General features: G+C 64.0%; 56 protein-coding genes, 1 tRNA gene and 2 pseudogenes (1 of these 59 only partly in view). 23 read left to right on the top strand and 36 right to left on the bottom strand.

Annotated features, from left to right (window positions below; genetic code table 11):
• The 3 genes in view from GTP55_RS24430 to GTP55_RS24420 are tightly spaced (at most 23 nt apart) and all read right to left on the bottom strand, a layout consistent with a single transcriptional unit that may run on beyond the window.
• Window positions 1-405, bottom strand: the 5' end (the start) of a protein-coding gene (locus GTP55_RS24430) for a substrate-binding periplasmic protein (protein ID WP_161047403.1). The gene continues 408 nt to the left of window position 1, outside the view; 405 of the gene's 813 nt are visible here — the first part of the coding sequence; the start codon lies at window positions 403-405; the stop codon falls past the left edge of the window.
• A complete protein-coding gene (locus GTP55_RS24425; RefSeq protein WP_161047402.1) occupies window positions 402-1661 on the bottom strand; it encodes a TCR/Tet family MFS transporter in 1260 nt (419 codons plus the stop codon). Before GTP55_RS24425 ends, GTP55_RS24430 begins: the two co-directional genes overlap by 4 nt.
• A gap of 23 nt (window positions 1662-1684) precedes the next feature.
• The gene (locus GTP55_RS24420) at window positions 1685-2344 is read right to left on the bottom strand and encodes an HD domain-containing protein (RefSeq protein ID WP_161047401.1); all 660 of its coding nucleotides are present in this window, start codon (window positions 2342-2344) and stop codon (window positions 1685-1687) included.
• 199 nt (window positions 2345-2543) lie between these two features.
• Between GTP55_RS24420 and GTP55_RS24415 the strand changes: the two genes are divergently transcribed.
• The 3 genes from GTP55_RS24415 (at window position 2544) to GTP55_RS24405 (ending at window position 6308) form a co-directional block, all read left to right on the top strand.
• The gene (locus tag GTP55_RS24415; RefSeq protein WP_161047400.1) at window positions 2544-3038 is read left to right on the top strand and encodes a chemotaxis protein CheW; all 495 of its coding nucleotides are present in this window, start codon (window positions 2544-2546) and stop codon (window positions 3036-3038) included.
• 83 nt (window positions 3039-3121) lie between these two features.
• On the top strand, window positions 3122-4732 hold the full coding sequence (locus GTP55_RS24410; RefSeq protein WP_161047399.1) for a methyl-accepting chemotaxis protein: 1611 nt from the start codon (window positions 3122-3124) through the stop codon (window positions 4730-4732).
• Between the two features lie 46 nt (window positions 4733-4778).
• Window positions 4779-6308: a dienelactone hydrolase family protein gene (locus GTP55_RS24405; RefSeq protein WP_161047398.1), complete on the top strand. Its 1530-nt coding sequence runs from the start codon at window positions 4779-4781 to the stop codon at window positions 6306-6308.
• An 8-nt stretch (window positions 6309-6316) separates the two neighbouring features.
• Here GTP55_RS24405 and GTP55_RS24400 read toward each other — a convergent pair whose 3' ends face one another.
• The 4 genes from GTP55_RS24400 to GTP55_RS24385 all read right to left on the bottom strand — a co-directional run bounded on the left by GTP55_RS24400 (window position 6317) and on the right by GTP55_RS24385 (window position 8976).
• Window positions 6317-7057, bottom strand: coding sequence for a hypothetical protein (locus GTP55_RS24400; protein WP_161047397.1), 741 nt, complete (start codon window positions 7055-7057; stop codon window positions 6317-6319).
• A gap of 31 nt (window positions 7058-7088) precedes the next feature.
• Window positions 7089-7775: a ribonuclease HI family protein gene (locus tag GTP55_RS24395; RefSeq protein WP_161047396.1), complete on the bottom strand. Its 687-nt coding sequence runs from the start codon at window positions 7773-7775 to the stop codon at window positions 7089-7091.
• A complete protein-coding gene (locus GTP55_RS24390; RefSeq protein WP_161047395.1) occupies window positions 7775-8524 on the bottom strand; it encodes a YXWGXW repeat-containing protein in 750 nt (249 codons plus the stop codon). The genes GTP55_RS24395 and GTP55_RS24390 overlap by 1 nt, the downstream gene beginning before the upstream one ends.
• Before the next feature lie 212 nt (window positions 8525-8736).
• On the bottom strand, window positions 8737-8976 hold the full coding sequence (locus tag GTP55_RS24385) for a hypothetical protein (protein WP_161047394.1): 240 nt from the start codon (window positions 8974-8976) through the stop codon (window positions 8737-8739).
• A 187-nt stretch (window positions 8977-9163) separates the two neighbouring features.
• Here GTP55_RS24385 and GTP55_RS24380 point away from each other — a divergent pair, with 187 nt between their 5' ends.
• From GTP55_RS24380 to GTP55_RS24335, 10 genes are all read left to right on the top strand, one after another.
• Window positions 9164-12511, top strand: a complete 3348-nt coding sequence (locus tag GTP55_RS24380) for a penicillin-binding transpeptidase domain-containing protein (RefSeq protein WP_161047393.1) — start codon at window positions 9164-9166, stop codon at window positions 12509-12511.
• Between the two features lie 88 nt (window positions 12512-12599).
• A complete protein-coding gene (locus tag GTP55_RS24375) occupies window positions 12600-13925 on the top strand; it encodes a hypothetical protein (RefSeq protein WP_161047392.1) in 1326 nt (441 codons plus the stop codon).
• 11 nt (window positions 13926-13936) lie between these two features.
• Entirely contained in the window at window positions 13937-14521 is a 585-nt protein-coding gene (locus tag GTP55_RS24370; RefSeq protein WP_308494750.1) for a hypothetical protein, read from the top strand.
• A complete protein-coding gene (locus tag GTP55_RS24365) occupies window positions 14522-15718 on the top strand; it encodes a hypothetical protein (protein WP_229258146.1) in 1197 nt (398 codons plus the stop codon).
• The gene (locus tag GTP55_RS24360) at window positions 15715-16734 is read left to right on the top strand and encodes a hypothetical protein (RefSeq protein WP_161047390.1); all 1020 of its coding nucleotides are present in this window, start codon (window positions 15715-15717) and stop codon (window positions 16732-16734) included. The genes GTP55_RS24365 and GTP55_RS24360 overlap by 4 nt, the downstream gene beginning before the upstream one ends.
• A gap of 89 nt (window positions 16735-16823) precedes the next feature.
• The gene (locus GTP55_RS24355; protein ID WP_161047389.1) at window positions 16824-19064 is read left to right on the top strand and encodes an SPFH domain-containing protein; all 2241 of its coding nucleotides are present in this window, start codon (window positions 16824-16826) and stop codon (window positions 19062-19064) included.
• Between the two features lie 24 nt (window positions 19065-19088).
• Window positions 19089-21374, top strand: a complete 2286-nt coding sequence (locus GTP55_RS24350) for a bifunctional serine/threonine-protein kinase/formylglycine-generating enzyme family protein (RefSeq protein WP_161047388.1) — start codon at window positions 19089-19091, stop codon at window positions 21372-21374.
• A 35-nt stretch (window positions 21375-21409) separates the two neighbouring features.
• The gene (locus tag GTP55_RS24345) at window positions 21410-21754 is read left to right on the top strand and encodes a zinc ribbon domain-containing protein YjdM (RefSeq protein WP_161047387.1); all 345 of its coding nucleotides are present in this window, start codon (window positions 21410-21412) and stop codon (window positions 21752-21754) included.
• Window positions 21751-22437 (top strand): YjjG family noncanonical pyrimidine nucleotidase, encoded by a 687-nt coding sequence (locus GTP55_RS24340; RefSeq protein ID WP_161047386.1) that lies wholly within the window; start codon window positions 21751-21753, stop codon window positions 22435-22437. Before GTP55_RS24345 ends, GTP55_RS24340 begins: the two co-directional genes overlap by 4 nt.
• 38 nt (window positions 22438-22475) lie before the next feature.
• A complete protein-coding gene (locus GTP55_RS24335) occupies window positions 22476-25445 on the top strand; it encodes a sensor histidine kinase (protein ID WP_161047385.1) in 2970 nt (989 codons plus the stop codon).
• Here GTP55_RS24335 and GTP55_RS24330 read toward each other — a convergent pair.
• Both GTP55_RS24330 and GTP55_RS24325 read right to left on the bottom strand, forming a co-directional pair.
• Complete coding sequence (locus GTP55_RS24330; protein WP_161047384.1) at window positions 25427-26386, bottom strand: MBL fold metallo-hydrolase; 960 nt, start codon at window positions 26384-26386, stop codon at window positions 25427-25429. The two genes, GTP55_RS24335 and GTP55_RS24330, sit on opposite strands and share 19 nt — an antisense overlap.
• Before the next feature lie 129 nt (window positions 26387-26515).
• Window positions 26516-27157, bottom strand: coding sequence for a GNAT family N-acetyltransferase (locus tag GTP55_RS24325; RefSeq protein WP_161047383.1), 642 nt, complete (start codon window positions 27155-27157; stop codon window positions 26516-26518).
• A gap of 52 nt (window positions 27158-27209) precedes the next feature.
• On the opposite strand from GTP55_RS24325, the gene GTP55_RS24320 reads away from it, so the two are divergent.
• From GTP55_RS24320 to GTP55_RS24310, 3 genes are all read left to right on the top strand, one after another.
• Entirely contained in the window at window positions 27210-27956 is a 747-nt protein-coding gene (locus GTP55_RS24320; RefSeq protein ID WP_161047382.1) for an AAA family ATPase, read from the top strand.
• Window positions 27957-28033: 77 nt separating this feature from the next.
• Complete coding sequence (locus GTP55_RS24315; RefSeq protein ID WP_110848133.1) at window positions 28034-28432, top strand: OsmC family protein; 399 nt, start codon at window positions 28034-28036, stop codon at window positions 28430-28432.
• A gap of 4 nt (window positions 28433-28436) precedes the next feature.
• The gene (locus GTP55_RS24310; protein WP_161047381.1) at window positions 28437-29318 is read left to right on the top strand and encodes a pirin family protein; all 882 of its coding nucleotides are present in this window, start codon (window positions 28437-28439) and stop codon (window positions 29316-29318) included.
• A gap of 16 nt (window positions 29319-29334) precedes the next feature.
• Here GTP55_RS24310 and GTP55_RS24305 read toward each other — a convergent pair whose 3' ends face one another.
• The 8 genes from GTP55_RS24305 to GTP55_RS24270 all read right to left on the bottom strand — a co-directional run bounded on the left by GTP55_RS24305 (window position 29335) and on the right by GTP55_RS24270 (window position 38978).
• A complete protein-coding gene (locus GTP55_RS24305) occupies window positions 29335-30882 on the bottom strand; it encodes an FHA domain-containing protein (RefSeq protein WP_229258145.1) in 1548 nt (515 codons plus the stop codon).
• 94 nt (window positions 30883-30976) lie between these two features.
• Window positions 30977-31984, bottom strand: a complete 1008-nt coding sequence (locus GTP55_RS24300) for a PP2C family protein-serine/threonine phosphatase (protein ID WP_161047380.1) — start codon at window positions 31982-31984, stop codon at window positions 30977-30979.
• An 80-nt stretch (window positions 31985-32064) separates the two neighbouring features.
• A complete protein-coding gene (locus GTP55_RS24295) occupies window positions 32065-32550 on the bottom strand; it encodes an SH3 domain-containing protein (RefSeq protein WP_161047379.1) in 486 nt (161 codons plus the stop codon).
• 6 nt (window positions 32551-32556) lie between these two features.
• Window positions 32557-34209, bottom strand: a complete 1653-nt coding sequence (locus tag GTP55_RS24290; protein ID WP_161047378.1) for a hypothetical protein — start codon at window positions 34207-34209, stop codon at window positions 32557-32559.
• Window positions 34210-34212: 3 nt separating this feature from the next.
• Window positions 34213-36747: an FtsW/RodA/SpoVE family cell cycle protein gene (locus GTP55_RS24285; protein ID WP_229258144.1), complete on the bottom strand. Its 2535-nt coding sequence runs from the start codon at window positions 36745-36747 to the stop codon at window positions 34213-34215.
• Entirely contained in the window at window positions 36744-37781 is a 1038-nt protein-coding gene (locus GTP55_RS24280; protein WP_161047377.1) for a serine/threonine-protein kinase, read from the bottom strand. Before GTP55_RS24280 ends, GTP55_RS24285 begins: the two co-directional genes overlap by 4 nt.
• A gap of 76 nt (window positions 37782-37857) precedes the next feature.
• Complete coding sequence (locus tag GTP55_RS24275) at window positions 37858-38286, bottom strand: glycine zipper domain-containing protein (RefSeq protein ID WP_161047376.1); 429 nt, start codon at window positions 38284-38286, stop codon at window positions 37858-37860.
• 134 nt (window positions 38287-38420) lie between these two features.
• Window positions 38421-38978 (bottom strand): GNAT family N-acetyltransferase, encoded by a 558-nt coding sequence (locus GTP55_RS24270; RefSeq protein ID WP_229258143.1) that lies wholly within the window; start codon window positions 38976-38978, stop codon window positions 38421-38423.
• 121 nt (window positions 38979-39099) lie between these two features.
• Here GTP55_RS24270 and GTP55_RS24265 point away from each other — a divergent pair, with 121 nt between their 5' ends.
• The 6 genes from GTP55_RS24265 to GTP55_RS24240 all read left to right on the top strand — a co-directional run bounded on the left by GTP55_RS24265 (window position 39100) and on the right by GTP55_RS24240 (window position 45418).
• Window positions 39100-40530 (top strand): M20/M25/M40 family metallo-hydrolase, encoded by a 1431-nt coding sequence (locus tag GTP55_RS24265; protein ID WP_161047375.1) that lies wholly within the window; start codon window positions 39100-39102, stop codon window positions 40528-40530.
• 58 nt (window positions 40531-40588) lie between these two features.
• Entirely contained in the window at window positions 40589-40828 is a 240-nt protein-coding gene (locus GTP55_RS24260; RefSeq protein ID WP_161047374.1) for a hypothetical protein, read from the top strand.
• A gap of 166 nt (window positions 40829-40994) precedes the next feature.
• Window positions 40995-41264, top strand: a complete 270-nt coding sequence (locus GTP55_RS24255) for a hypothetical protein (protein ID WP_161047373.1) — start codon at window positions 40995-40997, stop codon at window positions 41262-41264.
• Window positions 41265-41324: 60 nt separating this feature from the next.
• Window positions 41325-42707, top strand: coding sequence for a TolC family protein (locus tag GTP55_RS24250; protein ID WP_202423853.1), 1383 nt, complete (start codon window positions 41325-41327; stop codon window positions 42705-42707).
• Window positions 42704-44074, top strand: a complete 1371-nt coding sequence (locus GTP55_RS24245) for a multicopper oxidase family protein (protein WP_161047372.1) — start codon at window positions 42704-42706, stop codon at window positions 44072-44074. Before GTP55_RS24250 ends, GTP55_RS24245 begins: the two co-directional genes overlap by 4 nt.
• Before the next feature lie 81 nt (window positions 44075-44155).
• A complete protein-coding gene (locus tag GTP55_RS24240; RefSeq protein WP_161047371.1) occupies window positions 44156-45418 on the top strand; it encodes a voltage-gated chloride channel family protein in 1263 nt (420 codons plus the stop codon).
• Here GTP55_RS24240 and GTP55_RS24235 read toward each other — a convergent pair.
• Window positions 45410-46279, bottom strand: a complete 870-nt coding sequence (locus GTP55_RS24235) for a DUF72 domain-containing protein (protein WP_161047370.1) — start codon at window positions 46277-46279, stop codon at window positions 45410-45412. The two genes, GTP55_RS24240 and GTP55_RS24235, sit on opposite strands and share 9 nt — an antisense overlap.
• Window positions 46280-46394: 115 nt before the next feature.
• Here GTP55_RS24235 and GTP55_RS24230 point away from each other — a divergent pair.
• Window positions 46395-46479: transfer RNA gene (locus tag GTP55_RS24230), tRNA-Leu, on the top strand.
• Window positions 46480-46580: 101 nt separating this feature from the next.
• Here GTP55_RS24230 and GTP55_RS24225 read toward each other — a convergent pair.
• The 18 genes and pseudogenes from GTP55_RS24225 to GTP55_RS29650 form a co-directional block, all read right to left on the bottom strand.
• Complete coding sequence (locus GTP55_RS24225; RefSeq protein ID WP_161047369.1) at window positions 46581-47687, bottom strand: tyrosine-type recombinase/integrase; 1107 nt, start codon at window positions 47685-47687, stop codon at window positions 46581-46583.
• A 5-nt stretch (window positions 47688-47692) separates the two neighbouring features.
• Window positions 47693-47974: a DUF4224 domain-containing protein gene (locus GTP55_RS24220; RefSeq protein ID WP_229258142.1), complete on the bottom strand. Its 282-nt coding sequence runs from the start codon at window positions 47972-47974 to the stop codon at window positions 47693-47695.
• Complete coding sequence (locus GTP55_RS24215; RefSeq protein WP_161047368.1) at window positions 47971-48240, bottom strand: hypothetical protein; 270 nt, start codon at window positions 48238-48240, stop codon at window positions 47971-47973. The genes GTP55_RS24220 and GTP55_RS24215 overlap by 4 nt, the downstream gene beginning before the upstream one ends.
• Window positions 48237-49862: a hypothetical protein gene (locus GTP55_RS24210; protein WP_161047367.1), complete on the bottom strand. Its 1626-nt coding sequence runs from the start codon at window positions 49860-49862 to the stop codon at window positions 48237-48239. Before GTP55_RS24210 ends, GTP55_RS24215 begins: the two co-directional genes overlap by 4 nt.
• Window positions 49859-50092, bottom strand: coding sequence for a hypothetical protein (locus GTP55_RS24205; RefSeq protein ID WP_161047366.1), 234 nt, complete (start codon window positions 50090-50092; stop codon window positions 49859-49861). Before GTP55_RS24205 ends, GTP55_RS24210 begins: the two co-directional genes overlap by 4 nt.
• Window positions 50089-50211: a hypothetical protein gene (locus tag GTP55_RS30110; protein ID WP_267876873.1), complete on the bottom strand. Its 123-nt coding sequence runs from the start codon at window positions 50209-50211 to the stop codon at window positions 50089-50091. Before GTP55_RS30110 ends, GTP55_RS24205 begins: the two co-directional genes overlap by 4 nt.
• On the bottom strand, window positions 50208-50354 hold the full coding sequence (locus GTP55_RS24200; RefSeq protein WP_161047365.1) for a hypothetical protein: 147 nt from the start codon (window positions 50352-50354) through the stop codon (window positions 50208-50210). Before GTP55_RS24200 ends, GTP55_RS30110 begins: the two co-directional genes overlap by 4 nt.
• 42 nt (window positions 50355-50396) lie before the next feature.
• Window positions 50397-50606 (bottom strand): hypothetical protein, encoded by a 210-nt coding sequence (locus GTP55_RS24195; protein ID WP_161047364.1) that lies wholly within the window; start codon window positions 50604-50606, stop codon window positions 50397-50399.
• Window positions 50603-50869 carry a hypothetical protein gene (locus GTP55_RS24190; RefSeq protein WP_161047363.1) on the bottom strand — a complete coding sequence of 89 codons (267 nt, stop codon included), beginning with the start codon at window positions 50867-50869 and terminating at the stop codon, window positions 50603-50605. The genes GTP55_RS24195 and GTP55_RS24190 overlap by 4 nt, the downstream gene beginning before the upstream one ends.
• Window positions 50866-51243 (bottom strand): DUF4406 domain-containing protein, encoded by a 378-nt coding sequence (locus GTP55_RS24185; protein WP_161047362.1) that lies wholly within the window; start codon window positions 51241-51243, stop codon window positions 50866-50868. Before GTP55_RS24185 ends, GTP55_RS24190 begins: the two co-directional genes overlap by 4 nt.
• Complete coding sequence (locus tag GTP55_RS29945) at window positions 51240-51653, bottom strand: DNA translocase FtsK (RefSeq protein WP_229258152.1); 414 nt, start codon at window positions 51651-51653, stop codon at window positions 51240-51242. Before GTP55_RS29945 ends, GTP55_RS24185 begins: the two co-directional genes overlap by 4 nt.
• Window positions 51654-52544 (bottom strand): annotated as a pseudogene (locus GTP55_RS24180) (recombination-associated protein RdgC); the annotation flags it as partial. It lies immediately after the preceding gene.
• Window positions 52545-52552: 8 nt separating this feature from the next.
• Window positions 52553-52834: a hypothetical protein gene (locus GTP55_RS24175; RefSeq protein WP_161047361.1), complete on the bottom strand. Its 282-nt coding sequence runs from the start codon at window positions 52832-52834 to the stop codon at window positions 52553-52555.
• A 9-nt stretch (window positions 52835-52843) separates the two neighbouring features.
• Window positions 52844-53308, bottom strand: coding sequence for a DUF1367 family protein (locus GTP55_RS24170; protein WP_202423852.1), 465 nt, complete (start codon window positions 53306-53308; stop codon window positions 52844-52846).
• Window positions 53305-53487, bottom strand: coding sequence for a hypothetical protein (locus tag GTP55_RS24165; RefSeq protein ID WP_161047360.1), 183 nt, complete (start codon window positions 53485-53487; stop codon window positions 53305-53307). The genes GTP55_RS24170 and GTP55_RS24165 overlap by 4 nt, the downstream gene beginning before the upstream one ends.
• On the bottom strand, window positions 53484-53807 hold the full coding sequence (locus tag GTP55_RS24160) for a hypothetical protein (RefSeq protein ID WP_161047359.1): 324 nt from the start codon (window positions 53805-53807) through the stop codon (window positions 53484-53486). Before GTP55_RS24160 ends, GTP55_RS24165 begins: the two co-directional genes overlap by 4 nt.
• On the bottom strand, window positions 53804-54727 hold the full coding sequence (locus GTP55_RS29940) for a KTSC domain-containing protein (protein ID WP_229258141.1): 924 nt from the start codon (window positions 54725-54727) through the stop codon (window positions 53804-53806). The genes GTP55_RS24160 and GTP55_RS29940 overlap by 4 nt, the downstream gene beginning before the upstream one ends.
• A 3-nt stretch (window positions 54728-54730) precedes the next feature.
• Window positions 54731-55140, bottom strand: a pseudogene (locus tag GTP55_RS29650) (YqaJ viral recombinase family protein); the annotation flags it as partial.

Here is a 55140-nt window from a genome sequence, read left to right as displayed (position 1 = left end):
TTCGCGGCGCGCCAGCAGATCCGGTAGATCGGCGATCGGCGCGCGCCCGCTATTCACCGAAATCAGCATCGGACGGTGATTGATCATCGGGATGAAGGTGCCCATCTGGTCGCGATCCTGCGTGCGCGACGCTGGCGCCAGCAGGTCTGCCGTACCGTTCTTGAACATCGCCACCTGGCGCGCGCGCGGCACCACGGTGAACACAAAACTGCAGCCGATCTTCGGCCCGATGCCACGCAGCAGATCCGGATAAATGCCTTTCACCTGCGTGCCGTCGACGATGACGCTGGCGCCGTTGGCCGATACCGGCACCGAAATCTCGCGCGAACAGCCGGCGGCGCCGGCGCTGTGCGAGGCAAATGCAAAACTGGCGATGCAGGCCGCGATCAAGCAGCGCAACGTCATGCTTCGTCCTCCTCGTGCTTGCCGAAGTAGCGCTGAGCCACCAGCACCGCCATCGCCTGCATGGCGGCGCACAGGTAAAAGGTGCTGCCGACGCGCCAGTCGCCGGCCGGCAGGTGGCTGACTTCACCCAGGATCGCGGAGCCCAGCAGCGGCATGACGATCACGCCCACGCTGCTGATCGATTGCAGCGATCCCATTAACTCGCCTTGCTCGTCGGCCGGCGTGTGCTTGGAGATGATGCTCTGCAGAGCCGGGCCAATCGCAAACGACAGCACATTACAGACGATCAGCACATACATCATCCAGCCCTGCGTGGCCAGGCCATACAGCAGATAGGTGAGGGTGCCCGAGACCATGCCTAGCTGCGCCAGCCGCACCTCGCCGAAGCGCTTGATCAGCAGGCCAAGCAGGCCGGCCTGCACCACCGCCGCCGTCAGGCCGACGCAGAACAGGGCCGCGCCGTTCTGGCCGGGCGTCCAGTTGAAGCGGAAGGTGGTGTACAGCACCCAGGTGGTTTGCAGCATCATCGCCGCCAGCGTCACCAGCGTGTAGGTGACCACCAGGCCGCGGATGTCGGTGCGGCGCGCCAGCTTGGCCAGCGCCGCCAGCGGATTGATCTTGGATAGCTTGAACGGCGCGCGGCGCGACGCCGGCAGCGATTCCGGCACCATCAGATAGCCGTAGACCAGATTGGCGGCCGACAGCGCGCCGGCCACATAGAACGGCAGATGCAGGTCGACCGTGCCCAGTAGCCCGCCCAGCATCGGCCCGCAAATAAAGCCCAGGCCGAACGCCGCACCGATCTTGCCGAAGCTCTTGGCGCGGTTGTCCGGTGTCGAAATATCCGATGCATAGGCCGACGCCACCGACATGCTGGCCGACGACATGCCGCCGATCACGCGGCCGATAAACAGGCAGGCCAGGTTGGGCGCCCAGGCCGTGGTCAGGAAGTTGATGCTCATGCCGGCCATGGAATACAGCAGCACCGGGCGGCGGCCGACACGGTCGCTGATCGCGCCCAGCATCGGCATGAACAGGAACTGCATCAGGCCGAACACCGCGCTCATCACGCCATACCAGTAGGCCTGGTTGTCGCGCGTGCCGGTGAATTCGCCGACCAGCACCGGCAGCACCGGCACGATCAGGCCGATGCCCAGCATATCGATGAAGACGCAGATCAGGACAAAATTCAGGTTGCCCGGCGGCTTGCCCGGTACCGGCAGCGGCGCCGCTGCCGAGGTGTCAGTGGTGGTCATGTAGGGAAGGTGGCGAGGGTCGGTTACGGCGCGGCCGGGCTGGCGGCCCATTCGGCGATAAAGCTGTCACGGAAGGCGATCAATTCATGCAGCCGGTTGTCGGCCAGGCGGCGGCCGGCGGCGGTCTGCATGGTGCCGGGCAGGGTGGCCAGCTTGGTGTCGATATGGTCCAGCGCGTACGCCTTGTCATTGAGGTCGCGGTGCAGCGCCATCGGATCGTCCGGATGCGCCAGCGCCGAATCCATGCGGCCGGCGGTGTAGAACAGCCGCGCCAGGCCGACCGCGCCGAGCGCATCCAGCCGGTCGGCGTCCTGCACGATTTTGGCTTCGATGGTCTCGGCGCGGATGCCGGCGGAAAAACTGTGGCTCTCGATGGCGTGAGCCACGCCGGCCAGTCTGTTCGGCGGGAAATCCAGTTCGGCCAGCTGGCGGCTGGCCAGCAGCGCGGCCTTGCGCGACGCCAAATGGCGCTCGGGATGGTTCTTCGGCAGGTTGACCAGGTCATGCAGGTAACAGCCGGCCAGCACCACCAGTGCGTCGGCCTCGGGATAATCGTTCAGCAGCAGGCTGGCGTTGCGCCAGACGCGGTGCAGATGGTTGGTGTCATGAGCGCCATCCATGCCCTGTGCCGCAGTGGCCAGGGCCACCAGGCGCGGGTGCCAACCAGTAAGCAAGCTATTCATCGGTCTCCCGGATTGATTCGTCGATTTTGTGTAAATGATACAGCCTTGGCGCACCTTGTGCAGGAGAAAACCGTAGCCGAATTATCAATCTGAGAATTGCAATAAGTTTATTTTGTTGCTGCTATGCATTTATTTGGTGCTATTGATCTTGACTTGCGGTAACATTACGCATAGTCACTATCGCAGAGAAGGAAAACCTATGTCTAACGTAAGCGAATTGCACGCGACGTCCTCGAGCGCCGGCGAGTACCTGGCCTTTACCCTCGGCCAGGAAGAGTACGGCATTGATATTCAAAAAGTAAGCGAGATCCGCAGCTACGAAACGCCCACCCGCATCGCCAACGCGCCGGGCTTCGTCAAGGGCGTAGTCAATCTGCGCGGCATCATCGTGCCGATCGTCGATATGCGCATCAAATTCAATCTGGGCACCCCGACCTATGACCAGTTCACCGTGGTCATCATCCTCAATATCGGCCACCGCGTGGTCGGCATGGTGGTGGATCGCGTGTCGGACGTGACCACGCTGCTGCCTGAGCAGATCAAACCGGCGCCGGAAATCGGCTCGGCGCTGAATACCGACCACATTGTCGGCCTCGGCACCATTGAAGACCGCATGCTGATCCTGGTCGACATCGACAAGCTGATGTCCAGCGCCGATATGGGCCTGATCGAAAGCACCGCGCTGGCCGCATAAGTCAGCCTTTATCACGCCGGGCACGGTCCCGATGCTGATTCCGTAGTTTTATTTTTGGTTTACTCTGAGAGGTAGGTGCAAGAATGAATATGTTGGCGAATATCAGTATTGGCAAGCGCCTGGCGTTGGGCTTCACGATTATCCTGGCGTTTGCGATGCTGATCACCGGCATCGGCGTATGGCGGCTGCAAGGCGTGGCCGCGGCCACCAGCGAAATGATGCAGAATCCGCTGGCCAAGGAGCGCATGATCTCCGATTGGTCGGGCAAGATCGACAGCGGCATCCGCCGCACCACCGCGATTGCCCGCAGCAGCGACCAGTCGCTGGGCGCCTACTTCGCCGAAGAGTCCAAGGCTTCTTCCGCCGCTTCCGGCGAACTGCAGAAAAAGATCGAAACGCTGATCGTCGACGACGATGAAAAAGACCTGTTCAACCGCATCGGCGAACAGCGCAAGGTCTACCTGTCGTCGCGCGACCAGATCAACAAGCTCAAAACCGCCGGCGAACTGGACGAGGCAACAAAGATTTTTGAAAACGTTTTCAAGCCCGGCACGGCCAAGTTCCAAGAATTGATCGCCGAACTGTTGAAAATGCAGCGCGCCAAAATCGACGCTGCCGCCGTGCATATCGAAGACATCGCCAACAGCAGCCGCCGTTTGCTGTTCATGCTGGCCGCGCTGGTGCTGGCCTTCGGCGCCACCTGCGCCTGGCTGCTGACCACCGGCATCGTCCGCCCGCTGCAAGAGGCGGTGGCGGCAGCGCGCCGCGTCGCCAGCGGCGACCTGACCGGCCATATCGACGACAGCGCCAAGGATGAAACCGGCCAGCTGTTGTCGGCGTTGAAGGAGATGAACGCCAGCCTGCTGGGCATCGTCACCGAAGTGCGTTCCGGCACCGATCACATCACCACCTCGTCGAGCGAAATCGCCCAGGGCAACCAGGATCTGTCGCGCCGCACCGAGCAACAGGCCGGCGCGCTGGAAGAAACTGCATCGTCGATGGAAGAGTTGACCTCCACCGTCAAGCACAACGCCGACAACGCGCGCCAGGCCAACCAGCTGGCGGCATCGGCCGCGCAGGTGGCGGTCAAGGGCGGCGCCGTGGTGGCGCAAGTGGTGGGCACCATGGATTCGATCAACCAGTCGTCCAGCAAGATCGTCGACATCATCGCGGTGATCGACGGGATCGCCTTCCAGACCAACATCCTGGCGCTGAATGCGGCGGTGGAAGCGGCACGCGCTGGTGAACAGGGCCGCGGTTTTGCGGTGGTGGCGTCGGAAGTGCGCAATCTGGCGCAGCGTTCCGCTTCGGCCGCCAAGGAAATCAAGGCGCTGATCGGCGATTCGGTGGACAAGGTCAACCAGGGCAGCAAACTGGTGGCCGATGCCGGCGTGACGATGGACGAAATCGTCGCCAGCGTGCACAAGGTCAGCGACATGATCTCGGAAATCACCGCCGCCAGCACCGAACAAAGCGCCGGCATCAACGAAGTGAATCAGGCCATCGGTTCGATGGACGCGGTCACGCAGCAGAACGCCGCGCTGGTGGAGCAGGCGGCGGCGGCGGCCGAATCGATGCAGCAGCAGGCCGCCGCGCTGGCGCATGCCGTCAGCGTATTCAAGGTCGATGGCACGTCGCGCCTGTCGCACGCGCGTCCGGCCCGTCCGCAGCTACAAATTACTCGCAGCGTTTGAACTTTTCACGTAGCATTGCCTTTTTGGCTATGTGCGTGGGAGTGTGATGCGATATTTGTTATGGGTGGTGTCGACGGCATTACTGGCGGTGCTGGCGCCGCTGGTCCGGGCCGAAACCGGCTTTGCCAATCTTGAACGGGGGCCGCACAGCGTCGGCTTCCGCCTCGTCCAGCAGTACGATTATTCCCGCAGCTACCGCGAAACAACCGATGCCGTGACCGGCCAGCCGTTCACCGGCGAACGCGCCCGGCCGCTGCAGACGCTGATCTGGTATCCCGCCGCATCCAGCGCCGGTAAGCGCCTTCCTTATGCCGACTATATCCGCACCGAGGCGACCGACGATAACTACGGCCGCAGTAAGTCCGAGGTGGATGCCTACGTGGCCGGACGTCTGAAGTCGGCCGGCGCCGACATCGGCGAAGCGCAGGCCAGGGCCAGGTTTGCGCAACCCATGTGGGCGGTGCGCGACGCCACGCCGTTGGCCGGAAAATATCCGGTGGTGATCTACGCGCCGGGCGGCGGCAGCCCCGCGCATGAAGCAGCGGATGTCGGCGAATACCTGGCCAGTCATGGCTATGTGACCATCGTCAGCCGCAACCTGGGTGCGCGCACCCGCCAAATGGTCTTTGATCGCGAAGGCGCTGAAGCGCAGGCGCGCGACATCGGCTTCCTGATCTCGTACGCCCACACGCTGCCGTTTGCCGACACCGCGCACATCGCCACCGCCGGCTGGAGCTGGGGCGGCATGACCGGCCTGTTTGCGGCGGCTGCCGACAACCGCATCTCCGCCGTCATCAGCCTCGATGGCACGCGCGAGCCGGAGCTGACCAAGACGCTGCCGGTGTCGCGCCTGACCGTTCCATGGCTGTACGTCTCGCGCAAGCTGGCGACCATTTCCGACCTGAACCAGCGCGGCGTCGAAACCTCATTCAGCCTGCTGAACGCCGCGCGGCACACGCAGCTGTATCAAGTGATAATGCAGCCGATGGTGCACGTCGATTTTTCGCCGGCCGCATTGCGCTTCATGCCGCCATCGCACTTTGGAGACTACACGCGCGAAGAGGTGGAGCAGGCCTACTACTGGACCGCGCGCTACATGCTGGCGTTTGTCGATGCGTATCTGAAGAACGACGCCGCCGGCCTGGCCTTCGTCCAGCGCTCGCCGACGCAAAACGGCGCGCCGCGTCACATGGCGCTGTACGAGCCGCGCACTGCAGACACCCGCCCGGTCGCCACGCAGACCGGTTTTGCGGCCGAACTGTTCAAGCGCGGATTCGATCAGGCGGTGCCCATTTATACCCAGCTGCACGATGGCGACAAGAGCTTCGTGCTGTCCGAGACGGACCTTAACGGCTGGGGCTACGAACTGCTGCGCTCCAACAAGGAGGCGGCCGGCGTCGAGATCTTCAAGCTGGGCGTGGCGCTGTATCCGAAGGACAGCAACCTGCACGACAGCCTGGCCGAGGGCTACGAGGCACTGGACAACAAGCCCGCCGCCATCGCCAGCTACCAGAAATCGCTGGAACTCGATCCGAAGAACGGTCACGCCGCCGATCGTCTGAAAATACTGAAATGAACTTGCCGCTAGCCGTGGCGGCGATATGCCAATTTCTGGCGCGTCACGCCCTGGGTGGCGAAGTCGGCGTCCGGCGGCACTGGCACGTTGAAGAAGTCCCATTCGAAGATAGGCAGGAAATTGAACTTCTTTGATCGGAAGATGCCGCGATTGCGCTTGAATTCGCTGTAACGGTCACCCTTGAATTCGCGGTGCACATCGGTGAACGGCAACACACGCTCGGCGAAGTCGTGGAAGCGCAGTTCCGGATTTTTCTGCTTGAAGTTCCGGAAAATATCGAACTGGTCGCGGCAGATTACCTGGATGGCGGTCTCCGGGAAATCGTTATGCGGCGACCACAAGACGTGCCAGCCATCGCGCACCTGGTTCAGAAACTCGACCAGTTGCGGACTCAGGATGAACGCGTCCGATTCGATATGGATGATCTTGTCGACGCCCAGTTCGTCGGCGATCTCGATCGAGTGCAGAAAACTGCGCCACCAGCCCGGATAATCCTTGATGCTTTGGCGGCCCAGGTTGTTATCGAAGCGGACAATCAGGTGCGCGTCTGTTTCGGCCGCCACCGGGTCGGTATGCGAAATCGTCTTGATGAGGCTGGCGCTCGGCAGGAAAGGCGAACCATCGTCGATCATGATCTTCTTCACCGCATTGATCGGCACGTCTCGATAATAGTCGAGCCAGCGTTGATAGCGGGTTTCCCAGGCTTCGTTGCCGCTGATGAAGCTGGTGCAAAAGAGGAGCGATTTCATTGTGCGATAAGGTCAACCAAAGAATATTATCTTACCAGATGAGTTCTGGCGTCTGATCCCGGCGGGCTATCGCTTGTTGTGACAGCTGATCCGCCGCACCGTTGCGGTGACGTGGAATCCAGCGTAGTTGGACGGCGCCCAGCGCCGCCATCAGCGAGATCACGCGCGTGCGATGTTCTTCCAGTCCCTTGGCGCCGCGTGCTGCGCCGAGATTCACGTCGTTGACCACAACCTGGCTGTCGCCGTAGACCGTCAACCCATGCGCACCATGGTCGCGCGCTGCTTCCAGCAACGCCGTCAGCGCCAGATATTCCGCTTCGCTGCTATTGCCATATCCCGCGCGGCGGCTGATTTCCACGCGTTGGCCATCCGGCCCGCAGAGCAGGGCGCCAATGCCGATCTGGCCCGGATTCGGATGTGCCGAACCGTCAAACCAGCCGCGCCACGCCGCCGCAGAAGGCTGCATGCCCGCCTTGCGCATCGCCAGCTTGTGCGCGCTGGCCGCCTGCCTGGAATGGCGGCGTTCTTCATCGCGCAAGCGCAAGGCTTCGCGCTCACCGAGAAGATGCGCCAGGCCCAGCGCGCCGGCGGCCAAGGTCAGCACCTGCAACAAGGCCTGCGCCTCGCTCAACTGCATGCGTGCCGCCAAACGGCGCGCGGCCACGCGCTCGCCTTTGAAGGCGGCCGTGGCCAGCTTGTCAAACTCCGTATCGCTCATCAATCGCGGCGACGGTTGTCTGGATGGTTATCGTAGCGGTTAGGGATGCCGTCGCCATCGCGGTCGCGGTCATAGCGGTTGGGAACACCATCATGGTCGCGGTCACCACGTCCGCGGTTATCTCCCCGATGGTCGTTGCGGCCGTCGTGATGGTCGTAGCGGTTCGGAATGCCGTCGTGATCGCGGTCGCCGTTCGGCCCGCGTTCCCAGCGTGCTTCTTCGCGGTACCAGCGGCCGTCACGCTGGGCCCAGCGCGGTTGCGAGTAGACGTAGCCCGGACGCGAAGCGATCCAGTTCCCGCCGATCCATTCGTGGCGATTGCCGCGCCAGTCCCAGTAACCTGGCGACCAGATAAAGCCTGGACGCGGCGCCGGGATCACTTCATAGCGTGGTGGTGGCGGTGCAACGGTGATGTAGTCAACGCGCGACGGGCCGCTGACGACATACCAGCCGCCGGGATCGAAGCGCCAACCGCCGCCATCGCGAATCCAGGTCGCTGGACGCCAGCTGCTGCCGACGCGTTCACGTTCCCAGTGGCCGCCCAGCCATGCATGTCGGTGGCCGTCCCAGTTCCAGTAGCCAGGCGCCCACACGTAGCCGCGGCGCGGTGCCGGCACGGCTTCATATCGTACTGGAGGTGGCGCATTGCCGATCACGACGCTCACGCCGACTTGTGCGGAAGCGATGGATGGTGCGAAGGCCGCAGCGCTCAGCGCAAGCATGGCAGTGGCAAAAATAGGCTTGATCATGATGTAGTCCTCCGTTGTTATTTGCGCTGTGACTGCGCTTGGAAAGAACTATATCAACTGCGGCAAGAGTGTGTGCCGGATGATGCAACTTTTTACATATGACACAAAGCTGTGTGCAGACTTTGTGCGATGGCGAACAGAGTAGCGCCGGAAGGGCTTCGCCTGTTACGCGGCAGCACGGCTGTGCGGACAGGCGAAGGGGTGACGCGTACTCAAATTTTGCTCGCGCTGGTGGTGGTGTTGGCGGCCACGGTGGCCGCGCGTTCCTGCAGCAGCGATTGCAGCTTTTCTTCGGCCGTCAGGCGCTTGGCGCTGACCACTACCACTTGCATGTTGGCGGCAGAGGCGGTGGCGGTGGTGTCGGCCGTTGGGTGTTCGAAGGTGTAGGCGGCCGAGCAGGCCAGGGCAGCAACGACGACGAACAGGGCTTCAAAGTTTTTCAGGACATTCATGATCTTCTCCTTGGGGTGGTTGAATTGAATTTCGATGTAGTCACTGTATGCCAAGCCCCTGCAAGCCGCACCGGGATTGCGACGGGACGCAGGTTTTGCGGCCCGAAATGCATTTTGGCGCGATGGCCGCTTTTCCTTGCCCCTCTGCTAAGTGCCAGCAGATATCGTCCACAAGCGTGAGGGGCCTATGCCGCGATTCATCCGTACCATTTTGCAAGCCTGGCAAGAGCGTCGCCGCGCGCGCCGCCGCGGCGCGAACCTGCGCGCCGGCCAGCGCGGACGGCCGTTGGTCAAGCTGGTATCGTCGCATCGTCCATCCTCGCCCCCTGCGCCGTCGGTGCCAACTACCCGCCGCGTGATCCCGACGCGCGGGGCATGGATCGTGGTAGCGGGCCTGGTGGTCATGCTGGGCGGCGGCGCGCTGATCGCCGGCCATGCGCGCCACCTGGCTACGTCCACCGCCAGTACGCCGCAATCGGCGGCCAATATCCGCGCCGCCAATGCCTATCAAGCCGTACTTCCTGGAATCGGCTTCAATGTGCCTGAGCAGCCGAGTGTCAGCGCCAGCCTGCATCCTGGCGGCGCTCTGCTGATCGTCTCCGGACTACAGGCCGCGCCACCGGTGAGAGTGGACCTGTGCAGCCAGATGCGCGGTCCGACCGATCCGCGCCTGCTGCCGTTGCGTCTGGGCTACCGCTTCGACGATGTCAAACGCTGGGTCGCGCGCAATGAGGAATCCAATGTCCAGATCTCGCTGCGCAACGTGCTGCTGGTGGCCGACCGCGCCAGCGCTACCGACGCCATGCCGGAAATTGATATCGAAGGTACCGCCCGCGCCGACTATACCGACCCGGCTAGCGAACCGCTGAAACTCAGCTGGCATGCCCGCCGGGGAGAGGCTCGCTGGATCAGCGACGCCAGCTTCGGCCAGATCGAGCAGGGCGCCAGCGGCCAGGTCGGGCTGCGCCAGCAAGGCTGGCTGCTGTGGGGCGCCAATGCCGCCTTGCGGATCGAACGCCGCGCCAACGCCATGTGCCCGCAGGCCGGCGAACTGCTGGTGCAGATGTATCGCCCAGCCGGCAGCACCAGCATGGCTTCCGGCTTCACCGCCTCCGCTTCGGCGCCCGCAACTGCCCGCGGCCCCGCGCTGGTCACCGCATTCCCGGCGCACGGCCCTGCTGTCACCGCCAACTTCCCACCCGGCCAGTATCAAGTGCCCAATGCCGGTCCTGGCGAACTGGAAGACCAATCGCTGTTCGATGCGCTACAAGCCCAGGGCCTGATCCGTCTCACCGCCAGCGGCACCATCGACATCGCTCCGCGCGACCTGCTGCAATGGCAGTCCGCCCCCTCGACCGAACGCGCTGCGGAACTGGGCAACTGGAAGCAGGTACCATCCGGCGCCGCCACCCAAAAACTCTTCAAGCGCTTGTACTACCAGGCTGACGGCGCTTACGTCCGCCAGCAAATCGACATCTACAACAGCGAACGCCGCCTACTGGCCTGGCGCATCAAGGCACCGCTCAACCTCACGCCTGAGTGGAGCGCCAGCGCCAGAGGCAATGCCGCCAACGGCAACGCCCCCGTCATGATCGCCACTACCAGCCAGATGCCGGTCGCCGCCTCGCGCCTGTTCGCCACGCTCCCGCAAGGCTGGCAACCATGGACGCGCGTGGCTCGCTGGCCGCAGGCTGGCGAGGGCAATGGCGGCAGCCCGGTAGTACACCTTGCGCTCAACCTGCGGCACGCTGCCAGCGGCGGTGAAGTCCTGCACATGCTGGTCGCCGGCCGCGTAGGGAGTGGCGTCACCGGCGCCAACGCCCAATTCGCGCCAGCTTGCAGTGGCCGTGCCTGCGCCAGCAACAACGACGTCCAGCAAATCACGCTGACGCTGCAAGCTGGCGTGCGCAGCATCCAGCTGAACGTGCAGCCACTGGACTTCAACACCCCTGAAGACCAGAAGTACCGTCATCTGCGCGTGGCCAACGGACGCCTGATCTGGCAAGCACTCGCGCAAAGCGACAACACGGTTGCACGCAGTAGCGCGCCATCGCCGGTGCAGCTGCAGGACCGCAACGGCACCATGCTGTGGAGCGATGGCGCGCCGAGCGAAGCGGCGGTGGAGGCGGGGCTGGCGCCCCTGCTTGGCGTCAGCACCGAACACGCCAACAGCATCGCCGGCATGCTGGCCCGCTTGCCCGCGCCGAAAGGTACGGTTGACGCTACGCTGACGCTGGACTTGCCGCTGCAAGCCCTCAGCCAGCGCGTGCTGGAATGCGTCGCCATGCATCGCGGACGCTGGGAGTCGGGCCGCTGCGCCGGTAGCCAGCCCGCGCCAGAAGGCCGCCACGCAGGTCTCGTCATCCTCGACACCGAAACCGGCGACATCCTCGCCGCAGCCGGCGCAGGTGCAGGCAACGTCAGTGCCGCCAACTGGGCCGAGGTGCGCGACTTCGACCGCACCAGCCCCGCGCGCAGCCCACTGCGACTGCCGGCCTTGCAGCACGACGGCGGCGCACATCAAAGCCCTGGCTCCACGTTCAAGGTGGTCAGCGCCTTAGGACTGGAACTGGCCGCGCAAAACGATCCGCAAATCGACACCCTCCTGGGCGGCATGCCGCTGCAAGCGATCAACCGCCTGGCGGCGCAACGCGGCTACGGCTTCCAGACCGACGCCGCCAGCTATCCGCTCAATCCGCGTCTTGCCCACATCACCAACTACCGTGAACAAAGCCTGGACCGCCGCGCGCAGGAAGGCCGTCTGGGACTGGCGCAGGCGCTGACCTACAGCCTGAATACCTGGTTCGCCTGGTCCGGAGAGCTGAGTGATCGCAGCCTGTTCGGCAGTCCGGACGGCGGCGCGCCTGACCTGCAGGCCCTGGATGCGGACGCGCTGGATGCGGTGCGTCCGATCGTCGCCGCCGCGCACCGGTTGGGCTTTGAGCGGGCGCAGCGTCTCGATGGCGGCCTGCTGCCGGCGGACTTCACCTGGCGCAACTGGGATGCGCTGCAATCGACGCCGGCGCATATGGATCCGATCCACACCCGCCACGAACTGCGGCAGATGTCGATAGGCTTGCGCATGCAGGTCACGCCGCTACAAATGGCGCTGGCATCGGCGGCGGTAGGACAGGGCAGGGTAGTCACGCCGCGCATGCTGCTGTCGCTGGACGGCCGCGATGGTGTAATGGCGGTCGCGCCGCCACTGGGCATCCGGCTGGACCGCATCAAGGCCGGCATGAAAGGTGTGGTGGATGTAGGCACCGGCGCCGGCGCTTTCCGTGGTGCGGCGCTGGCCAGCGTGCGTCCCGGCCTGTACGGGAAAACCGGCACTGCGCCAAGCGGCGACGATACCGCCACGGTATGGTTCACCGGTTGGCTGGAAGCGGGCAGCCTGCCCGGACAGACGCATCGCTTGGCGATGGCAGCCTTCGTCAGCCATTCCGACGCCACCGGCGGCGAACACGCAGCGCCGGTGGTGGCGGCCATCCTGTCCACGCTGGCCGCGCAGAACGGTGAACAGAAGGGGAAATAGCCTTGTAAACGGGATAATGCAAACCGCGTTTTTATGGCATTCTTGAAAAGCCTTTTGATTTACCCTATTTACAACATTACAGGAATTTATGCGCTTGCCAGGAACCCGGTATCAGGAGCACGGCTGGGAACAAGTGCGCAAGCTGTTGGGACTCTGCTCGTTGCAGGCGTTCCGGCAGATTGAGATGCACCAGGTGCTCGACCCCGGGCAGCATGCGACGCTGCTCGACGCCTATACCGATACGGTATCGGCATGCCTGCGCGCCAGCGCCCGCACCGCGCGCGGCGAGGCGGAGGGCAACAGCTACGGCGAGAGTGTGGTTGAATTGTCGCTCGGCCTGCTGTACGAACTTCAGGCGCAGCCTTCCTACTGGACGGCGTTTGCCGCCGCCATGGCCAACGAGCATGCGCGCATTGGCGCTTTCTGGCACGACGACGCCGCCGAGGGCGTGCTGCGCAAGAAGGTCAATGATATGTATGCCACCTTGCGCGACAAGGTCGATGCGGACAACTACACCGTCACCACGGGTCGCGCGTGTTCGCCGAATAAAATCTACACATATCGCATGCTGGATACGGCGTATCGCGAGATCGCCGGCCTGTTTGCGGCGTGGGAGCAGCACGCTGCGCAGATCGGCGCGATTCTTGGCCGTCCGCTGGCCGGTACGCCGATCGAGGTGCGGCAGATGAAGTCCATTGGCGGCTGCAAGGCCGAATGGATCATCCGCTGGAGCGAGACGCTGGAGCAGTTCGGCGGTTCGCCGGGACCGCTGCACACCAAATCCAAGCGCTTCGCGAGCTTGAAGAACAGTCCCGGGAAGATCGCGTCGCTGATGGCGGAAATCGGCGACTATGAGGAGCTGTCGTCCAATATGGACCGCGCAGAGGATTGGCAGGGCGAGGCCTGCGAGGCGGCGCTCTGGCTGGAAGACTACTGGCGCGTGGTCGGGGAGTCCGAGCAGGCGGAAGCCGGCGGCCAGCCGGCGCAGGAAGACCAGATTCTGGCGGCGCCGGAGCTGGAGGCCGACGCGGGCGCGCAGGTCGACGCTGATGCTGCCGACGAGCCGCGCGAAGGCGAGGCCGCGTTCAGCGCCGCCGAACTGGCCGCCGAACAAGCGCGCGCCGCCGGGCTTTCCCTGCCCCTCCGCTATCTGGAAGTAGCGCGAGCCGCGCAGGATTCCGGCAGCTGGACGGTGCGCATGCTGCGCGACGAATCGCTGCCGGTCCGGTTGGCCGTGTACCAAAAACTGCTGGGCGTAGCGGATGACACCTATCCCGACGCCTGGCTGGACCCGTCCACCGGCGAGCTGCCCACCTTGCAGCAACTGGCGGCGCTGGACCAGATTTCGATGCCGACGCTGCGCAAGCGCCGGAATGAAGCAATCGCCAGGCTGCAGGCAGCGGGGGCGCGATGAAGGAGAATGATTTGAACTCAGCACAAGATAATCTGGATGCGCAACTGCGCGAGCGCCTGCTGTTGTCACGCGCCGTGCCGGGCGACCGGCTGATGCTGGCCGACGCCACGCTGCTGGCCGCATTGAACGGCACGCGCGCGTTGACGCCGAACGAGCGTCAGGCATTGTCATCTTCGCCGCTGACGCTGCGCCGCTTCCGCCAGTTATCGCTGGAGCGCTATGCCGCTGCCGCACAAGCGCCGCAGGCCGCCAACGATCCGGTGTGGAGCGGCAGTCGCGGCATGCTGCGCGCGGCGTCAACCGCCCAGGCGCTGGACGCGCTGGTGACCGATGACGGTCATTGGACGTTGCACTTCCTGCCGCAGGGCGGTGGCTGGCAGGTGATATTGGGCTTGTCGGCCGAAGCGCCGTTCGCGGCCCGCCTGCTGAACGATCAACCGCAGTTGCGGGTGATTGACGGCGGCGGTGCGATCGTGCTGCAAGGACGACTGGATGCGGATGGCGAGTGCGAGCGCGCATGGCCGTTTGCCACCGCGCCGGCAGAACACTTTCAACTTTATGGAGCCGGCTTTGCCGTCGAACCGGTAGCGCCGTAGATGATGGGATTATTCAGCCGCCGCCGCAAGTCCTCCGCCGATACGGGTGGGTTGGGCGCCACGTTGATCGCGCTTCGGCTCGACGAAGGGGATGTCGCGCCGTCGCATAGCACGGTGGTGGTATTTAATGCGGGTGGCCATGCGCGGCGTGTGGCGGCGGGGAAGGTCTCTTGCGAGCAGGGCGAGACGGTGTTCTGTTTTCATTCTGGTCCATATACGGTGGACCTGGTGCCGTTTGCATCGGCGCCGGAGTGGGGCTTGCGGTTGCGGTTTGTGGTGGATGCGGCCAATCCGCGCGTGACGCAGCAGCGGTTTGATTTGTATTTGTATAGCGAGACGGCGGGGCGGCTGGAGTTGGCCGATTTTTCTGCGGCCGTTGAAATGGCGTTGCAGGCCGAATTGGCGCAAGGTGCGCTGGAGCTGCCGCCATGTACTACGCTGGAAGAATGGCATGCCTTCCGCGCCGGGCTGAATCAGTTGATGTACACGCGCTACGGCGTGACGGTGGACGACTGCCTGCCGGTGGATCTGGGCGATCAGATCGACTACGCCACCATCCTCCGAACCCGCGCCCAACAAGCCGCTGAAGCCGAACGCGCCCGCCTCATCGCCGCGCGAAGCGTAGAAGCCGCGCAGCCAGAGCTCGCCCCCGCCGCCGCGCCAGCCGTCAGCACGCCCGCCGCGATCGAGCCCACGCTGCACACCGCCACGCCCGCCGCCGTGCGCACCGTCACGTCGGATGCCGCCGGCCTTCCGTCTCCCGGTGCGGCTTCGACTGCGCTGGCGGCGGAGCAGGATGCGCGGGCGTTGCGTCGCTTGTTTCTCGAACTGCCGGCCGTCAGCAGCGGACTGCGTTTGCTCACTGTGCCCGAAGGCCTGCCGACCTTCCAGCTGCATCAAGCCGTGCTGCTGCGCCTCGGCATGGCCGCGCTCAACGTCAACACCATGCCTTCGCTGGCGTGGGCTGCGCCGGATCAGCCTCTTTCCATGGCCGGCCAGGCCCGCCGCGTCGCCCAGACCATGATCGCCCAATCTGCGCTGGACGAAGCCTGGGCCCTGCTAGCCCGCCTTCAACTGGCGGACCCGCAACAATGGCCACCGTTGCTGGATGAAGCAGACCGCATTTGCACCAACCTGGAAACTGGCCTGTCGCTGCGGCGCGTAGCGCATCTCGAACGCATGGAGCCATCGCTATGACTACCGTCTCCACCAGCGCCGTTCCGTCCAACGCCGAATGCCGCGCCACGCTGACAGACGGCCGCACATTGACCATCACCGCCAGCCGCCGGCCGCGCGCCAACCGCGCCGATGTCAAATGCACAGTGCCCAACGCGCCGGCCATCGCAGAACACATGCAGCAAGTTGTCCGGCTGGCGCGCCACACCGAGCCGCGGCTGGACAGCCGTGACCAGGTGGTGCTCAGCATGGACATCACGCCCTCCGCCACGGAACGCGACTGGGAACTGGCCGCCGTCCTCGCCGACCGCATGGTGCGCGGCCTGCATCCCGCGAGGCCGGGCATGATCACTACCGCACAAGGACACTCGGACGCATGGCATACCGGCCGCGTCACCGGCGCCGTCCGCACCACCGCCCCGGGCGACGGCGAAGGCACGCTGCAAATCACCCATCTGGGGGCGCTGCTTGGCCATGCCGATCCATCGGCCGCCATCTCCACCGTGCGCGCGTGGTTCCCGCTGCACAGCGGCGGCATCAACGACACCCTCGGCTGGGTCGAAGTCAGCGTCTTCCCGCTGGAGGCGCCGGCCGCCACAGAAGAAGACAGCATCGCCGTCCCTGGCCTGGACCTGACCGCGCAACAGGAAGTCAAACAGACCCTCACTGCGGCCCGCCACTTCGACGGCAAAGGCCTGAGCCGCTGGCGCAGCGTGGTGCGCTTCGGCCAGCCGCGCTTCCAGGGTGGCTCCTACCAGTTGGCGCTGGTGATGGCCGACCGCCTGGCGCGCGGCCGCGAGTTCGTCCCGCGCGGCCGCATCATCGCCAGCGGCTGTTCCAGCGCCTGGCACGCCGGCCGCGTCGACACCGTGGACGGCCGCGAATCCAAGTTGGAATTAATATTCAATCAAGTAAACAGCGGCGACCGCGTGCTGCTGCCGAAAGACTGGCAAGACCACCTGCCGCCCGGATTTGCGGCCGGCCTGCGAGAAAAAGGCGCAAGCCTGGCCTGTATCGACAAGATTGGCATGATTTAAACCGTGCGCAAGAAGCAAACCGCGTTCGCCCTGCTAAAATCTGAAGATCGCAGGCGAGCCTGGAAGATGAATCGTAGAAGGAGTCTGGCATGTTCCAAATGTTTGGTTTTGGTGGCGTGAAATGCCCGCGATGCGAGCACAAAAACGACGACCAGTCGGGCTACTGCAAGCAGTGCGGCCTGACGCTCGGCGCGCCGCGCAACGTGCCGGTGCTGCGCGATAACCGCTGGATCCCCGGCGACAATGAACTGGCCGTGTATTTCGGCGTCAGCACACTGTCCGGCATCTTCACCAAGACGCTGCGGGTGCCCGCCACCACGCGCGCCTATATCCTGCAGGCCGACAAAGCCACCGAAGTGCCGCAAGGCGAATACGAAATCGAAGGCTTCTTCACCCGCCTGAACCACCTGCTGCGCAACCAGAACGCCGAAATCCTGATCACCCGCACCTTGCCGCTGCCGGTAGAGTTTTCGTTCGCCGACCTGCATACTGCCGAACACCTGAAGATCTCGGCCCGCTTCACGGTCGCCATCCGCATCGAAAACGTCCCGGCGTTTGCCCAACATTTCATGACTGTGCCGGGCGTGGTCAGCACCCAGAACCTGCAAGAGCTGCTGGAACCGTCCGTGCGCCAGCTGGCGGCGGAATTTGTGGGCAGCCGTTCGATTCGCGAAATGGCCGGCAACGCCGACCTGCGCCTGCAACTGAACGAACGGCTGCAAGCCGCGCTCAAACTGCGGCTGGCCACTTACGGCCTGGCGGTGGAGGGCGTGGACACGGCCGCGCTGCGTCACGATAAATTCGACCATAACCGCGAACGCATCGGCACCCTGTGGCTGGTGGCGGATGAGCGCCACGTGCAGCTGGAGCACGTCAAGCAGCTGGACCAGATCTACAACGACGAAGAGTGGCAAGCCATCTGGCGCGAAGAGCAGAAAATGCATTCCGACTTCCGCCGCGCCGAGCTGCGTCAGGATGCCAGCGTCAGCAAGGCCGAACTGACGCTGAAGGAAGCCGAGCGCGTACAAGCCCTGCGCGCGCGCGAAGTGGAACTGTACAGCCGCGTGATGGACTCAAAGACCCGCAAGGTCGCCCTCGACAAAGGCGCCGGTACCGTGCTGGCGGACCTGGAGCATGAACTGGCGAAAAACAAGTCCCATCGGCAGGGTGAGCAGGCCGACTGGGATCATGTGCGCCAGCTGGCGCAGATCCGCATGCGCACCGAGCTGGAAGTATTGCAGCAGACCGCCGCCGAGCAGCGCCAGTTGGCGCAGCAGCGCCTGTCACACCAGCTGAAACAGCAGTCGATTGAAAACCAGATCGCGCAAGCCTTGCTGATCGAGGATGAATCGCACAAGCGCAGCGAACTGGCGGCGCTGCGCCAGCGCGAAAAAGACGAAAAGGCGCATGAGCTGCAAATCGAGGCGGAAGCGCATGCCGCCCGCATCCAGGGCATGACGCTGGCCCACGCCGCCCGCCGCCGCGAGGCCGAGCGGGTGCAGGAGTGGGAAGACCAGCTGGCATTGGCGCGCCAGCGCGACCTGCTGCGCGGCGACGCCGTCAAGGATGCATCCAATGCGGTGGCGGTGGCGGAGATCAATCAGAAGATCGAAGACCTCAAGCGCTCCGGGGCGCAGGCCGATTCGATCGCCCAGTACGAAAAGCTGCTGCGCACCATCGAGGCGGACGGCGTGCACGCGCGCCAGAATCAGGCCAACGCCAGACAGGCCATGCTGGACGAGCTGGCGGTGGAAGAGCAGCGCCAGATCATCAAGCAACGCGATCACGAAGCCGCATGGCAGCGCGAGTTGAAGAAGTTTGAGCAGGAGCGCACAGCGGCGCTGACGGTCCAGCAATCGGAGCAGGACCACGAAATCCGCCGCATGGAGACCATGGGCCGCCTGAGCGACATGGCGCTGGCCGCCGTGGCCGCGCCGTCCAATGCGGAGGCGGTGGCGCAGATCATGAAGCTGCAAATCCAGGGCGGCATGACGGCGGAGCAGATCCAGGCGCTGTCGCATGTGGTGGCGGCCGAACAAGGCGTTTCGCCGGTGGAAGCGGCACGGATGGCGTATGAACGTGTCCTGGAAGAACGCGCGCACCGCGATACGGAATTGGACAAGGACCGCAGCCACCAGGTCGACCTGCTGAATATCCAGAACGCCGCCAGCGCCAGTGCGCTTAGCACGCAAAGCCAGTTGGGCGTCGGCGTGGCGCAGGCAGCGGCGCCGGTTGCAGCAGTGGTGCACCGCTGCGTCAACGGCCATGTGGTGCCGCCGGGCCGTGAACGGGACAAATTTTGCGCCGAATGCGGCGCGCCTATCGTTTAGCAGGGAACGGGTATAGTTCGGGTAATGATGCAAACAGCAAGAGACAAGATCCGCGAACTGCGGGCCTTACATGATGACGGTCTGTTGAGTCTCCAAGAGTTCGACCGTCGCAAGAACGCCATCCTGGATGCGGAATACGCGCCGCCGGGAGGCGTTGGCGCGTCTGCGCCGCCAGCGACGCCGGTGCGCCAGGGCACGGAGCTGGGCCTGATGACTGGCCAGGAAATCGGCCCGCAGAACCGCCGCTACCGGCTGGAGCGCTTGATCGGCATGGGCGGCATGGGCCAGGTGTGGCTGGCGACCGACCTCGCCACCCATGCGGAATTGGGCCACAGCGACCAGGTGGCCCTGAAGATCCTCCCGCCGCAGCTGACGCAAAGCGCCACCCACGCAAAACTGCTGATCGAGGAAGCGACGCAGGCGCGCAAGCTGGCGCATGAACATATCGTCCGCGTGTACGAATGGGCGCAGGATCCCGCCACCTCCAGCTACTTCATCATCATGGAGTATCTGGAAGGGCAGGATCTGGATGCGTACTTGGCCGAGCAAGGCCCGCTGCCGCTGGAGTCGGTGTACAAGCTGCTCGCGCCGATTGGCGATGCGCTGCAATACGCATGGGACAAACACAAGCTGGTGCACCGCGATATCAAGCCGGGCAACGTCTTCCTGACCAAAAAGGGTGAAGTCAAGCTGCTGGACTTCGGCATTGCCTCGCGTGCGCGCAGCGCCGGCAGCAGCCTCGGTTTGCAGACGCCGAACGCCGGCACCGCCGGCTATCGCGCGCCGGAGGCGGGCACGCACCAACGCCAGCCCGCGCCCAAGCTGGATGTGTATGCGGTGGCGGTGATGATCTACCAGCTGCTGGAAGGTCGCATGCCGTTTGACGATATGCGTCCGGCCGACTTCCACCCCTCGCCGCCGCGCGGCTTGAATGAGCGCCAGTGGAAAGTGCTGCAGGAAGGCTTTGCGTATTTGCAGGAGCGCCGTCCGGAATCGGTCAACGCGCTGCTGGCGGAGTTGCGCCGCGCCGCAGGCCCGAGCGAGGCGGAGCTGGCCGAAAAAGCCGCGCAAGCCGCGCGCGAACAGGCGGCACGCGAACAGCAGCGCCAGAAAGAACAAGTAGCGCAAGCGGAATTGGCGCGCCAGACCGAGGAAAAGCGCAAGGCAATGGTGGCCGAACTGGCGGCGCGGCGCAAGGCGGAACTGGAAGCCGCCGCAGTGGACAAGCAGCGCCGCGCGCTGGAAGCCAAACAGCGCGCCGAAGCGGAAGTCGCAGCGCAGGCCCGCAAGCAGGTGTTGCGTGAGCAGTTGCAGGCGCGCCGCGAGGCCGACGCCAAGGCTGCGCGCGACGAACGCGAGGAGCAGCAGCGCAAGGTGGCGCAGCTGAAGGCGGAAGTGGCGTATCGCCAGGAGCAGGAGCGGCACCGCAAGCAGCAGGCCGAACGCCATGCGGCGGAGGTGGCGGCGATGACCGCCAGTGCGCCGGTGGCCGACGCCAACGGTGTGCTGCGCGACCGCTTCCTGGACGGTACCGGTGTCGGTCCCGATCTGGTGCTGATCCCGACCGGTCGCTTCCAGATGGGCTCTCACGAACATGAGCAGGCGTTGGCCATCAAGGCCGGCGCGCAGAAGAACTGGCTGGACCGCGAACTGCCGCAGCACTGGGTCGGCATCGAGTATTCGTTTGCGCTGGCGCGCTTCCCGGTGACGGTGGGGCAGTGGCGGCGCTTCGTCAAGGACACCGGCTGGGAGTCGCAGTCCGACACCGACTGGCGCGATCCAGGCTTCAAGCAATCCGACGAGCACCCGGTGGTGGGCGTCAGCTGGATGGATGCGCAGCAGTACCTGCGCTGGCTGTCGCAGAAGACCGGCCACGTGTACCGTTTGCCGACCGAGGCCGAGTGGGAGTACGCCTGCCGCGCCGGCACCAAGACCGCCTTCAGCTTCGGCGACACCATCAGCACCGAGCAGGCCAACTACGACGGTCACTACACCTACAACGGCGGCCCACGCGGTGCGTACATCCAGGGTACCAACAAGGTTGGCGCGTTCCAGCCCAATCCATGGGGCCTGTTCGACATGCACGGCAATGTATGGGAATGGACCCAGGACGTGGTGCACGATAACTACGCCGGCGCGCCCGCCGACGGCAGCGCGTGGGAAGCAGGCGGCGATCCGGTGCGGCGGGTGCTGCGCGGCGGCTCGTGGCTGTACAACCCGCGCTATCTGCGTTCCGCCGTGCGCAATGGATTTTCGGCGGTGCTGGCCAACGACATTGTCGGCTTTAGAGTCGCCCGCAAGCTCGCATGAGGTATACTGCCGGACTTTGAAAGTCAGGATTATCCATGAGCGCTTTGCCACCATGCCCTAAATGCAGTTCCGAATATACCTACGAAGACGGCGCCAGTCTGGTCTGCCCTGAGTGCGCGCACGAGTGGCCGGCCGGCGCCGCCGCCGATGCGGCTGAAGATGGCCCACGCGTGTATCGCGACTCGGTCGGCAATGTGCTGCAGGACGGCGACACCGTCACCGTGATCAAGGACTTGAAGCTGAAGGGCGGCGGCGGCACCGTCAAAGTCGGCACCAAGGTCAAGAACATCCGCCTGGTCGATGCCGATCACGATATCGATTGCAAGATCGATGGCTTCGGCGCCATGAGCCTGAAAACCGAATTCGTGCGCAAGGTATGACGCGCAAGCTGTTCCTGTTTGACCTGGATGACACGCTGCTGGACTTCAAGGCGTCCGAGCAGCTGTCGTTCACGCGCACCTTGCAGGCGCTGGGCATGGATGGCGATCTCGCGCAGCTTTTCCTCGGCTACCAGGCGATCAACCTGGCGCTGTGGCGCGCGTTTGAAACCGGCGCCGTGTCCAAGGACGTTCTCAAGGTGGAGCGCTTTCGCAAGACCTTCGCCGAGAACGGCCTGGCACTGGACCCGGAAGCGGCCAGCCGCCTGTACCTGGAATCGCTGTCCGATACCGTGGTGCTGATCGACGGCGCCCTGCAGTTGTGCGCAACGCTGGCCGGCATGGGCGAGGTGGGCATCATCACCAACGGCGTGGAAGCGATCCAGAACCAGCGCATCGCCAAGTCCGGGCTGCGCGAGCATATCTCGTTCGTGGCCACCTCCGAAGCCTGCGGTTACGCCAAGCCGGATGTGCGCTTCTTTGAATATGCGGCGCGCATGGCGCGGCCGTTTGCCAAGGAAGACGCAATCATCATCGGCGACCGCCTGGACGCCGACATCCTCGGCGCCAACCGTTATGGGATCGACAGCTGCTGGTTCAATCCTGAACGCCTGGCCAACACGTCGACAGCGATTCCAACCTACGAAGTCAACAATCTCCCCGATATCCTGCGTTCGCTGGCATAATCAGCTGTCGACCCGACCTGGATTTCACGATGAGAAGCGTGCGCTCGTTATTGTTGATTGTGTTCGCAGCGTTATGCGCAGCGGGCGCGCCGGCCGGTGCGGCCACTCCCACCATCGGGCCGGACCTGGCCGACTACAGCCACACGCAATGGACTGCCGCCGACGGCGCGCCGCCGGGGATCGGCAGCATGGCGCAGACCGCCGATGGCTGGCTGTGGTTCGGCACCGCCGATGGTCTGTACCGTTTTGACGGCGTCCGCTTCAGCCGCTACCGCCTGCCACCACGCCTGGGATTGAACCGCGACCGCGTCAACCTGGTGCGCGCGGCGCCCAACGGCGATTTGTACATCACCTATTTCGCCGAAGGCCTGTCGGTGCTGCACCCGGACGGCCGGGTCGACGCCATCCCGGCGCCACCGTTGGCGCGCAATGGCATCGGCGACATTACGATCGACAACGATGGCAGCCTGTGGGTCATCGCCGGCAATATCCAGCAGTTCAAGGACGGGCGCTGGCGCGTGGTCGCCGATGGCCCCGAGTGGAACGGCGCGCCTGGCATCAGCATGTTGCTCGATCAGCGCGGCGATCTGTGGGCCACCAATAACGCGGGCGTATGGCGGCTGGACCGCAAGGCCGAGCGCCTGGTCAAGATCATGGATGGCGGCGGCCAGCTGCTGTTTGCGCCGGATGGACGTTTGTGGCAGCTGCGCGATGCGGCGACGATCCGCTTCATCGCCCAGGCAGGCGGCGCGCGGCCCGCAGCCTACGCGTATGCCGAAAGTATCTGGGGCGGCGTCTTTGACAGCGATGGCGGGCTATGGCAGCTGGACTGCGCCGCGCCGGTGTGCCGCGTGCAGCCCAAGGCGCCGCCGGGCGCGGAGTTGCAGTCCGGTGCGGTGATCCAGGTGGCCACCGTTGGCCAGGTCCGGCAGTTGTCCGGGCGGGAAGCGAAGAATATTCTGGAGGACCGCGAGGGCAATATCTGGATCGCCACCGAGAGCGGTATCGACCGCTTCCGGCGCAACCGGCTGCTGAACAGCGGCCTGGATGGGGCCGGCGCGAAATACAGCTTGTCCACCGACAGCGCGGGCCATATCTGGGCGGCGGACATCAGCAGCGGCGCCCTGTGGCGGCTGAGCGCCAATGGCCGGCCGCAGGCCGTGGCGCGGCCGCCGGTCACGCTGGTGGCGAATGGCCGCCACGGCACCGTCTTCATCGGCGACAAGCGCGCGATTGAGCGCATCACCAGCGACCGCAAGGAGATCATCCCGCTGCCGCCCGGCGCGGACGGCAAGCCGCGCGACCACCGCATGCTGGGCATCCTGGATGACGGCAAGGTGCTGTGGACTGCGACCATGGAGACCGGCCTGATCGGCTGGCGCGACGGCAAATGGCTGCCGGCTACGGCGTTCACGCTGCCGGCCAAGATCTTCCAGTCCGGCCCCGCCGGCGTTGGCCAATTGTGGCTGGCCACCGGCGACGGCACGCTGGTGTTTTACGACGACGGCAAGCTGACCACCAGCGACATTCATCAGGTGGGCATGGCTACCAGTGTGTTCCTGAGCGGCGAACCGATCGTCAGCGGCTCGGACGGCACCGGCGTGTTCAAGAATGGCAAGCTGACGCTGTGGCGCGCTGCCGATGCGGACGTGCTGCGCAACATCTCCGGCCTGGTGGTGACGCGCGACGGCGATCGCTGGCTCAATGGCGCCGCCGGCCTGGTACATGTGCGCGCCGAGGACTGGACGCGCAGCATCGCCGATCCGACGCAACCGCTGCGCTACGAGGTGTTCGGCGCACTGGATGGTTATCCGGGACGGGCGGTGATCGAATCGCGCTGGCCCACCGCCATGAGTCCGGACGGCCGCCATCTATGGCTGCTGGCCACCGGTGGCGTGGTGCAGCTCGATACCGCCAGGTTGCAGCGTAACCGGGGCACGCCGCAGCCGGCGATTCTGGGCGTGACGACGGACCAGCGCACCTATGCTGCCGACCGCGCATTGCGGCTGCCGCCCGGCAGTGGCCACTTCCGCATCGACTTCACCGCGCCGCTGCTGCGCGCGCCGGAAAGCGTGCGCTTCGAGTATCGCCTCGACGGCGTCGACGCGCACTGGCAGGACGCCGGCAGCCGCCGTTCGACCTCGTACACCAACGTTGGCGCCGGCGACTACGTATTTCGTGTGCGCGCGTTCAACGAGGACGGCACGCCCAGCGTCAACGAGGCCAGCCTGCGGGTGACGGTGGAGCCGACGCTGGCGCAGAGCCTGTGGTTCCGCATCAGCTGCGTGCTGGCGCTGGCCTTGCTGGCGTTTGCGCTGTACCACTATCGCATTCGCCAGCTGTCGCGGCGCATGGCCGAACGATTGCAGGTGCGCGTAGCCGAGCGCGAACGCATCGCCATCGAGCTGCATGACACGGTGCTGCAATCCATGCACGGCGTGATCCTGCATGCGGAAAATGCGGTGGAGAAGATCGAGGGGCAGGCTGAAACGCGGGATAAGTTGACTCAGGTGATCGAGCAAGCCAACAACGCCATCATCGAGGGGCGCGAGCGGGTGCAAAGCCTGCGCCATGGCAGCGACGACGAGTTGATCGACCTGTTCGACGCGCTGGTGGCGCGCGAAGGCGCTGCGGCGCCGGTGCGGGTGGTGCAGCAGAGCGTCTCGCGCGCGCTGCATCTGGTGGTGAAGGACGAGCTGTATGTGGTCGGCCGCGAAGCATTGCGCAATGCGCTCCGCCACGCCCACGCCAGCCAGGTCACGCTGACGCTGTCCTATGCGGCGAAAGAGCTGGTGCTGGAGGTGCGTGACGACGGCGTGGGCATTCCGGCCGAGATCCTGGCCGCCGGCGGCCGTCCCGGACATCTGGGACTGGACGCCATGCGGCGCCGCGCCGAGCAGGTTGGCGGCAAGTACAGCATTATTTCGCGGCCGGGCGAGACGTTGGTGCGGATCGCGATTCCGGCCCGCCTGGCGTATCTCACCGATCCTCAGGGACGCACGGTGTAATTGGCCGGGGTCCAGGTCCAGCTCTTGCCGTTGGCGCGGATGTAGCCGATGCCGGGGAATTGCAGGTGCGCCGCCGCCACCAGGTCGTTTTCCTTGGCGATCATGGAGAACGCCGCGGTGCGCGCGGCATACGCCTGTTTCGGATCGCTGTCGAAGCCGATGGTCACCGCCGGCGCGTCGAACTGCACGGCCGCGACGTGAATCAGGTCGCCGAGGATGACCAGTTTCTTGCCCTTGCTCTCGACGATGTACGAGGTGTGGCCGGGCGTGTGGCCATAGCTGGACAGCGAGACGATGCCGGGCACCACTTCGCCGTTATGCTCGAACGGCTTGAATTTGCCGGCCTTGACGTATGGCGTGAGCGACGTCATCGCGCCCTGGAAAAAGCCGGTGAAATCCTTGGGGGCGCGCGCCATGTTTTCCTGGCTGAGCCAATAGTCGGCGTCGCGCTTGTCGGCGTGGACGGTGGCGTTGGGGAAGGCAATCTTCCCGTTGACCATCAGGCCACCGACGTGGTCCGGGTGGAAGTGCGTGATCAGGATGTCCTCGACTTGCTCCGGCTGGTAACCGGATGCTCTCAGGTTGTCGGCCAGCTTGCCCAGGGTCGGGCCGAACAGCGCGCCGCTGCCCGTATCGACCAGTATCAGCTTGCTGCCGGTGTTGACCAGGAAGGCGTTGGTCGAGGTGGTGGTGGGCGTGGTCAGGTGCGCCTTGTCCAGCGCGGCCTGGGTCTTGGTCTTGTCGTTCTTCAGCAGGTCGACCATCGGCAGATCGGCGGTGCCGTCGCTCAGCGGCGTGACTTCGACGTCTCCCACCATGATGCGGGCAAAGCCCGGCGTGGCGATCTTCGACAGCGGTGCGGCGGCCTGCGCGCCGAAGGTCAGTGATCCCAGTGCGAGGGTGGCGGTTGCCAGTGCAGAGCGGAGTACTGCGTTGTTCATGATGTGCCTTTCTTTTTAGGTAGAGAACCTGGCAATTACATCATGTGCGGCGCCGGCCAACCACTGGTATTAGGTTTAGCCATGCTGTAGCCAATATTCGGAATGGCCGCCTGGTACTTTCGGCGGAGCCTACGCCTCGTCGTCCGGCAGCGCCACCGTGGAGTATGGGGAGAGCACGCGCCAGCCCAGCGTGGCATACAGCGCGCGGCCTTGTTCGGTGGCCACCAGCACGCGCTGCGCGGCCTGCGACTGCTGCGCCGTGCCCAGCGCCGCCATCAGCGCGGCGCCCAGTCCCTGGCGCTGGTGCTGCGCCTCGGTGGCGATGCGGTCGAAGGCGAACACACCTTCATATTCCACCGCGTAGCCGCTGGCGGCCAGCGTATCGTCTTCGGCGAAGATGCGGGCGGTGGTGGTGCGGCCTTCGGTGGATACCTGCATCCAGAATCCGGACGGCAGCGACGGCACCGGGTTGCGTCCTGCATCCTTAATCATCAGATAGGCGTCCGGTTGCAGTTCCCAGCGTGGCGTGACGCGCGCCTGCAGCAGCGATGGCCGGCCGCACATCTTGATAAACACCTTCGGCTGGTTGATCTCGCGCGCCAGTTCGGTGATGGCCGGATCGGCGCCGGCAAAGACATAGCGGCGCAGTTCGTCCGGCTGGCCGGTGTCCACGCGCAGGCCGCCGCGGTCCGGCACCGGCGCCGGCAGGCCGCGCGCGATCGAACGGGCCGACAGCCAGCTGGCAAGCAGTTGCGGGTCTACAGTGCTCATTCATTCCTCACGCTTGATGTTATCCTTGACCGATTATATGACTGGAAGCGGTATGATCTCTAGACAGTACGTGTCGCAGGTGCGGTTGAAAGTGGAGGAGGTGGCGAGCTTTGACCATTATCCGTTTTCCCTGCCCGCCGTCCGCCATCTGAACACGCTGCCGCTGCATCCCAAAGTGACTTTTCTGGTCGGCGAAAATGGCTCGGGAAAATCGACTTTGCTGGAGGCGATCGCGATCGCCTTTGGTTTTAATCCGGAAGGCGGCACCAAAAATTTCGGCTTCAATACGCGTGCCTCGCATTCGGAGCTGCATCGGTATCTGCGGCTGGTTAAGGGTGTCAAGCAGCCGCGAGATGGCTTCTTCCTGCGGGCCGAGAGCTTCTTTAACCTGGCGACTGAAATTGAGCACCTGGACCAAAGCGCGCTGGGACCGCCGGTGATTAACTCCTACGGTGGGAAGTCTCTGCACGAACAATCGCATGGCGAGTCTTTCTGGTCGCTGGTGATGCACCGCTTTGGCGGCAACGGCTTTTATGTATTGGATGAGCCGGAAGCGGCGCTGTCGCCGCAACGCCAGCTGGCGCTGCTCAGCCGCGTCCATCAACTGGCAAATGAGAACTCGCAGTTCGTCATCGCCACGCACTCGCCGATCTTGATGGCCTATCCGGATGCCGACGTTTATCACTGCTCGGACGCGGGACTCAAGCGCGTGCATTACGAGGACACCGAGCATTTCCAGATCATGCACGATTTCGTCACGAACCCGCAGCGCATGTTGGATATTTTACTGTCGTCATGAGGCCTTTTAGAAGAAGCATAACTCCGTCATTCGGTGTACATTGTCGGTTCTGATTTAACGCCTACAAGGAACATAGAATGACGATCAAAGCCCTGCGTGATCAATCCCTGCCAATGCGCCACATCGTCCATGTGCGCAACCACATCATCTCCTCCGATATTTCGGTGGAAGAGGGCGGCAGCGACGCCGGCCCGTCGCCGCACGATTTGTATGACGCCTCCCTGAGTGCCTGCAAGGGGCTGACCGTGGTGTGGTATGCCAAGCGCAAGAACATCCCGCTGGAGAATGTGGAAGTCACAATGGAACGCGATGACAAGGAAGAGCGTCACGGCGTCTACCGTTTGACCGCCACGCTGCACCTGACCGGCGACCTGACCGACGCGCAGCGCGCGGAGCTACTGGCCGTGGCGGAGAAATGTCCGATCCATAAGCTGATGACCGCAGTGACCACCGAAATCACTACCGTACTGGGATAACACCATGAGCGTGACAAATCTGCTGAAGGGCCATGAGAAAGACCTGGGCGGTGGCCTGATGGTGCGCCGTTTCCTGCCATCCGCCATCAAGCAGGCGGTGGGGCCGTTCATCTTCTTCGACCATTTTGGTCCGCTCGATGTGCCGCTGGATGCCGACCATGATGTGCGTCCGCATCCGCACATCGGCCTGGCCACCGTGACCTACCTGTTTGAAGGCGCGATGGACCACCGCGACAGCCTGGGTACTGTACAGCGCATTGAGCCGGGCGCCATCAACTGGATGACGGCCGGCAGCGGCATCGTGCATTCCGAGCGCACGCCGAAGGACCTGGTCGGCAAGCCGCACCGCACGCATGGCCTGCAATTGTGGGCCGCGCTGCCGGTGGCGCATGAAGAGGAAGCGCCGGCGTTCCACCACACGCCGGCTGGTGAGATTCCGGAACTGGACATCGACGGCGCCAAGGTGCGCGTGCTGATTGGATCAGCCTTCGGCCAAACCTCGCCGGTCAAGACCTTCAGCCAGACGCTGTATCTGGATGTTGTGCTGCAAGCGGGTCATGAGCTGGTGCTCGACAACCTGCCGGTGGAAGCGGCGGTCTACCCGATCAGCGGCGAACTGGAAGTCGACGGCGCGCCGCTGGAGCTGCACACCATGGCGCTGCTGAACACCGAAGGTCCGCAAAGCGTGAAAGCGCAGTCGGAAGCGCGCCTGGTGGTGATTGGCGGCGAACCGCTGGACGGCCATCGCTTCATGTACTGGAACTTTGTTTCGTCGCGCAAGGAGCGTATTTCGCAGGCGGCGGAGGATTGGGAAGCGCAGCGCTTCGCGCCGGTGCCGGGAGAGACGGACTGGATTCCACTGCCGGCGAAGAAGCCGTCGGCATAAGCGCTGATTGGAGCGGTCAGGCGGTGGACAGTGCGTTCGCCGCCACCGTGCTGTACATGTCATCCGCGCCGGTGCGGATGATCCAGTGTTCCGGATATGGATCGCTGGCGAAGCGGGTATGGCGCGGCACGCGGCTCAGTTTATCCAGCGAGACGGTCGGCGCCAGCGCGGTTTCCTGCCCGGTCAGCTGGTCGAGGTGCCAAAAGCCGCCGTCGCGGTGCAGCAGTAGCGGCAGCGCTGCCGCATGCGGCGCGGCGGCATACGATTTGACCGGATAGCCGGGATGCGCGTCCGGCGCCAGCAGGTAGAAGCATTCTGCATTGGCGCCATGGTCGACCCGGTGCAGGATCACGCCGTGCGGCATGATGGCCGATACTGCCAGCGTGACGATGCCCTTGATGCTGGCGCTGAATTCGATCCGCATGCCGAGACGCAGCGCGGTCGGCTTGTTCTTGCCCGGCCAGACGCCATCCAGCAGGATGCCGTAGCGCGATACATCTTCAATTTCAAATCCCTGGCCGGAACGGCGGATCACGGCATGGCGCCCCGACAGGCGCCGTGTGAGGCCATTGGTGTCCTGGCCGTCCGCAGTGTAGTGGGTCAGCATGACGTCCGCTTCCGGATCGACCAGTTCAAAGCGGCCGATCACGCATTCTTCCATCGCGAACAAACGGATCTGGCGTTGCGCGCCGGCTTCCGGTGCGGCGTTGACCATCGAGGCGGCGCGCGTGGTGTGCGGATGCACGGCGGCCGCCTGCGGCATGTCGATTTCGATCAGGTCTTCGTCCCACGCGATGGTAGAGAAGCCCAGGTCCACTTTGCCGGCCGGCGCGTTCAGGTCCAGATGCGCGATGCCGGCGTTGCGGGCGGTGACGTCGATATCCAGGCTATCGCCGCCTTGCGCGCTGACGCGGGCAATCGACGCGTCGTCCGCCATCACGCGTACGTTCTTGTGGGTGCTGAGGAAGATGCGGTGGATTTCGGTCAGCGTGGCGTCCAGGCGCGGCACCAGGATGACGAAGGTACATACCCATTTGCGCGCCGCCATGCCGGGATGCTGGCTAAGCAGCTCAATGCTGATCTGGTACTGGCCATGCTCCTTGCCGCGCGACGAGAACTCGACGAACACCGGACGCCATTCGCCGCCGACTGCGCGCACGAAGTGCTGGCGCGCAGCGCCGTTGGGAATCAGGTCCGATTGCAGTTGCAGCGTCAGTTGCGGCGCGCAGGCGTCCGGCATGCCGCGCAGTTCCATCTTCAAGGTCTGGCGGCCGCCGGCGGCGCGCGGGTCGAAACCGCTGATGTGCAATTGCGGACGCAGCGCCTGCGCGCGCTGATGCGGGCGGGCGTAGTTTGGTTCGGCGGCTTGGGTATTGGCGGTGTTGGCCGATGCAGGGACGACATCCAGCACCGTGACCGGCGAGGCGGGACGGGTGGTGCGCAAGGCAGTCAGCAGATCGTAGCTGGACGCTTCCGTTTGGGCGTGGCCGCCTTCACAAGTTTGCGCTCCAGGCATGACCCAGAAGGTGCAATGCGGGTGCTGGGCATTACTGCATTTTTTCATGACAAACCGACCGATGGGATACCCGCAAGTTTATGCGGTTTTCGCTCTGTTTGGCAAACTTTGCAACCGATTTTTGCGGTTGGCTGTGCGGGTATCAAAAATGCGACGGAATTGGTGCCGTGGGCAGTGCCGTTTCGTCAACATTGCCCGTCATTTGGGGCCGCGCAGCGGGCTGGCCGAAGCGAATCACGATGGCGCTCAGGTTGTCGATATGGAGTTGCGGTGGCGGACTGGCGGCGTAGTCGTTGAACAGGGCGTCCAGCGCTAGTGCGGCGGACGGCTGCGCCATCAGCGCCGGCCAGCGGGCGATCCACGGCTGCGGATGGGCGCAGGACCAGAACCCGTCGGTGGCCAGCAGGTAGGTGGCGTCGGCGCGCACGGGCACGGCGCGGCGGTCGGCCAGGTGGCGCAGGAAGGGCGGCAGGTTGGACGCGTCCAGCGGCAGCAGGCCGTCGTCCAGGATTTGCGGATTGGTGAAGGCGTTGCCGAGAATGTACGCTTGCGCAATCTGCGCGCGGTGTTCGCCGTGCACTTGCTGCCACCATTCCTGCTCGTCCAGCAGGCCGTGCATGGCGAAGGAGGTGGCGGGGACGTGGTCCACCGTCAGCGGGTTGGCGCTTTGCGGCGTGATTTCGTACAGGCGCGAGTCGCCGGCGTGGTACAGCATCGGTTCGCGGCCGGGCGGTATTTCCAGCAGCGTGAGCGTGGTGCCCGGACGGCGGAAGGTGTCGTGGTCGTCCGGGCGCCTGAAATGGGCTTGCAGTTTGTGATGCAGTTGGTCGAGGTGCGCGCTGAGTTCTTCCAGCGTGGTGCAGGCGGGGATGCGCAGCAGGCCGGTGGCGACGGCTTCGGCGGCTTGCCGTCCGTGTCCGTGACCGCCCATGCCGTCGAGGACTGCGAGGCGCACGTGGCCTTGCGGCCAGTCGGGCAGCCGGGTGGTTTGCGCGCCTTGGTCGCGCAGCAGCACGGCGCGGCCGTCGGCGTCGATGAGCAGCAGGTTGTCCTGGTTCTCCGGCACTTGCAGCTTGCTGATGCTGGCGCTGCTGCGGGCGGCGACGTCCAGGGCGGGGCCGAAGTTCAGGTGGTCGGTGATACGTGTCATCGGTGCGGGCGCCGCAGCGCGGGATGCGAAAGGCCACAGCTTAGCCGAAAAAGTGGCGGCGGCGGTGGGTGGCGTGTGCGTCATTCGCCGCTCCGGCGCAGCCACAGGCTGCTGACCCAGCCGGTGTTTTCGCGGCCATTGACGCTGGCTTTGATTTGCCACCAGTCGCCATTGCGCATGCCGGTCGGCGTGGCCTCGGCGCCGGCCGGCACGATGGCGAGGCGGGCGGCGTGCACGCCAGGCGCGGCGCGCAGGTTCAGGTCGCGGTGGACGTGGAATGGGCGGCCTGCGGCAACGTTGCGCCAGCTTTCCGCTGCGCTGTCGTCGTCGGCGGCGGGCGCGGTTGCGGTGGCGGCGACCACCGGACTAGCTTGAGCGCTGCCCGCGCCGTGCGTGGCGTACAAAATCAGGCTGCCGAGGCTCCAGGCGCCGGCCACCATGATGAGCAGCGCGCGCGCGTTAGGCCGGCGCCACCAGGCGCGCGGCGTCAGGTACGCGGCCAGGAACAGCGTAACGATCAGGCCCGCAGCAAAGGCGGCAACGGCGTGGAGTGTGACGGCATCCATGATGGCTCAGGCGTCGAAACGCAGTACGTAGTGGCCTGCCACCAGATGATGACCATGCGGCAGTGGGTAGGGCGCATCGCCGATGCTGGCGACGAATTGCAGCTTGTCGTCGAGGTGATACAGCGTCTGCGTGGCGCTCTGGCGGGCGATGGTGTAGCCCCTGGTCGTGGCTTCGAAGGTGAAAGCGTTGCGCGACAGGCCAATCCGGTCCGCGCTGGCGCTGCCCGCGCCGTCTGCGCGCTTGAGGAAGCGCGGCGAGTCGAGCAGGCGCAAAGAGGCCAGCATCGGCGAGTTGCGGCCAAAGGTGAAGCGCGCGCCGCTTGCCACGCCGGCGCTGACTGGTTGGGCAAGGCAGACCACGGCGCGGTAGCGGTCCGCCATCTCCGGCGCGACAGCCATCAGGCGCAGTGCGCGCGTATCGACCGGGGCGAAGGTGGCGGGGGCTTCGACGCGTTGGCGGCCTTCTGATGTGCAGGCGTACAAATCGTCCGCAGCGTCGACCATCAGGCTGATGGCCGGTTGGCCGTCAGCCGAAAGGGCCAGCGACTGATTAAATGGCAGCTCAAGAGCTTGCGCGCCGGTGTCGCGGTAGCGGCTCAAGCGCGGCAAGGCTAACGCCACCAGGCTGACGCGCTGCTGCGATACCGGCGCATAAGTCGCGTCGCTTTCGCCAGCGCGGTTGGCCGGCTTGTGGCTGGCGACCGGTACGGCGGTCAGGTCGATGGCGCCAGCGCCGCTGCGCGCAACGATATTGATGCCAGCTGCGGCACGAACATTCACAGCGCGGGCTGGCGCGATGACGCCGGTGCCGCGTGGTGAGATGTCGCCGCCGGCCATCGCGTTGCTACCCGCGCCGGAGCGGCTTTGCCAGACCGCTGGATTGACTGCCGGCGTAGCGCTGCCTGTATCGCTTTGGTGGCGTGCTCGCAGCGGAAATGCCGAGGTGCGGGCAATCTTCACCAGCATCCTTGCCCCTTGCGGCTCGCGCAGCGATTTGACCGTGAAGTAGCCGCTGTGCGGATCGTAGCGGCAATCGAACGCCTCTTTGGGACGCATCTGCAGCACCGGCGGCGCGTCCGGGCCATCGTTAAGAATCAACAGCGCCGCATCAGGCCCAAACGGCCAGCCTTGCGCCACGGCGCTGGCTTCCGCGCCTTCGCCGCCGATCAATGCCAAACGCTGATTGGGGTACAGCGGACACACCGGATGCCAGATCGCGCTGTCCCGCGACATGCTGACGTTGTACAGAATCTTCTCATCCGGCGCCGGCAAATACACCGCATGCCCGAACTTGACCTCAATCTCGCCCGGCGCCAGCGATGCCGCGCCGACCACGTCATAGCGTACCTGGTCACTGCCCAGCAGATCGCCAAAATCCTTTTGATGCAGCGCCGCCAGCGTTTCGGCCAGATCGCGCGCCCGCGCGCCACGGGTCAGGTGGTAGTCATCGTCGACATCTTCCTGCGGCAGCACCAGCGTCACGTGCGAGAAGCAGCGGGTGGCGGCGCGGCCCTTGTGCTCGCGCGGGCTGCGCTCCAGCAGATCGCGCAGCAGCGGGCGGCGCGAGAACAGCGCCAGCCCCGGCGTCTGCCAGATTGCCTCGGCGTTGAATACGTCCGGAATGCGCCCCAGGACGGCGTGTTGAACATAGGTCGGCATGATTCAAACTCCTTCAGTAGATATCGCAACGAAGGTAAGCAGAGGGCAGAGGAAAAACAGCAGGTGGCTGCCGCCGGCCGACAGAAAACTCATCGGCTGCCCCATGATCGGAAAGATTGCCAGGTTGGTCCCCCACGACAGCAGGAAGTGCGCCAGCACGAAGGCGCCTCCGCCGCACAGGGCGAAATAGCGGAAGCGTCCCAGCCAGGCGTGGCGGAAGTGACGGGCTGCCGCGCCGCTGCGGTGGGCCTGCAGGGCCGCCAGCATAATCCCGGTCAGGAAGGCCGCCTGCACCGCCCACAGCAACAGTCCGCCCAGCAGGCCGTGGCGGTTGAGGAAGAAGGACGCCGCAAAATCGTCCTGCACGGCGGGGATTTGCACCGCGCTGCCGGCGGTCTGGCCCAGCGTGCGCAGGCCGAACCAGTGGTCGGCGCCCAGCCAGCCGCCGTCGCCGATGGCGCGGGCGCCCAGCAGCAGCTGTTGTCCGGTGTGCGGATGCTCGGCGGGATTGAGCCAGACCAGGAAGCGGTCGGCGTAGAAGCCCCAGCGGATCAGGTCATCCGTGCCGACCACGCGCAGGTAGACCACCGCGCCCACCGCCAGCAAGGCACCGCCGACCAGCACTGCGGCCAGCGGCCGGTTGCCGGCGGCGACGGCGTAGGCCAGGCCTATGCCGGTGCTCCAGACCAGCAGCAGGATCAGGGGTGAGAAGTCGTCCACCTGCACCAGCGCGAGGCCGAGCAGGGCGAGGAACAGCAAGGCGGGGCCGATCAGTTGCAGCCAGCGCGTGCCGTGGTCGGTCAGCCGCTGCGGGCCGCTGTGCCAGTGGAAGCGCAACGCCAGGCAGTGAGCGGTGAGGGCGGTCAGCGCCAGTTTCGCCAGTTCCACTGGTTGCAGGTCGAAGACTCCGGTTTCGTCGCCCCACAATACCTGGGCGGCCAGTGCGGCCAGCGCCACGGCAGCGAACAGGGCGAGTATCCATTCGATGGTGCGCTGTTGCAGGTGGATGCCGCGCGCCGCCTGGTGTTGTGCCCATAGGCGCAGCAGGCCGCCAAGACCGGCGCCGATGGCCAGCATGGCCGCGCTTTTCTGGTAGTAGCGCAGCCAGGACGATTCCGGCGCACCGAGGCCCAGTTCCAGTTGCGCCAGCAGGCCGGCGGCCAGCAGCACGGCGCCGGCGGCGGTGGCCAGCGTCAGGCGGCCGGGGAGGGCGATCCACAGCAGCAGCGCGCTGGCGGCCAGCAGCAATGAGCATGCTGCGCCAGGTGCATAGCCGGCGCGTTGGGCGATCAGCGCGATCAGTCCGAGCGCCAGCATGCCCGCCGCCGCCAGCAGGATGCTGCCGCCTGCCACTCTTTCCACCCTAGACGAGGCAGCTTGGCTTGCGCGATGCCCCCCGGCGCTCTCGGCCAGAGCGGCAGCGGGATGAGCGGAGCTTGCGCAGCGCGTGATGGCGCTAACGCCAATGCAGGCCAGGCACAGGGCGATGCCGGTACAGAGCGTGTCGGCGTGGCCGCCGCTCCAGAGTGCGCGCTGCTGCCATTGCCAGCTCACTTGCTCCTGTTGTTTAAGTTCAGGCTCGGCGAACAGCTTGACGTGGCGGCTTGGTTGCAGCTTCAGTTGGTTGCCGCTGGTGGTGATTTGCAAGCGCGTGTGGCCGACCATGATGGCGTTGACGCCCGCCAGGGATGCTTCCTGATTGCGCAAGTCCGTCTGCTTGCCGGCGCCGGTGACCAGCACCGCCGCGCGGTCGCCATCTGCATTGCCAGCCGATAGCTGCACGCGGCCGTTGATGCGGCTGATCTGCGCGGCGCCCGGCGTTACTTGCGCCAGGCCGAGACGATTGTCGCAATACAGATTGCCGCCAAAGGTGAGCGGACGGGCGATGGTCATTGGCATGATGCCGTTCCATGCCGCCAGCGCCTTCGAGGCGAGGCGCGATTCAGGACAATTGGCTTGCTGGCGGCCATCGCGGTACAGCGTGGCGCCGTCGTAGCGCCATTCGTGGCCGTCGCGCGTGAAGGTGACTTGGTCTGCATTGGCTGCGCGGATTTCAAAGACGGCGCCGTCAATCTGGACGCGTTGTAGATCCTGCATGGCGATACTGCCCATGCGTTGTTCGGCGCCGTCGCGCAGCAGTACCACGTGATTGCTGGCGCTGAGATTGCGCAACAGCCATCTGCCGCTGGCGTCGCGGCGCAGCGACAGATGATTGCGGTCGGTCTGCGGCGCTGCCAGCTCGCGCTGGCCGAGGGTGATGCTGTCGCCGGCCGGCAGGGTAACGTTGATTGCGGAGGGCAACCAGGCTGCGGGTGCGCGCAACAAGGCTAACGCCTGCAAGCCGCACAGGCTTGCCAGTATCGACAGCGTGATCGCCAGGCCGACGTTGCGGGTGGCAGCGCGCGCGGTGGCGTACAGCGTGGCATTCAGGACGCCAGCCAGGCGAGCGGCTGATGATTGGCGCGGCATCGGGCGGCGTGCGGCGCCGCCTACCGCTTGCGTGGTTAAGCGGCTGGCTGCTTGTGAGGGCGTCATCATGCCACCTGCAAGCTTTGCCAGCCATTGACGGCGGAAGGCCGTCGCATCGCCAGCACAGGATCAACCGTGTCGAATACGCCGCGCGCTGGCTTTACGCCCTGGATGGTATTGAGCATGCGGCTAATCTGGATCGCGTGGCGCGGGCGTTTGGCAGGATCGATTTGCAGCAAGGCGCGTAGCAGTTCCAGCGCCGCATCGCGCTTGTCGGCCGGGATGGCGGCGGCAAAGCGTTCCTCTTCGCCGGCGTGCAGCGCGGACGGAATCTCGCCGCCATGCATGCCGCGCAGCAGATTGGCGCCGGCAACGTGATGTTCGCGATACGCTTGCCCGCAGTCGCTGCAAAAGCGCAGCAGTATGCCGCTGGTGACCAGGAAGTAGAACAGCGCGCCCAGTGAAAAGTAATCGCTGCGCGGCCCGGTGGCGTAACCGCCACCATCGGCCGGGAAGAACTGTTCCGGCGCCTGCCAGTTGGCGGTGCCGGCATAGGAGTGCGCTTGCAGGCTGCCTAATTCGCGGTTGGTGCCAAAATCGGCCAGCTTGACGGTGTGGAGGTGCGGATCGAGCAGCACATTGGCCGGCTTCAGATCCAGATATCGCCAGCCGTATTGGTGGACTTTGGCCAGCGCCTGGTTGATCTGCGCGATCCAGCCCAAGGCTTGCGCCAGCGGGACGGTCTCGGCGCGGCTTTTGAGTGCGACCATGTGCTTACCCAGGTCGGAGCCCATCAGCTCCAGCGCCAGCACCGGCAGGCCGTCGTGCCAGCCGCTGTCCAGCAGCCGCACGATGTGCCGTTCGTCCCATGGCTCCAGCGACTGGAGGAAGGCGATTTCGTTATTGGCGCTGGTGGTCCAGCGCGTGCGCTGGGCGGGCAGGGCGCGCGCCATCTGTTCCTGGTTGATTAGCTTGATGGCGACGTCGCGCGTGGCCTGCGGCCCGCTGGCGCGCCAGATGATGCCGTAGGCCGATCCGCCGATCTGCTCGCGCAGCCGGTAGTGGCCCAGTTCCAAAGCGATGATTGCGTCTGCTGTTGTCATGTTTCCCCCCCGTCGCAGCAAACTAGCGGAGGGAATGAAAAAAGCCCCGACGCATCGGGGCTTTGTAGACTAAAGATTAACGATCCCAGCGATCGCGGTGACGGTGTTCCCAGCGCTCCTCACGGTATTCGCGATAGTATGGGCGGGCTGGTTCAACGTACACCACGCGTGGTGGCGGTTGGTAGTAGCGTGGAGGCGGTGCGTAGTACACCGGCGCTGGACGCTCGTAGTAGACCGGCGCAGGCTGCGAGTACACGCGGGTTTCGACATAGCCACGGCCGCCGCCGCGATAATAACGGTCATCGTTGGTGCGGATGCTGTTGCCCACCGCCGCGCCAAGCACGCCGCCGACGATGGCGCCATCGCGGCCACCGGTGCTATTGCCGATTGCAGCGCCTACCACAGCACCGGCCACCGTGTTGAAATCACGGTCGCCTGCGAAGGCCGACGACGATACTGCTGCAGTGGCCAGTAACGCTACACCCATCATTTTTTTGCTCAACATGGTAATTCCCCTTGCTGTGGCGCGGATCAGAATGATTCGTTAGCCAGTGAGTCCACTATACCTCTCCTAAATGTAATTTCCATGTCTTATACAGATGCTTACAAACGGGCCTCGGTGGTAATGGCTTGTAACATTTAGACAGATATGGAAAGACGGCGTGCTTCCCATTCGGGGCGCAGCAGGCTGAAAACCATCACATCCTGATAACGGCCATTGATAAAGAAGGCGTTACGCAGTGTGCCTTCCGGCTGGAAGCCGCATTTTTGTGCGACCCGCACCGAGGCCACGTTCTCCGGCGCCGACAGCAGTTCCAGCCGCTGGTACTGGTAGACGTTGAACAGATAATCGACCAGCAGCTGGCACGCTTCGGTGACATATCCGCGTCCGGACAGCTTGGTGTCGAACAGCCGGTAGCCGATTTCGCGCGTGGTCGGCGTGCGGCTCTTGAAGTGGGTGATGACGCCAATGATGTGATGCAGCGCGTCTTCGATGACAAACAGCTCGCTGTCTTCGGTGACGAAGTTATTCTGCATGAACTCCTTGCGCATGGTTTCCGGCGACTTGAAGTGCGTGGAAAAATAATCGCCGCGAGACGGCAGGTCGTTGACCAGCGCGATGAAGGTATTCAGGTCTGTGGTGAGCAGGTGGCGTACGGTGCAAAGTGAACCCTTGAGCATAGACGCTTTCTTCATGCAGTTGAACGTACATGGTAGAGCAAGCGCGATGGCAAATCAATATGAATGACAAGAGCGCCATGATGGGTTATTGTTTAAGACGATCTTGCTACCCAACCTTTACTACTACAGGAACCGCATGAAATCCGTCTTCCAGAAATCCCTGTCGCTGACCGTCCTGGCCAGCAGCCTGTTAAGCCTTGGCGCCAGCGCGGCACCTGCCAACGATCCGGCCACGCTGGGCCAGATCCGCGATAGCGCGATGAACAGCGACTGGGCCTACGAGCGCCTGGCCGACCTGACCGACCTGGTCGGCCCGCGCCTGTCCGGCTCCGTCGGCGCGCAGGCGGCGGTGGAACAGGTGGCGGCTGCGATGCGCAAGCTGGGCGCGAAAGTGACGCTGCAGCCGGTCAAGGTGCCGCATTGGGTGCGTGGGGAGGAAAAGGCGGAAGTGGTGGAATACGCCGGCCGTCCCAACGGCGTGACGCAAAAAGTGGTGCTGACCGCCCTGGGCGGCTCGGGCGCCACGCCGGCCGCCGGCCTGACGGCGCCGGTGATCGTGGTGCACAGCTTTGAGGAATTGAAGGCCAAGGGCGCGCAAGTCAAGGGCAGCATCGTGCTGTTCGACGTCGCCTTCGATCAGGAGATGGCTGATCGGGGCCAGGCTGGCCCTGCCTACGGCGCCGGTTCGCGCATCCGCACGCAAGGCCCGCGCCTGGCGGCGGAAATGGGCGCGGCGGCGGCGCTGGTGCGCTCGGTCGGCGGCGCTAATTATCGTATCGCCCACACCGGCGCCACGGGCCTGGTCGATGGCGCGCGCATTCCCGCTGCTGCCGTGACGGCGGAAGATGCGATGCTGATGAGCCGTTTGTCGGCACGCGGTCCGCTGAAACTGCACCTGACGCTGACGCCGCAAACGCTGCCGGATGCCGACAGCTTCAACGTCATCGCCGACTGGCCGGGCACCGATAAGGCCGACGAAGTGGTGATCGTCTCCGGTCACCTGGATTCCTGGGACCTGGCCACCGGCGCGCACGATGACGGCACCGGCGTGGCCGGCGCCATGGGCGTGATCGAAACGCTGAAAAAGCTCGACCTGCATCCGCGCCGCACCATCCGCGTGATCGCCTGGATGAACGAGGAAAACGGCACCCGTGGCGGCAAGGCCTACTTTGAAGCCAACAAGGACAAGCTGGATAAACACTTCGCCGCAATCGAATCGGACGAAGGCGGTGGCCGCCCGTTCGGCTTCATCGCCAGCGTCACGCCGCAGATGGTGAAGTATTTCGCGCCGCTGAAAACCGCGCTCGATCCAATCGGCGCGGGCGTGTTCCAGCGCCACGACCAGGCTGCCGGCGCCGACATCGGCCCGCTGGAGCGCGCCGGCGTGCCGTCGTTCCAGCCGCTGGTGGACGCCAGCTTCTACTTCAGCTACCACCACACGCCGGCCGATACGCTGGACAAGGTCAGCCCGCTGGAACTGAAGCGTCACGTGGCGGTCATGACCTCGCTCAGCTGGTTCCTCGCCAATATGGATGAGAACATCGGCCGCGTCGCCAAGACGGATTAATACGTGCGCCGGGCTTTGGCCCACCATGATAGCCTTCTGACTCAATACGGAGGCGATCATGGACAAGCTGCATTACAAAGGATGGGACATCATTCCGACCGCGCTGCCGACCAGCGACCAAAAATGGACGGCTAGTTGTGATCTGGCGCGTGTCAACGCGGACGGGGAACAGGTGTTTGAAGGCGCGACCATGCAGTTTGTTCGCGACATGAAGGAAGACGCCATCGCCGCCGCCTGCGACGAGGCGGTGATCCAGATCGATAACATTATCGCCAATCCGCTGGTGCGGATGGTCTGATGGCTTGATTACCAGCGCATGCGGCTTGTGATAATATAGCCACATGACTGTCCTGCTCCGATCCCTCGTCGTTTGGCTGATGCTGCTGGCGCTCCCATACCAGGGATATGCTTCTGCACAGATGCTGCTGTGCGTCGCGCCTGCGACGACTGACGGCGAGACGTCGATGGTCATGCCTGCGGGTCCGCATGACCATGCGGCGATGATGGCGGCGCAGGCCAAGGCCGAGCATCATCAACACGACGGTTCATCTTCCCATACCACCATGAAGTGCAGCGGTTCCGCATGCTGCGCGGCTGCGGCGCCGGCATTGGCGCTGGAAGTGGCCGAGCCGGCGCTGCCGTCGGCGGCGCGCGCGATTCCTTTCTATTCCGATTTCCTCCCTGCGGTCGACCTGGCCCACCCTGAACGTCCCCCTCAAGGCCTGCGCGCCTGATCACACGACAGCTCCGTCTGCGGGCTGGGTATTCCATAACGATTCTTGAGGTAAGAGGACATGACTTCTCTGTATAAACTCGTCGGCGGCGTGAGCTTGCTGGCGCTGCTGGGTGGCTGCGCATCGCTGTCCGGCGACGGCGGCTTTGGCGCCGCCGCCAGCGTGAGCGAGCAGCGCACCGGCGCGCCTGCCAGCGTGGCCGGCCGTCTGCCGCGCAATGAGGACGATGCGCGCGCGCTGGCCGCCGTCATCGGCAAAAAACTGCAACAGCCTTTGTCCGCCGACGATGCGGTGCAAGTCGCGCTGCTGAATAACCGCGCGCTGCAAGCCACTTACTGGTCACTGGGCGTGGCGGAGGCAGACCTGGTGCAGGCTGGCCGCTTGCAAAATCCGGTGCTGGACTTTAAACGCAGCCATGGCGGCGGTGAGGTCGGTATCGAACGCACACTGACTTTCAATCTGGTCGGACTGATTACCGCGCCCATGGCCAGCCGCATCGAAGGCCGGCGCTTTGAACAAACCAAACTGCTGGTGTCTAGCGAAGCGCTGAAAGTGGCCGCCGACACGCGCCGCGCCTGGGTTGACGCCGTGGCCGCGATGCAGATCGCCGACTACTCAAAACAGGTCGAAGCCTCGGCGCAGGCCAGCGCCGAACTGTCGGAGCGCATGCGCAAGGCTGGCAACTGGAGTGCGCTGGACATGGCGCGCGAACAGGCCTATCACGCGCAGACGGTGGCCGATGTCACGCATGGCCAAAAGGCTGCCGTGGCGGCGCGCGAGAAGCTGACGCGCTTACTGGGCCTGAGCGGCGAACAGGCGACCTCGTATCGTTTGCCCGATCATCTGCCTGACCTGCCTGCCGCGCCGCGCGAGCTGGCGGACGTGGAGCAGGCTGCGGTCGACGAGCGGCTGGATATCCAGGCCGCCAGGCTGGATACCGAGCAGACCGCATCCACGCTGGGCCTGACGCGCACCACGCGCTTCATCAATGTGCTGGACTTGGGCGCGGTGCGTAACACCGACGGCCCAGCCGCCACCCGCGGGTATGAGCTGACGCTGGAGATTCCGCTGTTCGACTGGGGCTCGGCGCGCGTCGCGCGGGCGGAAGCGACCTATATGCAGTCGGTCAATCAACTGGCGCAGGCGGCGATGCAGGCGCGCAGCGAGGCGCGCGAAAGTTATGCGGACTATCGCGCTTCGTATGACCTGGCGCGTCACTATCGCGACCGGGTGTTGCCGCTGCGGAAGCAGATTTCCGAACAAACCCTGTTGCGCTACAACGGCATGTTGATGAGCGTCTTCGAACTGTTGGCCGATGCGCGTGAACAGGCTACCGCCGTCAGCGGCTACATCGGCGCGCTGCGAGACTACTGGACCGCGCAAGCCAACCTGGAGGCCGCGCTGGGCGGCCGTCTGCCAACGAATAAAGGAGTGCAACCATGACCGACCGCAGATCTTTCTTGTCCGGCGCGGCGCTGATCGGCGCCGGCATGGTGACCAAGGCCGCAGTGGCGTCGCTGCCGGAAGCGCCGATGCAATCGACTGCCGCCACGCAGGCGCCATTGTCTCCACCGAATGGCCGGCCATACAACCCGGTCGTCACGCTGAATGGCTGGACGCTGCCGTGGCGGATGAAGGACGGCGTCAAGGAGTTCCATCTGGTGGCAGAGCCGGTGGTGCGCGAGATCGCGCCCGGCATGACGGCCAACCTATGGGGCTACAACGGCCAGAGTCCCGGTCCGACCATCGAGGTAGTGGAGGGCGACCGGGTGCGCATCTTCGTCACCAACAAGCTGCCGGAGCACACCAGCGTGCATTGGCATGGCCAGCGTCTGCCGAACGGCATGGATGGCGTGACCGGGTTAACGCAGCCTGGTATCGCGCCGGGGAAGACGTTTGTGTATGAATTTGTTGCCAGGCATGCGGGCACTTTCATGTATCACCCGCACGCGGACGAGATGGCGCAGATGGCGATGGGGATGATGGGCTTCTGGGTCACGCATCCGCGCGATCCGAAGCAGCATGCGGTGGACCGCGATTTTGTCTTCCTGCTCAATGCTTACGACATCGATCCGGGCAGCTACACGCCGAAAATCAATACCATGACCGACTTTAACCTGTGGACGTTCAACAGCCGCGCGTTTCCGGGCATCGATCCGATGGTGGTGCGCAAGGACGACCGGGTGCGCATCCGCGTCGGCAACCTGACCATGACCAACCATCCGGTGCATTTGCATGGCCACACGTTTGAGGTGACCGGCACCGATGGCGGCTGGGTGCGTCCGGCGGCGCGGTGGCCGGAGGTGACGACCGATATCGCAGTGGGCCAGATGCGGGCGATCGAGTTTATTGCCGACGAGCCGGGCGACTGGTCGTTCCACTGCCATAAATCGCATCACACCATGAACGCGATGGGGCATTCGGTGCCGACCATGATCGGCGTGGATCACAGCGGCGTGGCGGAGAAAATCAATAATCTGGTGCCGGGTTATATGGTCATGGGCGACAAGGGCGCGGCGATGGGCGGCATGCAAATGCCGCTGCCGGAGAACACGCTGCCGATGATGACTGGCGATGGTCCGTTCGGCGGCCTCGATATGGGCGGCATGTTCACGGTGGTGAAGGTGAGGGAAGGACTGGCGCGCAACGACTACAAGGACCCGGGCTGGTACAAGCATCCACCAGGCACCGTGGCGCGCGAGTGGACCGGCGAACTGCCCCCCGCGCCGCGCGCACCCGGCGCGCCAGCGGCCAAACCGTCAGAGGCGATGGACGTCAAGCGGGATGGGGATATGCATCACCATCACTAGGCTATAGTCCTGAGGTATGGATTAGAGACTGCTATTTGAGATTTGATCCATTTCAGCGGATTTGTTAGTATCGAAGGCTCTATGAAGCCATCTCGCTACCCTGAACAACTCCTGCTGCTGCCGTATATTGGTAAGTGGACCTTGCTGGCCGGCCTGATTGCGGTGCTAAGCGGCACCGCGTCGGCCGGTTTTCTGTTTGCACTGGACTACGCGACGCATTGGCGTGAAACCCATCTCTGGATTATCTGGCTGCTGCCGCTGGCCGGTTTCGCGGTCGGCTGGATCTACCTCAAGGTGGGCGCCAGCGTAGAAGGCGGCAACAACCTGCTGCTCGACCAAATCCACGATCCCCAAAAAGTCGTCCCGCTGCGCATGGCGCCGCTGGTATTGATCGGGACCGTGGTGTCGCACCTGTTCGGCGCTTCGGTCGGGCGTGAAGGCACGGCGGTGCAGATGGGCGGCAGCCTGGCCGACCAACTGACGCCGATCTTCCGCCTGCGTCACAGCGAGCGGCGCATCATTCTGATGGCCGGCATCAGCGCGGGATTCGCCTCGGTGTTCGGCACGCCGCTGGCCGGCGCCATCTTCGGGCTGGAAGTGCTGGCGATCGGTCGCCTGCGCTACGACGCCATCTTCCCTTGCATGCTCGCCGCCATCGTCGCCGACCAGGTGGGCATGGCCTGGGGCGTGCATCACACACATTACGCAATGAACGCCATGGCGCCGATCGGCATCTGGAGCGTCCTTGCGGTGATGGCGGCGGGGGTGGTGTTTGGACTGGTGGGCATGGCCTTCGCCAAATCCACGCACGCCGCATCGGGCTTCATGAAGCGGCATATCGGTTATGCGCCGCTGCGACCGATGATTGGCGGCGCGGTGGTGGCGCTGGCGGTTTGGTGGCTGGGCACGCGCTACATCGGCCTTGGCATTCCGGTGATTGTCGAAGCGTTCCAGCAACCGGTGGCGCCGTGGGATTTTCTGGGTAAATTTGCGTTCACGGTGGCGTCGCTGGGCAGCGGATTCAAAGGCGGCGAGGTGACGCCGTTGTTCTACATCGGCGCGACGCTGGGCAATGCGATGGCGCCGCTGTTGCATCTGCCGTTTGCGCTGCTGGCGGGACTGGGCTTCGTTGCGGTGTTCGCCGGCGCCGCCAACACGCCGTTGGCGTGCACCATCATGGCGATCGAATTATTCGGCCCGCAGATCGGACCTTACGCGGCGTTGGCTTGCGTGGTGGCGTATCTGTTCTCCGGTCATGCCGGCATTTACCGCTCACAACGCGTTGGCTTGATCAAGCACCGCCTGCCGCCGGTGGCGCGCGACCGCCAGCCGCCGTCACCGTAGACGTTCGATCAGATGCTGCGCGTCCAACGGTGCGCGCACCTTGATGTCGTTATCGAAGTAGCAGTAGATATCCCTGCTGGCACGGCGTGGTGGTGGCTGGTCCGAAATGCGTTTGGCGTCAGCCGGCTCGCTGCCCGCCGCCCATGCCCGGATGCGGGCGGCCCAGTAGTCCAGGGCGTCGTCGTCGTAGCCGCTGGCGTACAGTTCTTCCGCGCCGTGCAGACGCAGGTACATGAAATCGGCCGTCACGTCTTCGTAGTCGGGCCATTTGCCGGCGGTATCGGCCACCACCAGTGCCACCTTGTATTTGCGCAGCAGCGCCACGAAGGCAGGATCGTTGAAGCTCTCGTGGCGGATCTCCAGCGCGTGGCGCAGGCGGTGGTTGGCGCCGATATCGAGCGCCGCGCGGCCGTTCATGCGCGGCTCGTGCTGGCGCGCCAGCGTTTGCGCCTGGCGCAGATCGTGCGGCAGCAGCTGGAAGAAGTGTTCCAGCCGGGCGGCATCGAAGCGGAAGTTGGGCGGCAGCTGCCACAGGAAGGGGCCGAGTTTTTCGCGTAGATTGAGCACGCCGGACGCCATCACGTTCGCCAGCGCCGGCCCGACGCCGTCGCCCAGTCGCAGGATGTGCGTGAGATAGCGATTGCCCTTGTGGCTGAAGATAAAGCCGGGCGGGGTGGCGTCGTACCATGCGGCGTAGCTGGCTGGCCGCTGCAGCGAATAGAACGAGCCATTGAGTTCGATGGTCGGCAGCGCCCGCGACGCGAATTCCAGCTCGCGTGCCTGCGCCAAACCCGGCGGATAGAAGACGCCGCGCCAGGGCCGGTAACGCCAGCCGGAGATGCCGATGCAGATCTTGCCCATGACGGGACTATAGCCCAATCCGCGACGGGCCGCGACACGGTAGGCTGCGCTGCGGGACGATCATTAGTTGTCTGGCAGTTATGCAGAGTTCATGTCATAATATTGCGCTGTGTAAGCTCCGATGGTGAAATTGGTAGACACTGCAGACTTAAAATCTGCCGCCGCAAGGCGTGCCGGTTCGATTCCGGCTCGGAGCACCACTGCAAACATCAGCATTTCCAAGTTAGCAGGCACTATTTTTACAAGGTCTACTTTTCCGCAAATTTAGACTTGTTCCGCAAAATCCTTTTTTCCGATGTCGTTATTTGGTCGGCGTGACCAATTTCCCGCGTCGGTGCCGGACATAGTGCGCGGTCATCGCGCTGGTAGTGTGCCCCAGCTGATCCTGCGCCGCAGCCATGCCTTGGGACTCCTCCTTGTCGGTTGCCGCCTTCGCCCGAAGGTCTCGGAACTGAAAATTCTTGATGTCCTCTGCCAGATTTGGATGCTTTTCTGTGGCTGCCGCCCGTGCGCGGTCGAACGCCCCGCGGAGCATGAATGCCGTCATGCGCTCGCCTTTCTCGTTGCAAATTAGGGCGATGCCGGTGACCTTGCGGCGATTGATCCGCTCAACCACGTCAGCCAGCTGGCCGGTGATGGAGATGCGCAGTCGCTTCCCGGTCTTGTTCTGCTCCACCGGTAGATGCCCATCCTTCAGGTCTGCGCGATTGAAATCCAGCAGATCGCCCTTTCGTTGAGCTGAAAGGTAGGCGATGTCCATTGCATCTCGCAGACCCTGTTCGGCCGCCTCCCACACCACCGAATAGATTTTGTCATCGATGTAGATCTTGCGGCCGTCCTCCTTGAATCCCTTGATGCCGGCGCATGGATTCGTCAGCTTTGTGTAACCCTTGTTCCTGGCGAAGTTCCAGATGTGAGAGAAGAGTGCCTTTTCCCGGTTGGCCGTTACCTGGCCCTCCTTGCCGGTGAACTTCATTGGTGTAGCACCGCGCGCCAGCCGCGCCGCATTTTCTTCCTGACGGCGCTGTACAGTGGTTTTCCAGCGCCAGTCCAGATACTGCCTGACGTGGACCGGCTCTATCTCGTCGAGTGGCGCAGCGGCGTCGAAGAATTTGTACAGGTTCGCCAGCTCGTCGAGGTTGTTTTTCTGCGTTCCGATGCCCTTGGTCGGTACGATTTCGCTCATGTACATTTCTGCAACATATCCGAATGTGATGCGCGCGTTGGCAGGAATATTTTTGGTCTGCTTCTCTGCCCATTTTTGGACCGCGATGACATAGTCCTTCCCGAGCGGAATCTCGACGCGCGGCTTACCTCCCATATCCAAGAAGTAGTATGTTCCGCTCGATCGACGGCGTGCGCGCATGCCTTGCGGCAGGTTTTTGTTTGCTGTAGGGGTTCGCCCCATGTTGCTCATCCTGAATTAAGTACCTTCGGCGACCACTTTTTCGGCGGTGGCGCAGCCTTTCCGGCCGGGCCGCCCTCGACCGCAGTTCGCGCCACGATGGGATGGCCTGTGCCATTTACGAAAAATGGTACGCCCATTTGCCGCAGCGCCTCGATCTGGCGCGACTTCGACTTGCGGCCGGTCAGCACCGCGATATCGTCCGGCGTGAGAAATGTGCTTGGGGTAGATTGCAATTCCTCCAGCTTCCGCAGGAGATTTTCGATTTCTTTGGTGTCGTTCATGTTCATGGCGGAGTCTCCTCGGCCAACGCTTCAATGGCGCGCCGCGCCAGCCGGTTTCCGTTCACCATGCCGCCAGCGCAGTGCGTCAGCTCGCGTAGCAGCACCGTCGCCGCGCTCGGCGGCAGGGCGGCGGCCGGCACCTTCAGCCAGAACACCTCGCACTCCAGGCGCGCCACGCGCTCGCGCAGCGCCGCATTCTCCTTGGCCTGGCCGGCCAGCTCCTTCACCAGCCGCTCGCGCGGCCAGGTGGTCAGCATCTCATTCAGACTCACGCAGCACCGCCTTTCTCGCCCTGCTGCGCGGCCATGGCGGCGTATACTGCTGCTGATGGTGTATCACCGTAGCCAGTTGCCATTGGTTTTTCAGATTCACCGTAGATGTGCGCGTGGAAGCCGCCATCGTATTCTGGCGTAATGCCGATACGATTCTCGATCATGGCTATTTCTAATTTTCTAGCTTGATATATTTCAATCTGTGCTACTCCCCATTCGGCCGCCAACCTATCAGCATTCGCGTTGGATTTTTGCCGCGCCGCATCGCGCTCGCTGTCCTGCATCCCCACCCGCATCGCATCGTTGATGGCTTGATTGGCTACGTCAACGTGTACGGTTTCCGGCTGGCTGGCGGCGCGCTGGGCACGTTCCTGCCAAGTGGCGTGCGCAGCGTTTTGGGTGCGCAGATCATGATCGGCTTTTTGGCCGCTGCTTTCCCACCATTCAAGAAAGTTTGCATTTTCCTGCTGCTCGCGCGTTAATCTGCCCACCACCTGGCGCAGCGCATCACCCTGCGCGGTGGATGGCTGGGCGTCGCGGTTTGCAGAGGCTACCGCTTCTACGACAAAGCGCCCTGTATCGCCGTGCACGCGCACCTCATGCGTGCCGTACTGGTCGATAATTTGCAGTCGCACATCGCTTCCTGCGAAGTGAAAAAGCTCAGTCTTCGCATGAATCTTGCCCGGCTCGGTGCGCTTCGCATCCACTGGCGCTGCACCTGCTGGGGGCCTTGTCGTGGCAATTACCAGCTTGGCCTTAAGGCGCGCGTTATCGTCTCGCGCTTCGTCCAGCAAGGATTGCAGGACAGCTACACTCCGATCCACGTCAGCGGCTACTGGCGCGGCGGCTGGCTGGCCTTTGCGCATCGAAATTAGGAACGACTCAACGCGCTCCATGGTGGCATCAAGCTCTGCCTCACGCTCGTTGTTCCACGCGCGGGCAGCATCCTGTAGCAGCACCAGCATGGCTTCGCTACCCGGCACCGCCACTGCTGGCACGCTGGCTACTGGCGCGGGCTGGCGGGCGGCGAGGATGGCGCATGCTTGCCACGCTTCCCAAAGAGCAGGGATTGGATGAATAAAATAATCGCCGTCAGAATTTCTTCCAAGGTTATCAGTTTGACGCCATGTGGCTATTCGTGAATTGCTGTCACGGTAGAATTTTTCAAACGCCTCCCGCTCATCGCTCGGCGCCGCTTGCGCATGCTGCTGTGGGGCGGTGATCGCGGATGTCTCGGCTGGATCGAGCGGCGTACGATTGTCCCAGCCGGTCTTGCCGAGTTCACGCAACTGCTGGCCGATCAGCCAGTACTCCATCAGCCAGTGCTCCTCGCTCGGCGGCTTGTTGCGATCTTCGCGGCCGAACTGGATAGCGCCGTCAATCGCGAAACGGGTATTGCTTTCGGCCATCGACTCAGGCGTCTCCTTTGGCATCGCGAGCACTGGCGCCGATTCGCGGCCGGCCGGCAGCACGGTCAGCACCGCGTCCGCCAATCGGTCAATCTCGCGACTATCGCACCAGTCCGGTTGCTCGGCGCCGGCGGCGATCTCGTCACTGATGGCTTGGCCGATCAGGTCGCGCAGGCTATCGTGCAGCGGCGCTGCTTCAGTTTTGTCGTTCACGTTGCCTCCTCAATAATCGTTATCTCACATGGCCGCACCGGCTCGGCACTGCCTTCCAGGTAGACCACCATTTCAGCATCGCCCTTGTGGTGGCAGAAGCCGGCGATGAACTTCTTGACGCCGGCATGGCGGATCGGGCGGCACAGCTGCTTGCAGCGCACGATCAGGCGGTCATGCTTGTCAGCCCGGTCCTGCGCCGTTTCGACTGGCGCTGCGTCGCGGGCGCTCATGACAGCAGCCAGTACACGTTAGCCAGCCCGGCAGCCAGGTAGAGCAGGGCGATAATCTGGAACGCGCGGCGCCGGCAGTGCGGGTCGCTGGCTATTGGGGCTTGCAGGTCTTCGTTCATTGCTGAATCTCCAGGCTCTTGACGCAAACGGGTTGAAAGGTGCCGCGTACCAGCACGCCGCCGGCCGCTTCGCACTCGCTGTTGAGGCGCCACAGCCAGGCGACTATGACCACCACCACGGCTGCCACCAGGTAGCGGATCATGGACTACCTCCGTGCAGTGGCGCGGCGCGCACGCTCGTACAGCTATTCATCGGCGGCCTCATACGAACGGTGGCAGCCATTGCATTGATAGACATCTGGCTGACCTTCAGGGTGGTGGAATACATTGGCGCCGCACTCGCAGCGGAAGCGCCGTCCGGCAACGCGCAGCATGATGTCGCCGCAGGGTTTAATGCGATTCGATGGCCAATCATCACCGCCGGCGGTCTTCGGCTCCTTGTGATCGGTGGTCATGGCTGCTCCCGTTTCAAGACGCTGGCGGCCAGCTTGCTGGACCAGATGGCGGCCCGGCTGCGGTCTTCCACGCGGTGGATCACCCGGCCCTTGCCGAGCGCCTGGGCGGCGGCGAAGATGCGCCACATGGGCTCGTAGATTTCCTGAATGGACCGGCTGCGGGCCTGATTTCTGAGACTACGATTGCGGTTCAGCGCGCAGGTCTCCATCAGGCGCACCAGCATCTTGATCTTCCGCTTGATGCGGCGTTTGGCGGCGCTCATGCTACCTCCAAGTCATCAAAATTCGGCACGCGGCCAGTAAGGTCTTCAGCGAAATACACCGGCATACCCAAGCGCGATGCAATATCTACTTCCAGGCTTGCGCCGCGCGAATTGGCCCAGTTCGGCAAGGTGGCGACGCCGTCGCACTTCATCAGCTCCGTGATGTCGCGCCGCATGCATGCACACCAGTGCTGCTGGTACTGCTCCGCCGTCATGGCTGCGCACGCCACCACCTCGTCGGCGCCGCCGTTGATCTCGGCCGGATTGACGACGTCGTAGCCCAGCGCGCGCAGGCGGGCGGCTTCCGCGTTGAACAGCGGGAAGTTGAGGTTGGCGATGCCGGACATCGGGCCGGCCAGGTAGATGCGGCTCATGCTGCACCGCCTTGCGCCAACACCTCGCGGTAGCCGCTCGACAGCATCGGGCCGACAACGCTACCTTCCATCGCCTCCAGCAGGTGCGCCGCCCGGTTATAGCCGATGCGCAGGTGGCGCTGGATCAGCGATATCGACGCACGCTGGTTGGTGCGCACTACGGTGACAGCCTGCTCGTACAGCGGGTCGCTGGCGCTGCCGTCGCCGGCCGGTATATCAGCGCTGGCGCCGAGCTCCACGGTCTTGCCGCCGAACGTAATGGTGGCGGTGGCGCCATCCTTGACGAGGCTATTTTTCAGCCGTCGCGCGGCGGCCAATGCGCTACCGTCATCGCCGACCACGCGCTGCTGACGCACCGGCTCGTCGCCTTTTGCCGGCGCTTTCGGCGCTGCGGCAGGGATGTCGTCCATGCGCGCCTCGCCGCCCAGCGCCTCGACCAGGTCGGCCATCAGCTTGGCAAGCTCGCCGGCCATCAGCGCGAAGTCGCCGTCGAAGCGTTCGTCGTCGTTGCGGATCGAGCCGCGCGAGTCTTCCGTCAGCACGTCCAGCATCTTCACCGACTTGACGGCCAGGCTTTCGTCCAGCACGAAGCTGATCTTGCTTTCCCACGTCATGGCCAGGCGCGTGCACTGCTTACCGGCGGCGATGTGTTTGCGGACGTCGTCCGGATCGAGCGAGTGATGCTTGAATGCGACTTGCGCCTTGCTCTCGCCGGTGGCGCGCAGCGTGGCGTCCTGGTCGACCGTGAAGCCGGCCGGCGCCTCGTCGGTTTGCAGCCATTCGGTCATCACGCCCACCGGTGAGCGCTGCACGCGCAGGCTTTCCAGCGGCATGCGGTCCACCGCCTTCAGCAGCAGCTTGATCACGTTGTCCGCCTTCGACGGGCTGGCCGCGTCGATCACCAGCCAACCATTTTTCGGATCGATCCAGGCGAGTGTGGTGCTGGCGATCGAGAACGCGCGCGGCAGCAGCTCGTCGGCGACGCGCTCCTTCAGTTCCTTCATCGCCTTCTTGCCGGGCGCGAAGCCCTGCGCCTCTTCCATCTCGGCGGCGCGCGCCTTGGTCACCTGGTTGATGACGGTGGACGGTAGCAGCTTCTTCTCGCTCTGCAGCTTGATCAGGTACTGGCCGTTCACGACATGCACCAGCTGGTCGGCGGCGCGCGGCGGCGCCCAGCCTTCGCGCAGCAGCTCGTTGCTGCTGGCGGGCGTGAAGGTGTTCACGGACAGAGCGCTGGCCAGCGCTTCGGCGGTCATGGGCCAGTTGCGAGGTAGTCGGTAAATTTGTGCGTTCTTGAACATGGCGGTCCTTAAGCGAAATCTTCGTCGTACACTACGGCGACGTCGCCGTGGATCTGGGCAGTGGTGCCCTTGCGGCACACGCTGTGGTACAGCTTCGTGGCCACCTCATTCACCGGCAATTTCTTACTGATGCCCAGGTCATCGACCAACATTACACGCCCGTCGCGCAGGTTCACGGTGTCCAGCGTTTCCGCGTTGATGGCGCTTTCAATCCCGGCAATGGTGGCGCGACCGGTGATCACTTCTTCGGCGCCGCCGACGCGAATGATCTTGTTGCGAATTTGTTCCATATCCATCCTTCAGCGGTCGAACCGCAGTAGCTCGTCAACGACTGCATTTAAATCGTCACGCGAGTAGTTCTTCAAAATTCGCTGCAGCACCACGTCAATGGTTTTGCTGTACAGCGCCTCAAATTCAATTTCGTCCATCTGGGCGAAGCTGATGCTCTTCGCCTCTAGGCGTACCTCGCTTCGGATGTTCACCGTCGACTCGTAGAAGCCGGCGAGGATGATCAGATCCTTGCGGAAGCGCTCCTTGTTCTTCGCCACCGGGATGCCCTTGTAGGTGAGGCCGCCGCGCGGCTCCCACTGCTCAAAAGCAAAGTCCAGCAGCGCGAAGTACTTCTTGTGAAACTTGTAGTTCCTGACCCGCTTAAAATCGGCGTGGGTCAGCTCGCCGGCTTTCATTTTCTGGATGAAGGCCGCCGCAGCCTCGTCGTGTGGCACGAGGATGTTGGAGACCTTCATCAGCACGATGTCGGTCAAGGCGGTGTCTCCAGCTTGATTGCCACAGCCTGGAACAGCAGCGCCGCCACCGCGCGCGTCTCGTCCAGCGTGAGGCCCTTGATCGTGACCAGTTCACCGTTCGGGCGCTGCACCACCGCGCCGAGGGTGCCTTCGTCGTCCAGCTGACCGACTTCAACCAGGGTGCCGGCGACGATCATGGCGGTGCTCCAGCTGCGGTTTCTTCTGGTTCAAGCCAGTAGCCTGGGCAGCCGCCACCCTTGCCAAAGTCGAAGCCTTTACAACCCTTGCCAGCGTTCGGGCATGGGTTGGCGCACTCGTTGCTCACCGGGATCGTCTCGCGACCGGCCGCGAGGTCATCGTGCAAAGCGTCGATGGCCTGCAACCTGGTCAGCGAATTTCCGTTGTCGTCCGTGAAGTACGACTTGGCGCCGCGCCGTTGACCGAGGTCGCGCAGCGCGCCGCGCACCGACAGGCACATGCTTACGCGGCGCGTGCCGAATTTGCGCTCTTCGCTCATGGCGCAACCGCCTCGGTCGCTGCTGCCGCCGACGGCACGCCCATGTTCACGTACGGGTGCTTTTCCTTGTGCGGCTGCACGTGCGCCAGGAAGTGCTTGCCGACGGACTCGGCGCTGGCGAAGGCGGCGTATTCGGCCGAAGTGAATGCTTGGTAGTGATATACGTTGCCGGGCCCTCCTTTATGGAAGAACTGGACCGCCAACACCTCGGTGACGGGGCAGTGGCCGATTGCCATAATTTTGCTGCTTTTGACAGGCGTCAGCGGGATGCCTGCATGGGGGAGGGGAGTTTGCATTTTGTTTCCTTTTATGAAATTAGGTTGAAAACTTCCGGTTTTGATGTAGCGCTCTCGCAGCGTGCTAGGCCTGATGGCGAGCTCCTGACCCCATTGTGAGTAGGTCTGGCTGCGCCCATCGATGCTCACAAAAACGTTATTGCGCTTGTTGTTGTTCTGCTCTGTACGCGAGGACCACTTGCAATTATCTGGCGCGTAGCCATCATTACTTCGTATTCGGTCCAGCGACTTGCCATGTGGTCTGTCGCCCATGTCGGCATAAAAATTCTCAAACGATTTCCAGCGATCACAGACCTTGATTCCCCTGCCGCCGTAGTTCGGGTAAGAGATGTTCGACTTGGTGGTGCATCGTTGCCACATAGCGCGCCAAGATTTGTACGCGCCGGTGTTGCACATGCCATGCGTCGTCTGTATCTCAGTGATTGATTCGCTGTGCAGGCAACCGCAAGACTGCGTGCGACCATTCCGCAAGTACACTGACCGGACCACGGTTTCCTCTCCACAGACGCAAGAACAGACCCAATAGGCAGATGTATTCGATGCCGATGGCTTGGGATTTTGGCCGCGCCTTACTACAGTCAGCCGACCAAAAACCCTGCCCACCATTTCAATCAGCGCAACCATTTGCTACTCCGAGTGCTCGGTGCGCACGACGTCGAGGTGACGCTGGATGGCTGCGCAGATGCGAGGGAAGTCACCCTCGTGATACAACTTGGCTGCCTTCTCGGTTGCCGCCGGCGCGAAGCCGAGCGTCAGCAGGCCGTCGGCACTGATTGCCAGCGGTGCGATGCGCTCGTTGATTTGGCCCAGGCGCAGCGTCGGTGCGGCGCGCTCGATCTCGACCGGAGCGACGTCCGCGAACAGGCCGCCAGCCACCAAGTCGGTTGCGAGATCGGCCAAGCGGCCTTGATCAGCGAGCGCGGCGGCGCGGCCGTCCGCTTCGGGTGCAGGCGCTGCAGCAGCATCGGCGGCCACGTTCGCGGCAGCCGCATTGGCGGCGCGCAGGTCGGCGGCGGACAGTGCGCGGCGCGCCACCT

The sequence above is a fragment of the Duganella margarita genome (assembly GCF_009857535.1).
GTDB lineage: Bacteria > Pseudomonadota > Gammaproteobacteria > Burkholderiales > Burkholderiaceae_D > Rugamonas > Rugamonas margarita.
This window is presented reverse-complemented; position numbering and strand designations above follow the sequence as displayed.

Excerpts from the sequence above, each read along its gene's own strand:
- GTP55_RS24305 (WP_229258145.1), bottom strand. The coding sequence starts at position 30,882 with ATGAAAAAATGCAGTAATGCCCAGCACCCGCATTGCACCTTCTGGGTC.
- GTP55_RS24220 (WP_229258142.1), bottom strand. The coding sequence starts at position 47,974 with ATGAACATGAACGACACCAAAGAAATCGAAAATCTCCTGCGGAAGCTG.
- GTP55_RS24410 (WP_161047399.1), top strand. The coding sequence starts at position 3,122 with ATGAATATGTTGGCGAATATCAGTATTGGCAAGCGCCTGGCGTTGGGC.
- GTP55_RS24310 (WP_161047381.1), top strand. The coding sequence starts at position 28,437 with ATGAGCGTGACAAATCTGCTGAAGGGCCATGAGAAAGACCTGGGCGGT.
- GTP55_RS24345 (WP_161047387.1), top strand. The coding sequence starts at position 21,410 with ATGAGCGCTTTGCCACCATGCCCTAAATGCAGTTCCGAATATACCTAC.
- GTP55_RS29940 (WP_229258141.1), bottom strand. The coding sequence starts at position 54,727 with ATGGTTGCGCTGATTGAAATGGTGGGCAGGGTTTTTGGTCGGCTGACT.
- GTP55_RS24360 (WP_161047390.1), top strand. The coding sequence starts at position 15,715 with ATGACTACCGTCTCCACCAGCGCCGTTCCGTCCAACGCCGAATGCCGC.
- GTP55_RS24260 (WP_161047374.1), top strand. The coding sequence starts at position 40,589 with ATGGACAAGCTGCATTACAAAGGATGGGACATCATTCCGACCGCGCTG.
- GTP55_RS24225 (WP_161047369.1), bottom strand. The coding sequence starts at position 47,687 with ATGGGGCGAACCCCTACAGCAAACAAAAACCTGCCGCAAGGCATGCGC.
- GTP55_RS24290 (WP_161047378.1), bottom strand. The coding sequence starts at position 34,209 with ATGCCGACCTATGTTCAACACGCCGTCCTGGGGCGCATTCCGGACGTA.
- GTP55_RS24295 (WP_161047379.1), bottom strand. The coding sequence starts at position 32,550 with ATGGATGCCGTCACACTCCACGCCGTTGCCGCCTTTGCTGCGGGCCTG.
- GTP55_RS24175 (WP_161047361.1), bottom strand. The coding sequence starts at position 52,834 with ATGGAACAAATTCGCAACAAGATCATTCGCGTCGGCGGCGCCGAAGAA.
- GTP55_RS24200 (WP_161047365.1), bottom strand. The coding sequence starts at position 50,354 with ATGATCCGCTACCTGGTGGCAGCCGTGGTGGTGGTCATAGTCGCCTGG.
- GTP55_RS24240 (WP_161047371.1), top strand. The coding sequence starts at position 44,156 with ATGAAGCCATCTCGCTACCCTGAACAACTCCTGCTGCTGCCGTATATT.
- GTP55_RS24395 (WP_161047396.1), bottom strand. The coding sequence starts at position 7,775 with ATGAGCGATACGGAGTTTGACAAGCTGGCCACGGCCGCCTTCAAAGGC.
- GTP55_RS30110 (WP_267876873.1), bottom strand. The coding sequence starts at position 50,211 with ATGAACGAAGACCTGCAAGCCCCAATAGCCAGCGACCCGCACTGCCGG.
- GTP55_RS24405 (WP_161047398.1), top strand. The coding sequence starts at position 4,779 with ATGCGATATTTGTTATGGGTGGTGTCGACGGCATTACTGGCGGTGCTG.
- GTP55_RS24365 (WP_229258146.1), top strand. The coding sequence starts at position 14,522 with ATGATGGGATTATTCAGCCGCCGCCGCAAGTCCTCCGCCGATACGGGT.
- GTP55_RS29945 (WP_229258152.1), bottom strand. The coding sequence starts at position 51,653 with ATGGACGACATCCCTGCCGCAGCGCCGAAAGCGCCGGCAAAAGGCGAC.
- GTP55_RS24190 (WP_161047363.1), bottom strand. The coding sequence starts at position 50,869 with ATGAGCGCCGCCAAACGCCGCATCAAGCGGAAGATCAAGATGCTGGTG.
- GTP55_RS24165 (WP_161047360.1), bottom strand. The coding sequence starts at position 53,487 with ATGATCGTCGCCGGCACCCTGGTTGAAGTCGGTCAGCTGGACGACGAA.
- GTP55_RS24330 (WP_161047384.1), bottom strand. The coding sequence starts at position 26,386 with ATGAACAACGCAGTACTCCGCTCTGCACTGGCAACCGCCACCCTCGCA.
- GTP55_RS24275 (WP_161047376.1), bottom strand. The coding sequence starts at position 38,286 with ATGTTGAGCAAAAAAATGATGGGTGTAGCGTTACTGGCCACTGCAGCA.
- GTP55_RS24355 (WP_161047389.1), top strand. The coding sequence starts at position 16,824 with ATGTTCCAAATGTTTGGTTTTGGTGGCGTGAAATGCCCGCGATGCGAG.
- GTP55_RS24315 (WP_110848133.1), top strand. The coding sequence starts at position 28,034 with ATGACGATCAAAGCCCTGCGTGATCAATCCCTGCCAATGCGCCACATC.
- GTP55_RS24385 (WP_161047394.1), bottom strand. The coding sequence starts at position 8,976 with ATGAATGTCCTGAAAAACTTTGAAGCCCTGTTCGTCGTCGTTGCTGCC.
- GTP55_RS24350 (WP_161047388.1), top strand. The coding sequence starts at position 19,089 with ATGATGCAAACAGCAAGAGACAAGATCCGCGAACTGCGGGCCTTACAT.
- GTP55_RS24425 (WP_161047402.1), bottom strand. The coding sequence starts at position 1,661 with ATGACCACCACTGACACCTCGGCAGCGGCGCCGCTGCCGGTACCGGGC.
- GTP55_RS24420 (WP_161047401.1), bottom strand. The coding sequence starts at position 2,344 with ATGAATAGCTTGCTTACTGGTTGGCACCCGCGCCTGGTGGCCCTGGCC.
- GTP55_RS24300 (WP_161047380.1), bottom strand. The coding sequence starts at position 31,984 with ATGACACGTATCACCGACCACCTGAACTTCGGCCCCGCCCTGGACGTC.
- GTP55_RS24235 (WP_161047370.1), bottom strand. The coding sequence starts at position 46,279 with ATGGGCAAGATCTGCATCGGCATCTCCGGCTGGCGTTACCGGCCCTGG.
- GTP55_RS24340 (WP_161047386.1), top strand. The coding sequence starts at position 21,751 with ATGACGCGCAAGCTGTTCCTGTTTGACCTGGATGACACGCTGCTGGAC.
- GTP55_RS24185 (WP_161047362.1), bottom strand. The coding sequence starts at position 51,243 with ATGAGCCGCATCTACCTGGCCGGCCCGATGTCCGGCATCGCCAACCTC.
- GTP55_RS24195 (WP_161047364.1), bottom strand. The coding sequence starts at position 50,606 with ATGACCACCGATCACAAGGAGCCGAAGACCGCCGGCGGTGATGATTGG.
- GTP55_RS24415 (WP_161047400.1), top strand. The coding sequence starts at position 2,544 with ATGTCTAACGTAAGCGAATTGCACGCGACGTCCTCGAGCGCCGGCGAG.
- GTP55_RS24320 (WP_161047382.1), top strand. The coding sequence starts at position 27,210 with ATGATCTCTAGACAGTACGTGTCGCAGGTGCGGTTGAAAGTGGAGGAG.
- GTP55_RS24325 (WP_161047383.1), bottom strand. The coding sequence starts at position 27,157 with ATGAGCACTGTAGACCCGCAACTGCTTGCCAGCTGGCTGTCGGCCCGT.
- GTP55_RS24380 (WP_161047393.1), top strand. The coding sequence starts at position 9,164 with ATGCCGCGATTCATCCGTACCATTTTGCAAGCCTGGCAAGAGCGTCGC.
- GTP55_RS24250 (WP_202423853.1), top strand. The coding sequence starts at position 41,325 with ATGACTTCTCTGTATAAACTCGTCGGCGGCGTGAGCTTGCTGGCGCTG.
- GTP55_RS24255 (WP_161047373.1), top strand. The coding sequence starts at position 40,995 with ATGGTCATGCCTGCGGGTCCGCATGACCATGCGGCGATGATGGCGGCG.
- GTP55_RS24160 (WP_161047359.1), bottom strand. The coding sequence starts at position 53,807 with ATGAGCGAAGAGCGCAAATTCGGCACGCGCCGCGTAAGCATGTGCCTG.
- GTP55_RS24390 (WP_161047395.1), bottom strand. The coding sequence starts at position 8,524 with ATGATCAAGCCTATTTTTGCCACTGCCATGCTTGCGCTGAGCGCTGCG.
- GTP55_RS24375 (WP_161047392.1), top strand. The coding sequence starts at position 12,600 with ATGCGCTTGCCAGGAACCCGGTATCAGGAGCACGGCTGGGAACAAGTG.
- GTP55_RS24400 (WP_161047397.1), bottom strand. The coding sequence starts at position 7,057 with ATGAAATCGCTCCTCTTTTGCACCAGCTTCATCAGCGGCAACGAAGCC.
- GTP55_RS24265 (WP_161047375.1), top strand. The coding sequence starts at position 39,100 with ATGAAATCCGTCTTCCAGAAATCCCTGTCGCTGACCGTCCTGGCCAGC.
- GTP55_RS24245 (WP_161047372.1), top strand. The coding sequence starts at position 42,704 with ATGACCGACCGCAGATCTTTCTTGTCCGGCGCGGCGCTGATCGGCGCC.
- GTP55_RS24280 (WP_161047377.1), bottom strand. The coding sequence starts at position 37,781 with ATGACAACAGCAGACGCAATCATCGCTTTGGAACTGGGCCACTACCGG.
- GTP55_RS24285 (WP_229258144.1), bottom strand. The coding sequence starts at position 36,747 with ATGATGACGCCCTCACAAGCAGCCAGCCGCTTAACCACGCAAGCGGTA.
- GTP55_RS24270 (WP_229258143.1), bottom strand. The coding sequence starts at position 38,978 with ATGAAGAAAGCGTCTATGCTCAAGGGTTCACTTTGCACCGTACGCCAC.
- GTP55_RS24205 (WP_161047366.1), bottom strand. The coding sequence starts at position 50,092 with ATGAGCGCCCGCGACGCAGCGCCAGTCGAAACGGCGCAGGACCGGGCT.